The 47,305-nt window shown below is 70.4% G+C and carries 42 protein-coding genes (1 of these 42 cut by a window edge); 22 read left to right on the top strand and 20 right to left on the bottom strand.

Translation table 11 applies throughout. The features are described 5' to 3' along the window. Nucleotides 1–466 precede the first annotated feature (466 nt). On the bottom strand, nucleotides 467–1,474 hold the full coding sequence (locus tag ICC28_RS19855) for a stage II sporulation protein M (RefSeq protein WP_188289961.1): 1,008 nt from the start codon (nucleotides 1,472–1,474) through the stop codon (nucleotides 467–469). A gap of 128 nt (nucleotides 1,475–1,602) precedes the next feature. Between ICC28_RS19855 and ICC28_RS19850 the strand changes: the two genes are divergently transcribed. Next, the gene (locus ICC28_RS19850) at nucleotides 1,603–2,553 is read left to right on the top strand and encodes an RDD family protein (protein WP_188289960.1); all 951 of its coding nucleotides are present in this window, start codon (nucleotides 1,603–1,605) and stop codon (nucleotides 2,551–2,553) included. Nucleotides 2,554–2,596: 43 nt separating this feature from the next. Here ICC28_RS19850 and ICC28_RS19845 read toward each other — a convergent pair whose 3' ends face one another. The 8 genes from ICC28_RS19845 to ICC28_RS19810 all read right to left on the bottom strand — a co-directional run bounded on the left by ICC28_RS19845 (nucleotide 2,597) and on the right by ICC28_RS19810 (nucleotide 11,728). Further along, nucleotides 2,597–3,211: a hypothetical protein gene (locus tag ICC28_RS19845; RefSeq protein ID WP_188289959.1), complete on the bottom strand. Its 615-nt coding sequence runs from the start codon at nucleotides 3,209–3,211 to the stop codon at nucleotides 2,597–2,599. A 141-nt stretch (nucleotides 3,212–3,352) separates the two neighbouring features. Next, nucleotides 3,353–4,810 carry an adenosylhomocysteinase gene (ahcY, locus tag ICC28_RS19840; protein ID WP_188289958.1) on the bottom strand — a complete coding sequence of 486 codons (1,458 nt, stop codon included), beginning with the start codon at nucleotides 4,808–4,810 and terminating at the stop codon, nucleotides 3,353–3,355. Nucleotides 4,811–5,194: 384 nt separating this feature from the next. Then, on the bottom strand, nucleotides 5,195–6,175 hold the full coding sequence (locus ICC28_RS19835; RefSeq protein WP_188289957.1) for a cation diffusion facilitator family transporter: 981 nt from the start codon (nucleotides 6,173–6,175) through the stop codon (nucleotides 5,195–5,197). Nucleotides 6,176–6,327: 152 nt separating this feature from the next. Then, nucleotides 6,328–7,479 carry a mannose-6-phosphate isomerase, class I gene (gene manA / locus ICC28_RS19830; protein WP_188289956.1) on the bottom strand — a complete coding sequence of 384 codons (1,152 nt, stop codon included), beginning with the start codon at nucleotides 7,477–7,479 and terminating at the stop codon, nucleotides 6,328–6,330. 102 nt (nucleotides 7,480–7,581) lie between these two features. Continuing rightward, nucleotides 7,582–8,709 carry an SIS domain-containing protein gene (locus tag ICC28_RS19825; RefSeq protein ID WP_188289955.1) on the bottom strand — a complete coding sequence of 376 codons (1,128 nt, stop codon included), beginning with the start codon at nucleotides 8,707–8,709 and terminating at the stop codon, nucleotides 7,582–7,584. A 100-nt stretch (nucleotides 8,710–8,809) separates the two neighbouring features. Then, nucleotides 8,810–8,980 (bottom strand): Trm112 family protein, encoded by a 171-nt coding sequence (locus tag ICC28_RS19820; RefSeq protein WP_188289954.1) that lies wholly within the window; start codon nucleotides 8,978–8,980, stop codon nucleotides 8,810–8,812. Nucleotides 8,981–9,817: 837 nt separating this feature from the next. Beyond that, complete coding sequence (locus tag ICC28_RS19815) at nucleotides 9,818–11,182, bottom strand: phosphomannomutase/phosphoglucomutase (protein WP_188289953.1); 1,365 nt, start codon at nucleotides 11,180–11,182, stop codon at nucleotides 9,818–9,820. Between the two features lie 171 nt (nucleotides 11,183–11,353). After that, nucleotides 11,354–11,728, bottom strand: a complete 375-nt coding sequence (locus ICC28_RS19810; protein WP_188289952.1) for a DUF3499 domain-containing protein — start codon at nucleotides 11,726–11,728, stop codon at nucleotides 11,354–11,356. Nucleotides 11,729–12,071: 343 nt separating this feature from the next. Between ICC28_RS19810 and ICC28_RS19805 the strand changes: the two genes are divergently transcribed. Further along, the gene (locus ICC28_RS19805; RefSeq protein ID WP_188289951.1) at nucleotides 12,072–12,521 is read left to right on the top strand and encodes a metallopeptidase family protein; all 450 of its coding nucleotides are present in this window, start codon (nucleotides 12,072–12,074) and stop codon (nucleotides 12,519–12,521) included. A 29-nt stretch (nucleotides 12,522–12,550) separates the two neighbouring features. Here ICC28_RS19805 and ICC28_RS19800 read toward each other — a convergent pair whose 3' ends face one another. The 3 genes from ICC28_RS19800 to ICC28_RS19790 all read right to left on the bottom strand — a co-directional run bounded on the left by ICC28_RS19800 (nucleotide 12,551) and on the right by ICC28_RS19790 (nucleotide 18,149). Continuing rightward, nucleotides 12,551–14,026, bottom strand: a complete 1,476-nt coding sequence (locus ICC28_RS19800) for a DUF5719 family protein (RefSeq protein WP_188289950.1) — start codon at nucleotides 14,024–14,026, stop codon at nucleotides 12,551–12,553. After that, the gene (locus tag ICC28_RS19795) at nucleotides 14,023–17,667 is read right to left on the bottom strand and encodes a glycosyltransferase family 2 protein (protein WP_188289949.1); all 3,645 of its coding nucleotides are present in this window, start codon (nucleotides 17,665–17,667) and stop codon (nucleotides 14,023–14,025) included. Before ICC28_RS19795 ends, ICC28_RS19800 begins: the two co-directional genes overlap by 4 nt. A gap of 218 nt (nucleotides 17,668–17,885) precedes the next feature. Beyond that, nucleotides 17,886–18,149: a WhiB family transcriptional regulator gene (locus ICC28_RS19790; RefSeq protein WP_003975777.1), complete on the bottom strand. Its 264-nt coding sequence runs from the start codon at nucleotides 18,147–18,149 to the stop codon at nucleotides 17,886–17,888. 668 nt (nucleotides 18,150–18,817) lie between these two features. Between ICC28_RS19790 and ICC28_RS19785 the strand changes: the two genes are divergently transcribed. The 4 genes from ICC28_RS19785 (at nucleotide 18,818) to ICC28_RS19770 (ending at nucleotide 22,789) form a co-directional block, all read left to right on the top strand. Next, nucleotides 18,818–19,360: a cysteine dioxygenase gene (locus tag ICC28_RS19785; protein WP_188289948.1), complete on the top strand. Its 543-nt coding sequence runs from the start codon at nucleotides 18,818–18,820 to the stop codon at nucleotides 19,358–19,360. A 33-nt stretch (nucleotides 19,361–19,393) separates the two neighbouring features. Beyond that, nucleotides 19,394–20,353, top strand: coding sequence for a 2-phospho-L-lactate transferase (cofD, locus tag ICC28_RS19780; RefSeq protein WP_188289947.1), 960 nt, complete (start codon nucleotides 19,394–19,396; stop codon nucleotides 20,351–20,353). Beyond that, nucleotides 20,350–21,660, top strand: a complete 1,311-nt coding sequence (locus ICC28_RS19775) for a coenzyme F420-0:L-glutamate ligase (protein WP_188289946.1) — start codon at nucleotides 20,350–20,352, stop codon at nucleotides 21,658–21,660. The genes cofD and ICC28_RS19775 overlap by 4 nt, the downstream gene beginning before the upstream one ends. 97 nt (nucleotides 21,661–21,757) lie before the next feature. Continuing rightward, a complete protein-coding gene (locus ICC28_RS19770; RefSeq protein ID WP_188289945.1) occupies nucleotides 21,758–22,789 on the top strand; it encodes a DNA-3-methyladenine glycosylase family protein in 1,032 nt (343 codons plus the stop codon). Between the two features lie 195 nt (nucleotides 22,790–22,984). Here ICC28_RS19770 and ICC28_RS19765 read toward each other — a convergent pair whose 3' ends face one another. Together ICC28_RS19765 and ICC28_RS19760 are read right to left on the bottom strand one after the other, a co-directional pair. Further along, on the bottom strand, nucleotides 22,985–24,067 hold the full coding sequence (locus ICC28_RS19765; RefSeq protein ID WP_188289944.1) for a sugar phosphate nucleotidyltransferase: 1,083 nt from the start codon (nucleotides 24,065–24,067) through the stop codon (nucleotides 22,985–22,987). A gap of 198 nt (nucleotides 24,068–24,265) precedes the next feature. Next, nucleotides 24,266–25,801 carry a peptidoglycan recognition protein gene (locus tag ICC28_RS19760; protein WP_188289975.1) on the bottom strand — a complete coding sequence of 512 codons (1,536 nt, stop codon included), beginning with the start codon at nucleotides 25,799–25,801 and terminating at the stop codon, nucleotides 24,266–24,268. A 111-nt stretch (nucleotides 25,802–25,912) separates the two neighbouring features. Here ICC28_RS19760 and ICC28_RS19755 point away from each other — a divergent pair, with 111 nt between their 5' ends. The 5 genes from ICC28_RS19755 to ICC28_RS19735 all read left to right on the top strand — a co-directional run bounded on the left by ICC28_RS19755 (nucleotide 25,913) and on the right by ICC28_RS19735 (nucleotide 34,212). Next, the gene (locus ICC28_RS19755; RefSeq protein ID WP_188289943.1) at nucleotides 25,913–26,668 is read left to right on the top strand and encodes a TIGR03089 family protein; all 756 of its coding nucleotides are present in this window, start codon (nucleotides 25,913–25,915) and stop codon (nucleotides 26,666–26,668) included. A gap of 433 nt (nucleotides 26,669–27,101) precedes the next feature. Further along, complete coding sequence (locus ICC28_RS19750; protein WP_411158611.1) at nucleotides 27,102–28,289, top strand: LCP family protein; 1,188 nt, start codon at nucleotides 27,102–27,104, stop codon at nucleotides 28,287–28,289. A 253-nt stretch (nucleotides 28,290–28,542) separates the two neighbouring features. Continuing rightward, the gene (locus ICC28_RS19745) at nucleotides 28,543–30,312 is read left to right on the top strand and encodes an LCP family protein (RefSeq protein WP_188289941.1); all 1,770 of its coding nucleotides are present in this window, start codon (nucleotides 28,543–28,545) and stop codon (nucleotides 30,310–30,312) included. A gap of 286 nt (nucleotides 30,313–30,598) precedes the next feature. Next, the gene (locus tag ICC28_RS19740; protein WP_188289940.1) at nucleotides 30,599–32,323 is read left to right on the top strand and encodes an LCP family protein; all 1,725 of its coding nucleotides are present in this window, start codon (nucleotides 30,599–30,601) and stop codon (nucleotides 32,321–32,323) included. Between the two features lie 308 nt (nucleotides 32,324–32,631). After that, nucleotides 32,632–34,212: an LCP family protein gene (locus ICC28_RS19735; RefSeq protein ID WP_188289939.1), complete on the top strand. Its 1,581-nt coding sequence runs from the start codon at nucleotides 32,632–32,634 to the stop codon at nucleotides 34,210–34,212. A gap of 27 nt (nucleotides 34,213–34,239) precedes the next feature. Here ICC28_RS19735 and ICC28_RS19730 read toward each other — a convergent pair whose 3' ends face one another. Further along, nucleotides 34,240–35,286, bottom strand: a complete 1,047-nt coding sequence (locus ICC28_RS19730) for a glycosyltransferase family 2 protein (protein WP_188289938.1) — start codon at nucleotides 35,284–35,286, stop codon at nucleotides 34,240–34,242. 127 nt (nucleotides 35,287–35,413) lie between these two features. Here ICC28_RS19730 and ICC28_RS19725 point away from each other — a divergent pair, with 127 nt between their 5' ends. From ICC28_RS19725 to ICC28_RS19710, 4 genes are all read left to right on the top strand, one after another. Next, on the top strand, nucleotides 35,414–36,865 hold the full coding sequence (locus ICC28_RS19725; RefSeq protein ID WP_188289937.1) for an LCP family protein: 1,452 nt from the start codon (nucleotides 35,414–35,416) through the stop codon (nucleotides 36,863–36,865). A gap of 83 nt (nucleotides 36,866–36,948) precedes the next feature. After that, complete coding sequence (locus ICC28_RS19720) at nucleotides 36,949–37,149, top strand: hypothetical protein (protein WP_188289936.1); 201 nt, start codon at nucleotides 36,949–36,951, stop codon at nucleotides 37,147–37,149. Then, nucleotides 37,146–37,565, top strand: coding sequence for a PH domain-containing protein (locus ICC28_RS19715; RefSeq protein WP_188289935.1), 420 nt, complete (start codon nucleotides 37,146–37,148; stop codon nucleotides 37,563–37,565). The genes ICC28_RS19720 and ICC28_RS19715 overlap by 4 nt, the downstream gene beginning before the upstream one ends. Before the next feature lie 160 nt (nucleotides 37,566–37,725). Further along, nucleotides 37,726–38,091 carry a four-helix bundle copper-binding protein gene (locus ICC28_RS19710; RefSeq protein ID WP_188289934.1) on the top strand — a complete coding sequence of 122 codons (366 nt, stop codon included), beginning with the start codon at nucleotides 37,726–37,728 and terminating at the stop codon, nucleotides 38,089–38,091. Nucleotides 38,092–38,200: 109 nt separating this feature from the next. On the opposite strand, the gene ICC28_RS19705 is transcribed toward ICC28_RS19710, so the two are convergent. Continuing rightward, nucleotides 38,201–39,484, bottom strand: coding sequence for an LCP family protein (locus ICC28_RS19705; protein WP_188289933.1), 1,284 nt, complete (start codon nucleotides 39,482–39,484; stop codon nucleotides 38,201–38,203). A 120-nt stretch (nucleotides 39,485–39,604) separates the two neighbouring features. Here ICC28_RS19705 and ICC28_RS19700 point away from each other — a divergent pair, with 120 nt between their 5' ends. From ICC28_RS19700 to ICC28_RS19675, 6 genes are all read left to right on the top strand, one after another. Beyond that, nucleotides 39,605–40,162 (top strand): acyl-CoA thioesterase, encoded by a 558-nt coding sequence (locus tag ICC28_RS19700; protein ID WP_188289932.1) that lies wholly within the window; start codon nucleotides 39,605–39,607, stop codon nucleotides 40,160–40,162. A gap of 390 nt (nucleotides 40,163–40,552) precedes the next feature. Next, a complete protein-coding gene (locus tag ICC28_RS19695; RefSeq protein WP_093723946.1) occupies nucleotides 40,553–40,744 on the top strand; it encodes a hypothetical protein in 192 nt (63 codons plus the stop codon). Beyond that, nucleotides 40,728–41,252 carry a DUF6879 family protein gene (locus ICC28_RS19690; RefSeq protein WP_188289931.1) on the top strand — a complete coding sequence of 175 codons (525 nt, stop codon included), beginning with the start codon at nucleotides 40,728–40,730 and terminating at the stop codon, nucleotides 41,250–41,252. Before ICC28_RS19695 ends, ICC28_RS19690 begins: the two co-directional genes overlap by 17 nt. After that, a complete protein-coding gene (locus tag ICC28_RS19685; RefSeq protein ID WP_317454045.1) occupies nucleotides 41,249–42,079 on the top strand; it encodes a helix-turn-helix transcriptional regulator in 831 nt (276 codons plus the stop codon). Before ICC28_RS19690 ends, ICC28_RS19685 begins: the two co-directional genes overlap by 4 nt. A gap of 535 nt (nucleotides 42,080–42,614) precedes the next feature. Then, the gene (locus ICC28_RS19680) at nucleotides 42,615–42,839 is read left to right on the top strand and encodes a DUF397 domain-containing protein (protein ID WP_188289929.1); all 225 of its coding nucleotides are present in this window, start codon (nucleotides 42,615–42,617) and stop codon (nucleotides 42,837–42,839) included. A gap of 84 nt (nucleotides 42,840–42,923) precedes the next feature. Beyond that, complete coding sequence (locus tag ICC28_RS19675) at nucleotides 42,924–43,406, top strand: hypothetical protein (protein WP_188289928.1); 483 nt, start codon at nucleotides 42,924–42,926, stop codon at nucleotides 43,404–43,406. Nucleotides 43,407–43,459: 53 nt separating this feature from the next. On the opposite strand, the gene ICC28_RS19670 is transcribed toward ICC28_RS19675, so the two are convergent. From ICC28_RS19670 to ICC28_RS19655, 4 genes are all read right to left on the bottom strand, one after another. After that, entirely contained in the window at nucleotides 43,460–44,809 is a 1,350-nt protein-coding gene (locus ICC28_RS19670; RefSeq protein WP_188289927.1) for a DUF3987 domain-containing protein, read from the bottom strand. Further along, entirely contained in the window at nucleotides 44,806–45,519 is a 714-nt protein-coding gene (locus ICC28_RS40640; RefSeq protein ID WP_223189091.1) for a hypothetical protein, read from the bottom strand. Before ICC28_RS40640 ends, ICC28_RS19670 begins: the two co-directional genes overlap by 4 nt. A 94-nt stretch (nucleotides 45,520–45,613) precedes the next feature. Further along, on the bottom strand, nucleotides 45,614–45,787 hold the full coding sequence (locus tag ICC28_RS19660; RefSeq protein WP_223189090.1) for a helix-turn-helix domain-containing protein: 174 nt from the start codon (nucleotides 45,785–45,787) through the stop codon (nucleotides 45,614–45,616). 70 nt (nucleotides 45,788–45,857) lie between these two features. Then, nucleotides 45,858–46,409, bottom strand: a complete 552-nt coding sequence (locus ICC28_RS19655) for a hypothetical protein (RefSeq protein ID WP_188289926.1) — start codon at nucleotides 46,407–46,409, stop codon at nucleotides 45,858–45,860. Nucleotides 46,410–46,545: 136 nt separating this feature from the next. Between ICC28_RS19655 and ICC28_RS19650 the strand changes: the two genes are divergently transcribed. Continuing rightward, nucleotides 46,546–47,305 carry the 5' portion of a tyrosine-type recombinase/integrase gene (locus ICC28_RS19650; protein WP_188289925.1) on the top strand. It continues 416 nt past the right edge of the window, so the window shows 760 of its 1,176 coding nt (coding positions 1–760); its start codon is at nucleotides 46,546–46,548; its stop codon lies off the right edge, out of view.

Raw genomic sequence — 47,305 nt, 5'->3', positions numbered from 1 at the left:
AATGCTGGAGACGGGGTATCAACATATCTGGCGTTGACTTTTGGCACGCTGTTGAGTTCTCAAGGAACGGTCGCTTCCTTTGTACTCACCCTCTCGGGCTTTCCTCCGGGCTTCCCTTCGATCTTGCGTTTCCGACTCTATCAGATCGTTTTCCGATCCGATTTCCTCGGTGCTTTCCAGGTTCTCGCTTTCGCGTTTCCCTTTCCGGCGGCTCCGACTTTATCAGAACTTTCGGGCCGGTCTGACCGGCCGTTCATTTCCGATTCATCGGGAGGGCTTCTCAGATGTCGAATGCATCGACGTTTCAAGAAGCAGACAGACACTCACTGTCGCCGACCGGATCAGGTCCAGTCCAGGCAACTGTTCGAATCTACCTCCCCGGTCGAACCGTGTCAACGGTTTTCTTGGGGCGAAGAGGAGACTAGCAGCTCATCAGGTGTGTCCGCACATCGAGCGTGTCGCACGGTCAGGCGGCTGTCGGGAGAGTGGCGCTGCGCTCGCTCTCCTCGACGTCACCCGTGGCGCCGGCGCGGGCGGAACGCCCGCCGAGGACGTAGACGTAGGCCAGGAAGGCCAGCTCGGCGGCGACCCCGATGGTGATGCGGGCCCAGGTGGGAAGGCCTGACGGGGTGACGAAGCCTTCGATGGCTCCGGAGATGAAGAGGACCAGGGCCAGGCCGATGGCCATGCCCACGGCGGCTCGGCCCTCTTCGGCGAGGGCTGTGCGGCGGGTGCGCGGGCCCGGGTCGATGACGGTCCAGCCGAGGCGGAGGCCTGTGCCTGCGGCGACGAAGACGGCGGTCAGTTCGAGGAGGCCGTGAGGCAGGACGAGGCCCAGGAAGGTGTCGAGGCGGCCGGCGGAGGACATCAGGCCGAATCCGACGCCGAGGTTGAGCATGTTCTGGAAGAGGATCCAGATGACCGGAAGGCCCAGGAAGATGCCCAGGACCAGGCAGAGCGCGGCGGCCTGGGCATTGTTCGTCCAGACCTGTGCCGCGAACGAAGCCGCGGGGTGGGACGAGTAGTACGACTCGTACTGACCACCCGGGCGGGTGAGCTCGCGCAGTTCGTCCGGGGCGGCGATGGACGCCTGGACCTCGGGAGTCGTGCCGATCCACCAGCCCAGGAGGGCTGAGACGAGGATGGACAGCAGTGCCGTGGGGACCCACCAGTGCCGCGACTTGTAGACGGCGGCCGGGAAGTCGTGCGTGAGGAAACGGGTGACATCGCGCCAGGACGCGCGCCGGGTGCCTGTCACGGCACTACGCGCGCGTGCGACCAGTTGGCTGAGCCGTCCGGTCAGCTGGGGGTCCGGGGCACTGGACTGGATCAGGGAGAGGTGGGTCGCGGTGCGCTGGTAGAGGGCGACGAGTTCGTCGGCCTCCGCTCCGGTCAGACGGCGCTGGCGGCGGAGGAGAGCCTCCAGACGGTCCCACTCGGCGCGGTGGGCGGTGACGAAGACGTCGAGGTCCATCTGTGTGCCTGCTCCTCGGCTGTTCGTCGGTGGCTCGTCGTACAGGTCAGCTTGTCGCACTGCGGCGCAATGTGCCCTCAGCTTGGCAGACTGGCCGTTCCACAGGCAGGCCGGGAAGGACTACGTGCGTGAGTGAGCTGGTGACGGGCGAGGCGGTGGCGCTTGAGCTGCGCCCCGCGAGGCTGCCCAGCAGGGCCCTGGCCGTGCTGCTCGATCTGGTCGTGGCCGTGGCCGTCTACATCGCCGTGACCATCGGTCTGGTGGCGGCCACCGCGTCCTTGGACGAGGCGGCGCAGATCGCGCTGTCGATCGCCTCGTTCGTTCTGGTGCTGGTGGGTGGGCCGATTGCCGTCGAGACGCTCAGCCATGGGCGCTCGCTGGGGAAGCTTGCCTGCGGGCTGCGTGTGGTGCGGGACGACGGCGGGCCGATCCGGTTCCGGCATGCGCTGGTGCGGGGTGCGATCGGTGTGATCGAGATTCTGCTGACGTTCGGGGTCGTGGCCTGCATCGCCTCGCTGGTGTCGGCGCGCGGCAGGCGGCTCGGGGATGTGTTCGCGGGAACGCTTGTTGTGAGGGAGCGGGTGCCGTACGCGCGGAGCGGTTCCGTGCCGCCGCCTCCGCCCTGGCTGGCCGGGCGGTTCTCGGAGCTCGATCTGTCGGCGGTGCCCGACGGGTTGTGGCTTGCCGTGCGCCAGTACCTGACGCGGATGCGGCAGTTGGATCCGCAGGTCGGCATGGCGATGGCGGAGCGGCTCGCCGCCGATCTGGCTGCTCGTACGGGCTCGCCTGCGCCGCAGGGTGTGCCGCCAGGGGCGTATCTGGCCGCAGTGCTGCAGGAGCGGCAGGCTCGGGAGGCCCGACGGGCCTTCGTGAACGGCCCGGATGTCGGCGCAGCGCCGGGCACGACGCCCGGCGCATACGGGCCGGCCGCGGCCCCGCCCGGTCCATACGGTCCGCCCACTTCTCAGCCCGCCTCCCCGGTCACGTGGTCCTCGGCTCCGTCCTCGACCCCGTCCTCGGCTCCGCGGGAGGAGCCGCCCGGGGAGGGGCGCGCCAGTGGGTTCGTGCCGCCGGCCTGACACCGGCGGGGCACGGAGCTGTTGGCCGTGTTCCCGCGGTGGCTCAGGCGAACGAGGACGGGGGCGATTCGAGGTCCTCCAGCTCGATGCCGGGGGCCGCGAGGACGACGTCGCCCGCGATGTGCACGGCGTGCTGCTCACCCGTGTCCAGGGCTGTGACCTGGTATTCGTCCACGGTCAGGGGGCCGTTGTCAGTGGCGTGTGCTTCGCTCTTCATCAGGGCCCAGGACTGGTCGAGGGTGCGCGGGGCGAGCACTGGGTCCGTGAAGGCGACGAGGCGTACGCGAGTGGCGGAGCCGGAAGGGGTGAGGCGCAGGAGACGAGCGGTGGCGATGAAGAAGGCCGGGGAGGTGCCGGTGAAGGCGTGGGCGCGCACATTGCCTTCCGTGGCGTGAACCCCGGTGGGGTCCGTGCGGACCCAGGTGACGCCGTCGAGGGCGGCGCCGCGCACCTGCCAACCGGCGGCGTGCAGTTCGAGACGGATGGGGCGGCCGAGCTCGTCGAGGGCGAGGTCGACGGAGCCGCTGTGGTCGCCCGAGGGGGTGGTCCGCTGGGAGACGTAGCGCCAGCCGGAAGGGCCGGGGGCGCAGTGGAAGTGCTCTTCTGCGAGGGGGGTGTGATCGTGCGGATCGTGGAGCGAATATCGGCCGCGGGGCATGGGGGTCCTGGGTCTTGACGGGCTGCTCCGGCCGCGGAGGGCCAGACGGGCAGGCCCCCGACACGGGGGTGCGGGGGCCTGCCCTGGGGGCCTGGCTGAGGAGCGCGTCAGTGCACGGGTGCGCTCCTCACAGGGTCCGGCTCAGTAGCGGTAGTGGTCCGGCTTGAACGGGCCGTCGACCTCGACGCCGATGTACGCGGCCTGCTCGGGGCGGAGCTTGGTGAGCTTCACGCCGAGCGCGTCCAGGTGGAGGCGGGCGACCTTCTCGTCGAGGTGCTTGGGCAGCGTGTAGACGCCGATCGGGTACTCGGACTGCTTGGTGAACAGCTCGATCTGGGCCAGCGTCTGGTCCGCGAACGAGTTGGACATCACGAAGGACGGGTGGCCGGTGGCGTTGCCCAGGTTCAGCAGGCGGCCCTCGGACAGGATGATGATCACCTTGCCGTCGGGGAACGTCCAGGTGTGGACCTGCGGCTTGACCTCGTCCTTGACGATGCCCGGGACCTGGGCGAGGCCGGCCATGTCGATCTCGTTGTCGAAGTGGCCGATGTTGCCGACGATCGCCTGGTGCTTCATCTTGGCCATGTCCGAGGCCATGATGATGTCCTTGTTGCCGGTGGTGGTGATGAAGATGTCGGCCTTGTCGATGACCTCGTCGAGGGTCGTGACCTGGTAACCGTCCATCGCCGCCTGGAGCGCACAGATCGGGTCGATCTCGGTGACGATCACGCGGGCGCCCTGACCGCGCAGGGACTCCGCGCAGCCCTTGCCCACGTCGCCGTAGCCGCAGACGACCGCGGTCTTGCCGCCGATCAGGACGTCGGTGGCGCGGTTGATGCCGTCGACCAGGGAGTGGCGGCAGCCGTACTTGTTGTCGAACTTCGACTTGGTGACGGCGTCGTTGACGTTGATCGCCGGGAACAGGAGGGTGCCGTCGCGCTGCATCTCGTACAGGCGGTGGACGCCGGTCGTGGTCTCCTCGGTCACGCCGCGGATCTCAGAGGCCAGCTGGGTCCACTTCTGCGAGCCGTCCGTGATGGTGCGGTGCAGGAGTTCGAGGATGACGCGGTGCTCGTCGGACTCGGCGGTGTCGACCGGGGGGACCTTGCCGTCCTTCTCGTACTCGACGCCCTTGTGGACGAGGAGGGTGGCGTCGCCGCCGTCGTCCAGGATCATGTTGGGGCCGCCGGTGGGGCTGTCCGGCCAGGTCAGCGCCTGCTCGGTGCACCACCAGTACTCCTCCAGGGTCTCGCCCTTCCAGGCGAAGACCGGGACGCCCTGCGGGTTCTCGGGCGTGCCGTTGGGGCCGACGGCGATGGCGGCGGCCGCGTGGTCCTGGGTGGAGAAGATGTTGCAGGAGGCCCAGCGGACCTGGGCGCCGAGGGCGACCAGGGTCTCGATGAGGACGGCGGTCTGCACGGTCATGTGCAGGGAGCCGGTGACGCGGGCGCCGGCGAGGGGCTGGGCCTCGGCGTACTCCTTGCGGATCGCCATGAGGCCGGGCATCTCGTGCTCGGCGAGGGTGATCTCCTTGCGGCCGAACTCGGCCAGGGAGAGGTCGGCGACCTTGAAGTCCTGTCGGTTGTCGACAGTCGTCATTGCGAGCTGCTCCTCGGGGTTTGGGACGAGGTGGGTAGGGCTGTTCTGCGCGGCGGCGGACACAGGGGTGCCCGAAGAGGACACAGGCATGCCCGCGTGCGCGCAGCGCAGTCCGTCGGAGGCCCTCTCTCCCTCGGTGGTCCCGCGTCGGGACCGCCCGACCGCCATCAGCAGCGACGTCTGGCTCCCTCCCAAGCTACACCGGTCGCCCCCGCGGCCCCAGTCCGCCTCTGCAGCCGTCGTGGGCTCGTGGCCCGGGGCCCCGGGAGACGCTCTCCGTCGACGGGAGGGACGGGAGTGTTCGTATGAGGTCGGCCTCGTGAACGTGCGTGTGTGCGGCGGAGGGGCCCGCCGAGCCGGTGGGCCCCTCTTCCGTAACGGCTGTCAGTGGGCGGTGTTCTCCGGTGCCGTGCCGCCGGGGGTGGCGTCGGGGTCCGGGCCCTTGGCCGCCTCGGTCTCGCTGTAGATGTCCGGTTCCAGGTAGATGACGCGGGCGATCGGGACGGCGTTGCGGACGCGGACCTCGGCTGCGTCGATGGCGTGGGCGATGTCGGCGGCCGTGTCGTCGTGCTGGACGCCGATCTTGGCCGCGACCAGCAGTTCCTCGGGGCCGAGGTGCAGCGTGCGCATGTGGATGATGCGGGTGACGGTGTCACCGTCGACGATCGCGGCCTCGATCTTCCGGACCTCGTCGAGGCCCGCGGCCTCGCCGAGCAGCAGGGACTTGGTCTCGACGGCCAGGACGAGCGCGATCAGGATGAGCAGGACGCCGATGCAGAGCGTGCCGATGCCGTCCCAGACGCCGTCACCGGTGGCGAGGGCCACGCCGACGCCGCCGAGCGCCAGGATCAGACCGACGAGCGCGCCGAGGTCCTCCAGGAGGACGACGGGCAGCTCGGGCGCCTTGGCGTGGCGGACGAACTCCTTCCAGGACTTCTTGCCCCGCAGGGCGTTGGACTCCTTGATGGCCGTCCGGAAGGAGAAGGTCTCCGCGATGATCGCGAAGACGAGCACGCCCACGGGCCAGTACCAGTGCTCGATCTCGTGCGGGTCCTTGATCTTCTCGTAGCCCTCGTAGATGGCGAACATGCCACCGACGGAGAACAGGACGATCGAGACGAGGAAGGCGTAGATGTAGCGCTCCCGGCCGTAGCCGAAGGGGTGTTGCGGGGTCGCCTCGCGCTGGGCCTTCTTGCCGCCGAGCAGGAGCAGGCCCTGGTTGCCGGAGTCGGCCAGGGAGTGGACCGACTCGGCGAGCATCGAGGACGAGCCGCTGAAGAGGAACGCCACGAATTTCGCTAGCGCGATCGCGAGGTTGGCGACGAGTGCCGCCACGATCGCCTTGGTACCGCCTGACGCGCTCATGTGGTCGCGTTGTCCCTTCGTACGTACGCCGTCCAGGGCTTGGCCCCTGGCGGGGGTCTGCCCCGCCTTCGCGGTGGGTCATTGTTGCAGCCCGGAACGACGGTGAAGCGCCGGACCGCCGTGCGGCCCGGCAGGGCCCTCGCTTGGTGGCCTCAGACGACGACGGTCGCCCGGAACACAGTGCCGTTCCCGGACACTTCGGCCTTTTCACCCGCGGGTACGAAGACGGACTCGCCGGGGGCCAGCGTGTGCTCGCCCGCGCGCACGGAGCCGGCCGTGCACAGCAGGATCTGCGGGGTCGGACGGGTCAGGTCGTGGGCGGCGGTGCCCTCCGGGAGGACGTACCGGGAGAGCCGGAACTCGTCGATGGGGGTCTCGTAGACCTCCTCGCCGTCCGGGGAGGCCTCCGGGCGCAGTACGCCGGGGTCGGCGGCCTCGAAGCGGACGATGCGCAGGAGTTCGGGGACGTCGACGTGCTTGGGGGTCAGGCCGCAGCGCAGGACGTTGTCGGAGTTGGCCATGATCTCGACGCCGAGGCCGTTCAGGTACGCGTGCGGGATGCCGGCGCCGAGGAACAGGGCCTCGCCGGGCTGCAGTCGGACGTGGTTGAGCAGCATGGCGGCGATGACGCCGGGGTCGCCCGGGTAGTGGTGGGCGATGTCGGCGTAGGGAGCGTGGTCGCCGCCGAGGCGGGCGCAGGCGGCCGCGGCCTCGGTGACCGTGTGGGCCATGTCGTCCCGGTCGGCGGTGAGGATCGCCGTCAGCACCTCGCGCAGGGCGGCGTCCTCGGGGTGGGCGTGCAGCAGGTCGACGTACGGCTTGAGGGAGTCGACGCCGAGGCCGTCCAGCAGGTCGGCGGCGCGCGCCGGGTCGCGGAAACCGCACAGGCCGTCGAACTCGGTGAGCGCGCAGATGAGTTCGGGCTTGTGGTTGGCGTCCTTGTAGTTGCGGTGGCCGGCGTCCACGGGGATGCCGCGGCGCTCCTCGTCCGCGTACCCCTGCTTCGCCTGCTCCAGGTCGGGGTGGACCTGGAGGGAGAGCGGGGCGCCGGCGGCGAGGATCTTGAGCAGGAAGGGCAGCCGCGGGCCGAACTTGGCGACGGACGCCGAGCCGAGCTCCTTCTCCGGGTCCGCGTCGATGATGTCGACGAGCGTGCCCCGGCCGGTGCGCGAGGGTGCGCCCGGGTGGGCGCCCATCCACATCTCCGCCTGCGGTTCTCCGGTGGGCTCGACCCCGAGCAGCTGCGGGATCGCGGTGGTGGAACCCCAGGCGTAGGGGCGGACGGTGTTGTCGAGGCGGTCCATCGAGCTCTTTCTGTACGGCGGTCGGGGCGCCCCGCTTCGCTGCGGCTGTGCGGCGCTGCGGCGGCCGGGCGTCCTACGGCGGTCAGGGCGTCGTGGGCAAGGTCAGGCTCCCGAAGCGAGCGCCAGGTAAACGGCGGCGAAATCCGTCATGGCGATCAGTTCGGCGAGGGTCTCCAGCTCGCCGCCGGCTTCGGGTTCCAGTTCGCTGATCGGCGTGTCGTGGCTGAGGGCCAGGTCACGGGCGGCGGGCGCGGCGCTGAGCCCCCCGCTGGGGCGGTCGCGCAGGAGCACCACGCGCGCGTGCAGGGCGGGGGCCTCCTCCACGCGGTCGCGGAAGAAGTCGTCGGGGTCGGCGCTGGCGGCCAGCGGACCGGCGAGCAGGGCGCTGTGTGTGGCGAGCGCCTCGGGCAGTTCGGCGACGAGGGCGGGGCGGCCTGCGAGTTCGGCGAGGGCGGCGGCGAAGCGGCGGCCCGCCGGGCCGGCCGAGGTGCCCTCGGTCCAGATCACCGGGAGGGCGTCGGCGAGTTCGGCGGCCAGGGTCTTCGCCGGGTTGCTGTAGGTCGCGATGGCGGGGCCGCAGCGTTCGGCGACGTGGTCGAGGCGGTCGGCGACCTTGTCGAGTGCGTCGGGCGGGGCGGTGAGCAGGCCGACGCGGTCGAGGAGGGCCAGGAGGGGGGTCAGCAGGGCCCACAGGACGCCGGGGGCGGACGCGGCGAGGGGTTCGTCCTGTTCGTACGGGGCGGTCGCCATGGGGACGAACAGGCCGTGGGCGCCGTCGAGGGCTTCCGCGAGCGGGGTGCGGGGCGGGGCGACGGCCACGACCGTGCAGCCGCGGCGGTAGGCCTGTTCGGCGAGGAGGGACAGGCCTGGTTCGGTGCCGTCCGGGGTGGTGATCAGGAGTAGGTCGACCGAGCCGGCCCAGCCGGGGAGTTCCCAGCGCAGGGCGCCTGCGGCGGGGGCGACGCCGGAGGGGGCGAGGCGGGTGACGGGGCTGCCCGGGCCGGCGAGGGTACCGAGGAGGTCGGCCACGCAGATGGCGGCGGCGCCGGGGCCTGCAATGAGTACGGCGCGGGGGCGGCCGTCGGGTTTGAGGTCCGTGACGCCGGCCTCGGCGGCGTGGCGGGTGGCTGTGCGGACTCGGGCGCCGGCTTCGGCGGCGCCGCGGAGGAGGGCGCGGCGGTCGGCCTCCGAGAGTGCCTCGGGGGCGTCGAGCAGCGATTCGTCGAGCATGGGCGGCAGCCTCCGATTCGCCGGGGCGTCTGCGTCTGGGCGTCTGGGCGTCTGCGTTTGGGCGCTCTGCGGGGCGGGTCTGTGTGGGCTTCCGGCGTTGTTACGCCGGGCGGCGGGCCTCGTCGACGAGCAGGACGGGGATGCCGTCGCGGATCGGGTACGCCAGGCCGCAGTCCTGGCCGGTGCAGATCAGCTCGGTGTCCTGCTCCTTGAGGGGGGCGTGGCAGGCCGGGCAGGCGAGGATCTCCAGGAGGCCGGATTCGAGCGGCATGGGGGGTCCCTTCGGGCGGTGCGCGTGCACGTGCGTGTGCGTGTGCGTGTGCGGACGTCTGCGTGTGTGGATGTGCCTGGTCAGGTTACCGCCGGTGGGGGTGGGGTGCCGGGGTGGGCGGTGGGGTTGGTTTTTCGCCCCCGCCGCCCCTACCCGTCCCATCCCCAGGGGCTGCCGCCCCTTCGACCCCGCCCAGGGGGCTCCGCCCCCTGAACCCCGGGCGGGGACTACGTCCCCCGCACCCCTCCCCAGGGGATCCGCCCCTCAAAACCTCCGCGAGGCTCCGCCCCTGCGCCCCCACCGGAGGGCTCCGCCCCCGCAAAACCCCGTGGGGCTTCGTCTCCAAAACCCCGTGGGGCTTCGTCCCTGCACCCCACCCGAGGGATCCGCACCGCACAACCCCCGTGAGACTCCGCCCTGCACCCCGCCGCAGGGTCCCGTCCCCTGAAACTCACCCAGGGCTTCGTCCCTGCACCCCACCCGAGAGATCCGCCCCCAGACCCCCGCGAGGCTCCGCCCCTGCACCCCTGCACCCCTGCACCCCTGCACCCCTGCACCCCTGCACCCCTGCACCCCACCAGAGGGTCCCGTCCCCCTGAAACTCACCCAGGGCTCCGTTCTGCACCCCGCCGGAGGGTTCCGTCCCCTGGAACCGCCGCAGGGCTCCGCCCCCTGAGACTCGCCCAGGGCTTCGGGGCTGGGCCCCGCACGGGGGCTTCGCCCCCGGCCCCCCATCGGTCCTGAACGGGCCTCGTCCTCAAACGCCGGACGGGCTGAGTGGCACTGACCGGGGGTGGCGGGCTGGTGAGTCGCAGGGGGCGCCTCCACGGGTGGGGGTCAGGCTCTGATGATGGCCAGGACCTCGTCGCGGAGTTTGGTCATCGTGGGCTCGTCGCGGGCCTCGGCGTTGAGGCGGAGGAGGGGTTCTGTGTTGGAGGGGCGGACGTTGAACCACCAGTCGGTGGAGGAGACGGTGAGGCCGTCGAGGTCGTCGAAGGTGACGTCGGGGCGGGACTCGTACGCGGAGCGGATCGCGGCGAGGCGGTCCGACTGGTCGGCGACGGTGGAGTTGATCTCGCCGGAGCCGACGTAGCGGTCGTACTGGGCGACGAGGTCGGAGAGCGGGCCGTCCTGGCCGCCGAGGGCCGCAAGGACGTGGAGGGCGGCCAGCATGCCCGTGTCGGCGTTCCAGAAGTCGGCGAAGTAGTAGTGGGCGGAGTGCTCGCCGCCGAAGATCGCGCCGGTGCGGGCCATCTCGGCCTTGATGAAGGAGTGGCCGACGCGGGTGCGGACCGGGGTGCCGCCGTTCTCCCTGACGACCTCCGGGACCGACCAGGAGGTGATCAGGTTGTGGATGATCGTGCCCTTGCCGCCGTGCCGGGCGAGTTCGCGCGCGGCGACCAGGGCGGTGATGGCGGACGGGGAGACCGGGTCGCCGTTGCGGTCGACGACGAAGCAGCGGTCGGCGTCGCCGTCGAAGGCGATACCGAGGTCGGCAGACTCCTCGCGGACGCGCTTCTGGAGGTCGACGAGGTTCGCCGGGTCGAGCGGGTTGGCCTCGTGGTTGGGGAAGGTGCCGTCCAGCTCGAAGTACATCGGGACCAGGTCCAGGGGCAGGCCGGCGAAGACCGTGGGGACGGTGTGCCCGCCCATGCCGTTGCCCGCGTCGACGACGACCTTCAGAGGGCGGATGGAGGTCAGGTCCACGAGCGAGCGGAGGTGGGCCGCGTAGTCCTCCAACGTCTCGCGCTGCGTGATCGTGCCCGTCGTGGCCGCCGGCGCGGGGGCGCCCTCGTCCGTCCAGCGCTCGACCAGCTCGCGGATCTCGGACAGGCCCGTGTCCTGGCCCACCGGCGCCGCGCCCGCGCGGCACATCTTGATGCCGTTGTACTGGGCCGGGTTGTGGGAGGCCGTGAACATCGCGCCCGGCAGGTCCAGCGCACCGGAGGCGTAGTACAGCTGGTCGGTCGAGCACAGGCCGATCTCGGTCACGTCGACGCCCTGCGCGGCCGCTCCGCGCGCGAAGGCGCCGGCCAGGCCCGGGGACGAGGGGCGCATGTCGTGTCCGGTCACGATCGCCGTCGCGCCGGTCACGCGGGCGAAGGCCGCCCCGAACAGCTCGGCGAGCGTCTCGTCCCACTGGTCGGGGACGACGCCGCGTACGTCGTAAGCCTTCACGAGCTGTGACAGATCAGCAGCCACGGCCAACCTTCCTGAAAAGTCCTGTCGGTCTTCACAAACTACCCGCACGGACTGACACCGCGGTGCGCGGACCCCGACTGGAATCACAGACGTAACCTCACAGGTCAGGGCCGCATCGGGCCCGGGAGAGGCGCGGTCCGTCGGAGGACGGCAGGAAAAGGCGGCCCGGACTCAGTTGTCCGGCGAGCGCAGTACGCGCAGGTGGCCGCGGCGCGCGACCTCCATGGGGTCCGCCGCCCGGGCTCCGCCGCCGGCCTCCGCCGCGCGCTCCTGCGGGCGGGCCGCCTCGCGCACGGCGTTGGCCAGGGCCTCCAGGTCGTCGCCGCTGGGGCGGGCGGGAGCCGAGCCGTCGAGGAGGCGGACGACCTCCCAGCCGCGGGGGGCGGTGAGGCGCTCGGAGTGCTCGGCGCACAGGTCGTAGCAGTGGGGTTCGGCGTAGGTGGCGAGCGGGCCGAGGACCGCGGTCGAGTCGGCGTAGACGTACGTCAGCGTCGCGACGGCGGGACGGCCGCAAGCGGTGCGCGAACAGCGACGTACAGGGCTCACGACGTTGGACGGTACCGCACTCTTGAGCGGGCCGCGACGACTCTCCTCCAGGTCACTCCACCGTGTCGTATTGCGGAGCGTCCCGCACCCCTCTTCTGACACACCTTCCTGACCTGCACGAACGGCTGTTTTCGGACGGCCGGACGATACTGGATCCGGTCACCACTCGGTACAAACCTGGTCAAGTGCCTTGAGATCGACGGTCTTACGGGGATACGGAAACGAGCCCAATCTTGGCTGGAATGGTCATCCGGCGACATGACCCGCGGGGCGGTCGCGCGGTGGTCCCGTCGCCGTGTGGGGCCCGGCGTCAGGTTCCGGTGAGGACTACGCTTCCCCAGTGATGGACAACTCCGTACCGCCCCGTGCCGCAGGCCCCGGGCCCCGACGTCGTGATCGCCACGGGCGGGGCATGCGCGGGCCGATCGCGCCGCCGCAGGTGCCGCTCGCCGCGAGCCGTGCCGACGCGTTCGCGGACCTGGTCCAGGACTCCGTGGAGCGGCTGGAGCGGCGGTGGCCGCAGCTCGCCGACATCGACTTCCTGGTCCTGGAGGTCCCCCCGCTGAACGGACCCGGGCAGGCCTGGAACGACGAGGCCGTGCCCCTCGGCGGAACGATCTCCGCGCGCGAGGGACGCCCCGCGCGCGTGGTCATCTACCGGCGGCCCGTCGAGATCCGCACGAAGGGGCGGGACGAGCGGGCGGCGCTGGTGCACGAGGTGGTCGTCGAGCAGGTGGCCGAACTGCTGGGGCTCACCCCGGAGACGGTGGATCCGCGCTACGGGGAGGACTGAGCCGGGAGCCCCGGCCGAGCGGCGCCACGCTACTTCTGCAGCACCGACAGGTCCTCCTCCGCCGCCGGTACCTCCACCGTCCCGCGGTCGTCCGGCAGGGCCTGGACGGTGAAGGCGGGGACGTCGCCCTGGGCGGCGGTCAGGGTGCGGGAGCCGTGGACCGGGCCGCCCGAGACCGTCTCGACCGTGAGCGCGTAGGTGCCCTTCAGGCCGGCCGGGGCCGGCAGCTCGATCCGCTGGGTCGTGCCCTTCTTGATCGTGTACGTCTTCGAGGCCGCCGTGCCACCGCCGCTGCCCGCCGACGCGGTCACCTTGACCTGGGCCGTGGCGGTGGGGGCGGTGAGGGAGAGGGCCGAGCCCTTGGCGGTGTTCTCGGCGACGGACGCGCGCGTGCCGACCGGCCGGGTGGCGGGGATGAACGCCGTCTCCTGGTCGGCGCCCTTGCCGCGTACGACGCGGAGCGCGGCGACCACCGGGACCGACCGGTCCGTGGGGGTCAGGACTACCGAACCCGCCTCCCCGCGCGTGATGTCGCCGAGGTCGACGGCGGACGTCATGCCCGACTTCACGTGCAGTGTCTCGTTGCCCGCGGGGCTGATCAGGCCGGTCGGGGAGGCCAGTTGGAGCTTGAGGTCGGCGTCCGCGCCGCCGGGGGTGAAGGCGATCAGGCGTACGGCCGTGGCGTCCTCGGGGATGCCCGGCAGGACGAGGCCGCTCGCCGGGTCCGCGGCGGCCGCGATCCAGTCGCCGCCGAGCTTGTCGTCCAGGGCCTGCACCGCCGCGCCGACGCGTCCGCTGCGGACCGTGACGTGCACGGTGACGTCGGTCTGCTTCTCGTCGACGAGCGTGGACAGCAGGACCGGCTCGGTGGAGTGCGGCCGGACGGTGATGCCGTCCGGGATGTTCGTCTCCAGGGCGCCGTCCTCGCCGTAGAGCTCGATGTCCACCACGGCGGCGGAGTCGTCCGGGTTGGTCAGGTGCACGTAGTCCGTGCGGTCGGCCGCGGTGCTCGCGCCGGGGAACCAGAACTCCGTGTCGGGCGCGGTGCAGTTGACGCCCTGGAGGCCGCGGCCGGTGCCCGCGGTGACCTTCGTGGTCGCCTGGACGGTCCAGCCGGGCGCGAACCTGCCCTCGGCGGTGCCGACGAGCGCGGGCGAGTCGCCGCCGGAGGCGTCCCCGGTGACCGGGGTGCCCGGCTCCTTGGGCTCCAGGACGGGCTTGCCGGCCTTGTCCTGCTTGCCCGTCCCTCCGGTGGCGGCCCGTAGTTCGGCCTTGCCGTCGCTGCGCGTGCCCTTGGTGACGGGCGTGAAGGAGGTGTACGTCGTCTCGGCGAGGTCGGAGGTGCTGGGCGCCGGGCACAGCAGGCTGGTGCGCTCCACGGGCAGTTCGGCGGCCGCCTTGGCGGTGTCCGTACCCGGCGTCTGCGGGGCGTTCAGCACGGCGAACCCGGTGACGGCGGCGAGTGCGGCCACGCCGGCGATCAGGGAGAGGGTGGGGCGGTTCACTGCTGGCTCCCGTCGGGACGCTCACTGCCGTGCTGCTGCGCCGGGTCGTAGCCGGCGCCGTAGCCCTGCTGGTACGTCGGGTCGTAGGCGGTCTGGTCGTACGTCCCCTGCGGGGCCTGTCCGCCGTACGCGTACGGGTCGTACTGGTCGGCCTGATACGGGCCGGCCTGGTACGGGTCGGCCTGGTAGTTCTGGTCGTATCCGCCCGCCGGGGAGGCCTGGCCCTGCTGGTAGTGCTCGCCGTACTCGGGGGCGCCCGCGTAGCTCGGGGTGTCCCAGTCGCCGTAGGGCTGCTGCTGCGGGACGGCCGCGGGGGCCTCCTGCGGGGGTGCCGGGAACTCGTCGGGGCTGCCCGCCTCCTCGGCCTCGGCCTGGGCGCGCAGGCGGCGGGCGCGGCGGCCCTCGCCGGCCACGGCCTGGGCCGGGACGGGCTGCTCCTCGGGCAGGTCGTCGTCGATGTCGCGGCGGCGGCCGGGCAGCGCGAGGACGACGAGGACGAGGGCGAGGAACCCCTGGGCCCACAGCCAGGCGGTGTGGCCGATCGGTTCGTCGTAGGTGACGTCGAGTCTGCCGCCGGAGGCGGGGAGTTCGAAGCCCTGGGCCCAGCCGTCGACCGTGGTGCGGGTGAGCGGCCGGCCGTCCAGGGTGGCCGTCCAGCCCTCGTCGGCGGTGTCGGCCAGGCGCAGGACGCGGCCTTCGGCGCCCTCGGGGATCGTGGTGTGGATCTCCACGGGGCCGGCCGCGACGGGCTGCGGCTCGCCGGACCGGCCCACGACGGTGGCGCGGGCGACGTCCTGGTTGACGCGCCACAGCGCGCTGCCCTGCTGTTCGCTGAGCCGCTTCAGGCCGGGCGTGGCGTCCAGGACGCGGGTCACCTCGCGGGGCGCCCCCTGGTGGACGAGGACGTAGCCCACGGCGAACCTGCCGAGCTGGTCGGCCTGGTCGGCGCCGGAGCCGGCGACGAGGTTGGCGACGACCTTGTCGAGCCGGCTGTTCCCGCCGCCCGCCGCGGCGAGTTCGGCGTCGCCCAGGTGGGCGCCGGAGCCGCGGACCAGCACGTAGCCGACGCGGGCGGTGGAGTCGCTGTCGAGGACCAGCGTGCGGGTCTGGTCGCGGTTGCCGCTCTCCTCGGCGACGAAGGCGGGCACCTGCGCCGCGTCGTCGCGCAGCCGAAGCGGTCCGTCGGCGCCGCGGATCATCCAGCCGGCGGCGGCGAGCAGCGGGCCCGCCGCGGCGGCGAGGGCGATCAGGGCGGCCACCGGCTGGCGCCAGCCGAAGCTCTGCTCGGCCACGCGTGCGCGTGCCCCGTCGGCGCCGAGGACACCGGCGGCCAGCAGGGCGATGCCGTAGACGAGGGTGGCGGGACCCGCCCAGGTGGAGCCGTTGGACAGGACCGCGAAGACGAGGCCCAGGAGGGCGACCGTCCAGGCCGTCAGGATGGCGGCCCGGCGCTCCGAGCGCAGCAGGGCGGCGAGCGCGGCCAGGACGACGCCGATGAGCAGGAGCCCGCCGGCCGTGCCGGGGCCGCCGGGGCTGGCGCCGAGCAGGTCCAGGGCGGACGCGGCCGAGGAGCCGTACTCCAGGCCCGCTTCCTCGAAGAACCCGAACGGCAGCAGCGTCAGCGACCAGGGGGCGAGGACCAGCAGGGGCGTGCCGAGTTGGGCCAGGAAGCGCAGGCCGTAGGCGGTGATGTCGGTGCGGCGCACGGCCAGCAGGCCGATGCCGAGGAGCAGCGCGATCGGCCAGACGATCGGCGTGAACGCCGTGGTGATCGTCAGCAGCAGGGCGTAGGCCCAGGTGGCGCGCCAGGTGCCGCGGGTGCCCGCGGTGTTCGCCAGGCCGGCCGCGGCGACGCCCGCGCGCGCGAGGAGCGGCAGCAGGATCGCCAGGACGGCGGTGCCGATACGGCCGCCGGCGAGGGCGCCGGTGGCCGCAGGCAGGAAGGCGTAGGCGACGGCCGCCCACGCGCGCAGCAGCCGCGACTCGACGAGCGGGCGGGAGGCGAAGTAGGCGGCGAGGCCGGCCAGCGGCACCGAGCAGACGAGCAGGAGCGTGACGGCGAGTCCGGCCGAGCCGAACAGCACGGAGGCGAGCATCGCCACGATCGCGAGGTACGGGGGCGCGGAGGGGGTGCCGCCGGCCCCGACCGGGTGCCAGGCGTCCAGGTAGCGCGACCACAGCTCGGCGGAGTCGGCGGGGGCGGGCAGCAGGGCGCCGCCCGCGAGGGCGCCGCCGCCGAGGAGGGCACGGCAGGCGGCGAGCGAGACGAGCAGCAGGACCACGAAGAGCACCGGGCCGGGCTTGCGGGCGATGCGCTTGAGGCGGGCGAACTGCTCGACCTCCAGGAAGTCCGCGTCGTCGCCGCCGGGTCCGGACTCGATGCCGCCGCCGTGCCGTCCGGCGCCGGAGGTCGCCTCGGGGTCGGAGCTGCCGAACAGGTCGCCGGCGGCCTGCTCCACGGTGGCCCGTACGGTCGCGCCGGGTGGCGGGAACAGCGGTCGCAGCTCGCTCTTGTCGACGGCCGGGCGGCCTCGGTGGCGGCGTCCCGCGACGATCCGCTCGGGTCGCAGCAGGACGCTCAGCAGGCCGCGGATCTCGTCCACCGCCTGTCCGGGCACCTTGCCGACGAGATAGGCGAGGGTCCTCAGCACGGTGCCGAGCAGCAGGCGCACCAGCACCCAGGGCAGGGTGGCGGTGCGCGTGTTGACGAGCAGGGTGTAGACCGCGCCGGCCTTGTCGACCTTGTGCGGGGAGGCGGTGGTGCGGCCGGCGCAGTCGACGGTGCGGCGCTCGCGGGAGGCCGCCTCGGCGTGGCGTACGACCGCTTCGGGGGCGACGAGGACGCGGTGGCCGGCCGCCTGGGCGCGCCAGCACAGGTCGACGTCGTCGCGCATGAGGGGCAGCCGGCGGTCGAAGCCGCCGAGCTGTTCGAAGACGTCGCGGCGGATCAGCATGCCGGCGGTGGACACGGACAGCACGGACCGGACGTGGTCGTGCTGGCCCTGGTCCTGTTCGCGGCGGTCCAGGCCGGTCCAGCGGCGGCCGGAGTTCGCGATGGAGACGCCGACCTCCAGCAGCTGGCGGCGGTCGTACCAGCCGCGCAGCTTGGGTCCGACGACGGCCACGTCGTCGCGGCCGAGTTCGAGTTCGTTGTCCACGACGCGCAGCAGCTGCGCCAGGGCGTCGGGTTCGGGGGCGCAGTCGTCGTGGAGCAGCCACAGCCACTGCACCGGCTCGCCGTGGGGCAGTTCGGGCAGGTCGTAGGCGTCGTCGCGCCAGGAGCGCGTGACGGGGTCCCAGCCGCTGGGCCGCTTCAGGTAGGGCAGGTCGTCCGGGGTGAGGACCGGGGCCGTGCGGCACGCCTCCTCGACGGCCTGGCCGAAGCCGGTGCGCCGGGCGAGGTGCAGGACGCGGTCGGGGCCGAGGGCGTCGGTGACGAGCTGGGCGGAGTCGTCGGCGCTGCCGGTGTCGGCGGCCATGACGGACTGGACGGGCCGCTCCTGGCCGAGCAGCCCGGCGAGCGCGTCGGGCAGCCAGCGGGCTCCGTCGTGGGAGACGAGGACCGCGGTCACCACATGACGCGGGAACTCTGGTGTGGCGGAGGCATCTTGGTGCGCCGCCGTGTGGCTGTGCACGGACATCGAGGTACGGGCCCCGGTTCGGTGGACTGTGGTGGACGCCTGCGTCGCGTGAGGGCGGCGAGGTGTCTCGGACGAGCGACCACACTATCGGCTGGGCATGACGGCGGCCCGCCGCCTGTGGATAACCCACCTGCGACGGGCCGTTCTCTGCGTGTGTTCGATACGTGCGTGTTCGATACGTGGGGCCCGTGCCGTACGTGGGGGCCGTGGCGTTCGTCTCAGACGGCGGCCTTCTTCAGGCGGCGGCGTTCGCGCTCGGACAGGCCGCCCCAGATGCCGAAGCGTTCGTCGTTGGCGAGGGCGTACTCGAGGCACTCGGAGCGGACCTCGCAGGCGAGGCAGACCTTCTTGGCCTCGCGGGTGGAGCCGCCCTTCTCGGGGAAGAAGGACTCGGGATCGGTCTGGGCGCACAGCGCGCGCTCCTGCCAGCCGAGTTCCTCGTCCGCGTCGTCGACCAGCAGTTGCTGCACCAGCTCGGTCATGTGCGCCCCTCGTCTGTCTTCGCGTCCCCGTGATGTAGCCGTTACCGATTCCGGCTGAACGACACGAGTGAAATTACAAGTGTGCTGCTCCGGGCGAGTCAAGCCGAGATCTGCTATTGGGCCCCTTATTCACTCTGCGGAACCAAGGCCTAGCGGAAAGTGTTCAAATCGGCATAAACCTTGACATGCAGACGAGACCCGAGAGGGCCTCCGGCCCCGCACAGGGCCTGTACGGGGAAGGACGCCCAGGAGTTCGATCTCGTTCCGACACGCACGCCGGAGCGAACCGGATCACAGTCGGATCACGGGATCGCAACGGGGCTTGTGCGCCCGGTTGTGCGCCATGTGTCCCGGCAGGCGCATGAACAAACCTTTCGCCAGCCAGGTGAACCGGATGAGGTGAAACATGTCCCACATACCGGGAGGCGAGTTGACAGTGGAGGTGTGAACCGCTGTCCTTGTGGGCATGCTCGCGAACTTGGCACTCACCTCGACCCGCACCGCCGGGTCCCTCGGTGCTGCCCACGCTCGCCGTAGCTGTTGTTGCTGTCCCAGCTGTTGAGCCACCCCTGCTCCGGCTGTAGACCGAGTCCCGTCCCCTGCGGCTCGGTTTTTCTGTTCCCTCTGACCTTCGTCGACCGATTCTCACTGAGGAACCACCGCACCCCATGAACAGCGACAGCGACCTTCAGATCGCCGGCGACATCCTCGAAGTCCTCCACCTCCTCCAGCCCGCGCGCGAGCACCCGGCCACCGTCTCCGAGTTCGTCGGCCTGGCCCGCTCCCTCGCCGCCGACCGCTCCCAGTGGGAGCACCTCGTCCGGTACGACGCCACCACCCGCTGGTACCACCGGCTGCGCACCGGCCCCGGCTACGAGGTGTGGCTGCTGTCCTGGGTGCCCGGGCAGGGCAGCGGACTGCACGACCACGGCGCCTCCTCCGGGGTGCTGACCGTCCTGGACGGCACCCTCACCGAGCGCACCCGGCGCGGCACGCGCGCGCTGGCGGCGGGCGCGCAGCGGGTGTTCGCGCCGGGCTACGTCCACGAGGTCGTGAACGACAGCCTGGAGCCGGCGGTCAGCCTGCACGTCTACTACCCGGGCCTCACCGAGATGCCGATGCTCCCCCAGTCCCGCCTTCAGTCCCACCTTCGTGCGGCCGAGGACGCCCCCGCCGCGGCCCGGTGCGAGGCGCGGCCCGTGACCGCCTGACGCGTTGTCGTACCCGCCTGCAAGACTTGGCGCATGCGCATTGTGGTTCTGGCAGGCGGCATCGGCGGTGCCCGGTTCCTGCGCGGTCTGAAGCAGGCCGCGCCGGACGCGGACATCACGGTCATCGGCAACACCGGCGACGACATTCACCTCTTCGGGCTGAAGGTCTGCCCGGACCTCGACACGGTGATGTACACGCTCGGCGGCGGCATCAACGAGGAGCAGGGCTGGGGGCGGGCCGAGGAGACCTTCCACCTCAAGGAGGAGCTCGCGGCGTACGGCGTCGGGCCCGGGTGGTTCGGGCTGGGCGACCGGGACTTCGCCACGCACATCGTGCGGACGCAGATGATCAGCGCCGGATATCCGCTGAGCGCGGTCACGGAGGCGCTGTGCGACCGGTGGAAGCCGGGCGTACGGCTGATCCCGATGACCGACGACCGGGTCGAGACGCATGTCGCCGTCGAGGTCGACGGGGAGCGCAAGGCCATTCACTTCCAGGAGTACTGGGTGCGGCTGCGGGCCTCGGTAACGGCCGAGGCCGTCGTGCCGGTCGGGGCGGAGCAGGCCACGCCGGCTCCGGGCGTCCTGGAGGCGATCGCCGAGGCGGACGTCATCCTCTTCCCGCCCTCCAACCCCGTGGTCTCCGTCGGCACGATCCTCGCCGTGCCCGGCATCCGCGAGGCCATCGCCGAGGCCGGGGTGCCCGTGGTGGGCCTGTCCCCCATCGTCGGGGACGCGCCCGTGCGGGGGATGGCCGACAAGGTGCTCGCGGCGGTCGGCGTGGAGTCGACGGCCGCCGCCGTCGCCGAGCACTACGGCTCGGGCCTGCTGGACGGCTGGCTCGTCGACACCGTGGACGCCCCGTCCGTGGAGCGCATCGAGGCGGCCGGCATCCGGTGCCGGGCGGTGCCGCTGATGATGACCGACGTGGACGCCTCCGCGCGCATGGCGCGGGAGGCACTCGCACTGGCGGAGGAGGTGCGGGGGACTTGAGCGACACGTCTGCCGACGGCTACCGCGTCTGGGCCGTGCCCGGCATTCCCGAGGTGCGGCGGGGCGACGACCTCGCCAAGCTGATCGCCGCCGCCGAACCGGGGCTCGTCGACGGGGACGTCCTGCTGGTCACGTCCAAGATCGTCTCCAAGGCGGAGGGCCGGATCGTCGAGGCGGCCGACCGGGAGGCCGCGATCGACGCCGAGACCGTACGGGTGGTGGCGCGGCGCGGGACGCTGCGGATCGTGGAGAACCGGCAGGGGCTCGTCATGGCCGCCGCCGGCGTCGACGCCTCCAACACCCCCTCGGGGACGGTGCTGTTGCTGCCCGAGGATCCGGACGCCTCCGCGCGCGCGATCCGCGCCGGGCTGCGGGACGCCCTCGGCGTCACGGTGGGCGTCGTGGTGACCGACACGTTCGGGCGACCGTGGCGCTCGGGGCTTACGGACGTGGCGATCGGCGCCGCCGGGGTGCGCGTGCTCGACGATCTGCGCGGGGGCACGGACGCGTACGGCAATCCGCTCGCCGCGACCGTCGTCGCGACGGCGGACGAACTGGCCGCGGCCGGTGATCTGGTGAAGGGCAAGGCCGCCGGGCTGCCCGTCGCCGTCGTGCGCGGGCTGGCGCACGTGGTGGCCGAGGACGACGGCGACGGGGCGCGGGCCATGGTGCGCGGCGGGCGCGACGACATGTTCCGGCTGGGCACCTCGGAGGCGGTGCGGCTCGCGGTCACCCAGCGCCGTACCGTACGGGCCTTCACCGACGAGCCCGTCGATCCCGGGGCGGTACGGCGCGCGGTGGCCGCGGCCGTGACGGCACCGGCGCCGCACCACACGACGCCGTGGCGGTTCGTGCTGCTGGAGTCGGAGGAGGCGAGGATCCGGCTGCTCGACGCGATGCGGGAGGCCTGGATCGCGGATCTGCGGCGGGACGGGAAGTCCGAGGAGTCCATCGCCAAGCGCGTGCGGCGCGGTGATGTGCTGCGCAACGCGCCGTATCTGGTGGTGCCGTGCCTCGTCATGGACGGTTCGCACACCTACGGCGATCCGCGGCGGGACGGGGCCGAGCGGGAGATGTTCGTGGTGGCCGCCGGGGCCGGGGTGCAGAACCTGCTGGTGGCGCTGGCCGGGGAGCGGCTGGGGTCGGCATGGGTGTCGTCGACGATGTTCTGCCGGGATGTCGTGCGGGAGGTGCTGGAGCTGCCTGCGGACTGGGATCCGATGGGGGCCGTGGCGGTGGGGCATCCGGCGGAGGAGCCTCGGGCACGGGGGGAGCGGAAGGTTGAGGGCTTCGTTGAGGTGCGGTGAGGCTCGGTGGGTGACGTTCGGCAGGTTGCGCCTACTCTCGTAGGGCCCCTTTCCTGTCGTTGGTTCTGTCTTCGGCCGTCTCTCTAGGACTCCATTCGTGGCTGGACGCTTCGCTCCTCGGCCCACGCGTGCGACTGTGCGCGGGGGGCATGTCGGGGTGCCCGCCGGGGCGGTCGGCGGGGTGGCCCGTGGGGTGCCGCGGCCGGGTGCGGCTTCCGGGGCGGGGCGGGTGCGGACGTTCGTGCCGGACGGGCCGTTGGATCTCGGGCTGGTGCTCGGGCCGCTGCGGCGGGGGCCCGGGGATCCGACCTTCCGGGCGATGCCGGACGGGTCCGTGTGGCGGGTCAGCCGGACGCCCGTCGGGCCCGGGACGCTGCGGGTCGTCGCGCAGGGCGGGGCGGTGCGGGGTGAGGCGTGGGGGCCGGGGGCCGAGTGGTTGCTGGAGCAGTTGCCCGAGTTGCTGGGGGCCGCCGACGATCCGTCCGTCTTCACGCCGCGGCACCGGGTGGTGGCGGAGGCGCGGCATCGGCGGCCGGGGCTGCGGCTGACGCGGACCGGGCTGGTGCTGGAGTCGTTGATTCCGTCGATCCTGGAGCAGAAGGTCACGACCGATGAGGCGTATCGGGCGTGGCGGTTGCTGGTACGGAAGTTCGGGGAACCGGCGCCTGGGCCTGCGCCCGGGGGGATGTGTGTGATGCCGGATGCGCGGGCCTGGGCGCTGATTCCGTCGTGGGAGTGGCATCGGGCCGGGGTGGACAACAAGCGGGCGTCGACGATTCTGCGGGCTGTGCGGGTTGCTGCGCGGATGGAGCAGGCGGTGGGGATGCCGGCGGGGGAGGCTCGGGCTCGGTTGGAGGTGGTGCCGGGGGTGGGGCCGTGGACGTCGGCGGAGGTTGTGCAGCGGAGTCATGGGGCGGCGGATGCGGTGACCGTGGGGGATCTGCATCTGCCCGGGATCGTGGGGTGGGCGCTTGCGGGGGACCGGGACGCGGATGACTCCGTGATGTTGTCGTTGTTGGAGCCTTATGCCGGGCAGCGGCATCGGGCGGCTCGGTTGATTCTGTTGAGTGGGCGGGGGCCGGGGCGGCGGGCGCCTCGGATGCCGCGGGGGGATATCGGGCGGTTGTGACGGGTGGGGTTGGTGTGGGTGTGGGTGCCGGGTTGTTTTCGCCCCCGCCGCCCCTACCCGTCCCATCCCCCAGGGGCTCCGCCCCTTCGACCCCGCTGGGGGCTGCGCCCCCAGACCCCCCTTCGGCCTGAACGGCCTCGTCCTCAAACGCCGGACGGGCTGGGAGTGCCGGGCCTTGGACTTGGGGGCCGGGGGTTATTGATCTGGGGAGAAGCGAACTGCTCCGGCTGGGATGCGGGCGTCGCACCAGATTCGGGCGCCGTCCCGGAGTTCGTTGTCGGGGCCGACGACTGCGCCGTCGCCGATGACGGTGCCGGTGAGGACGGAGCGTTCGCCGACGCGGGCCCGGGTGCCGATGAGGGAGTCGGTGATGACGGCGCCGGGTTCGATGACGGCGCCGGGGAGGATGGTGGAGCCGAAGACCCGGGCGCCTTCGGCGATGAAGGCGCCTTCGCCCACGACTGTGCCGCCCGTGAGCTTCGCGTCGGGGGCGACCGTGGCCGTCGGGAGGATCAGGCGGTCGCCGCAGCGGCCGGGGACCGCGGGGGACGGGGCGCGGCCCAGGACCAGGTCGGCCGAGCCGCGGACGAAGGCCGCCGGGGTGCCCAGGTCCAGCCAGTACGTGGAGTCGACCATGCCCTGGAGGTGGGCGCCAGCCGAGAGGAGGCCGGGGAAGGTCTCGCGTTCGACGGAGACCGGGCGGCCCGCGGGGATCGTGTCGAGGACGGAGCGGCGGAAGACGTACGCGCCCGCGTTGATCTGGTCGGTGACGATCTCTTCCGGGGTCTGCGGCTTCTCCAGGAACGCGGTGACCCGGCCCGTCTCGTCGGTGGGGACCAGGCCGTACGCCCTCGGGTCCGTCACCTTCGTCAGATGCAGGGAGACGTCCGCCGCGGTGCGCTCGTGGGTGTCGACCAGGGCCCTGATGTCCAGGCCGGTCAGGATGTCGCCGTTGAAGACCAGGACCGGGTCGTCGGGTCCGGCGTGCAGGCGGGAGGCGACGTTGCGGAGCGCGCCGCCGGTGCCGAGCGGCTCCTCCTCCGTCACGTACTCCAGATGCAGTCCGAGCGCCGAGCCGTCGCCGAAGTACGGCTCGAATACCTCGGCCAGATAGGACGTGGCCAGGACGATGTGGTCGACGCCCGCCGCTCTCGCTCTCGCGAGCTGGTGGGTGAGGAAGGGGACCCCGGCCGCCCGGACCATGGGCTTGGGCGTGTGCACCGTGAGCGGTCGCAGCCGCGTGCCCTTGCCGCCGACCAGGAGGATCGCTTCTGTCACCTGTCGTCTCCGCTTCCTGCCGGGACCGGCCGAACTGTCTTTCGGCGGGCCAGTGTATGCAGACCGTTCTTGCAGACCGTCGTGCGGTGCCTTCGGCGGCAGTGCGGTGCTTCCGATTCCGTTTTTCTGGTGTTCCGCCCTTGCCCCCGGTGGCGGTGAATGTGCTCTCCGGGGGCGCGGCTCAGGGCGGCTCCCGGGTCAGCGGCCCTGGAAGTCGGCCGCCGTGGAGCGGGTGTCGTCGAGCTTGCCGTAGAGCTGTTTGCCCGGGCACTCCGTGGCGTAGCCGTCCCGGTGGCCGGAGATCACATTCAGTCGTACGTTCTTACCTTTTTGGTAGAGATTGCCACCTCCCGACTTCAGGTATGTCTTTCCGCGCGGATTGGCGCCGAAGAGACCGAGCTTCCAGGCCGTGAGCCGGGAGACGGCCTCCACGGCGGCGGCGGACGGCTTGGTCTTGCCGTAGCTGCCGAGGAGGGCGATCCCCATGCTGTTGGTGTTGAAACCGAGGGTGTGGGCGCCGAGGACCGGTTTCGCCACTCCCCCGGCCCTGCCCTCGTAGATGTTTCCGCACTTGTCGACGAGGAAGTTGTAGCCGACGTCGCGCCAGCCCATGCTCATGACGTGGTAGCGGTAGATACCGCGGATGACGGAGGGGGCCTGCGCACACTTGTACCCGTTGCCGGACGCCGTGTGGTGGACGAAGGCCGCCTTCACCTTGCTCGTGTAGACGAACTTCTTCTCGCGCCACTTCTCGTCGGCGCCCCAGCCGCGCCGCGTGACGATGCGCGGGCGCGGGCCGATGTACGGCTTCGTCTGCTGCTCGGCGGTGAGTTCGTCGGCGCGCAGGGCGAGCAGTTCCTTGCGGGTCTCCGCCGCGCCCAGTTCGGGGATCTCCAGGGCGCCGAGCGGGGCGAGTTCGGCGTTGGCGGCGGAGGCGGCCGTCACCTCGGCGGTCAGCGCGGTGCCGGCGGGGGCGTCGGCGCGGGTTCCGCGGGTCAGCGGGGCGGGGCGCACGGCGGGTTCCGGCCCGCCGGGGTCGACCAGTTCGAGGCGGAGGCCGGTCGGGAGTACGGGGGTCGCGGGCAGCGTACGAGTGCCTCGGCCGGTCTCGTCCACGCGGTGGTCGGCGTCGTGGTCGACCTGGTGGCCGGGGTGGTGGGTGGCGTCGTGGGGAGGCTGGTGGCCGGCGTGGTGGGTGGGCGGCTCCGCGCGGACGCGTACCTCCACTCCGTCCGAGTCGCCCACCCACAGGGGTGCCGTGGAGCCGCGTACGCGTCCGGATGCGCGTTCGGTGGTGTCCGGGTCGGCGGCGTGCTCGCCGTTGTGCGTCTCGATGTCCTGCCAGCCGGACCAAGCGCCCGTCTCGACCGAACGGGTGCGGACCTGGACGGTGCCGTGCAGTTCGGTGTCCGGGTCGTCCCAGACGACGCCGACGAGGGAGAAACGGTGCACGTCCCTGCGGGGCAGGCCCTGGTCGGGGGGTTCGGCCGGTTCGGCGGGGGCGGTGGAGCCGCGTGAGCGCGTGCCGGGGAGGGGGGCGAGGGGGAGGGACTGGGTGCTGCCCGCGAGGTCCGGTCCGGTGTGCGGTGCGGCGGTCGTGGCCGCCTCCGCCGTCGGCACCGCTCTCGTGGTCGCCGCGGCGGCGGGCGGGGTGAGGGGGAGGGCGAGGGCGGCCGCGCACGTGGCGCCGATCGAGGAAGCAAGGAATCCACGCATGCCGCTGATACTGGACATAGTCATACATATCTGTCTATCGGGGAACTGGTGCGGCGGCGGGCGGAGTTGCTCCGAACCGGTGGTGGGCGGGGGCGGCGGACGGGGATGGGCGCGCGTACGCTAGCGCGGGTGAACGCCACCGATCGCACCCCTGCCGACCTGCTGCGTTCCGCGCTTGCCGCGGATCCTGGACGTCCCCTGGTGACCTTCTACGACGATGCCACCGGGGAACGTGTCGAATTGTCCGTGGCCACCTTCGCCAATTGGGTGGCCAAGACCGCGAATCTGCTTCAGGACGATCTCGGGGCCGGGCCCGGGGACCGGGCGGCGCTGCTGCTGCCCGCGCACTGGCAGACGGCGGTGTGGCTGCTGGCGTGTTCGTCGGTGGGGGTCGTCGCGGACATGTCGGGGGACGTGGGGGCGGCCGATGTGGTGGTGAGCGGGCCGGACACGTTGGATGCGGCGCGGGGGTGCGGTGGGGAGCGGGTCGCTCTTGCACTGCGGCCGTTGGGCGGGCGGTTCGCACAGGTGCCGGACGGGTTCGTGGACTATGCCGTCGAGGTGCCGAGTCAGGGGGACCGGTTCGTGCCGTACGCGCCGGTGGATCCCGAGGGGGTCGCGCTGGTCGTGGCCGGGCGGGAGTTCAGTGCCGCGGAGGTGGTCGAGCGGGCACGGGCGGAGGCGCCGGGGCTGGGGCTGAACGGGCCGGGGGCGCGGATTCTGTCGGGGTTGGGGTTCGATACGTGGGAGGGGTTGAGCGCGGGGTTGTATGCGGCGCTCGCCACCGGGGGGTCCGTGGTGCTGTGCCGGCATCTGGAGATGCTGGGCGAGGAGGCGTTGGCCAAGCGGGTTGAGAGTGAGCGGGTTACGGCGACAGCGCGGTGACCCTTCGGGGGCCGGGTGGTTTTTCGCCCCCGCCGCCCCTACCCGTCCCATCCCCAGGGGCTGCCGCCCCTTCGACCCCGCCCAGGGGGCTCCGCCCCCTGAACCCCCGGTGGGGACTGCGTCCCCCGCACCCCTCTCGGGGCCCGGCCCCCATAGACCCTCGGCGGGGCTTGCGCGCCCCGCGCCCATCCTGATGTTCCCCCTTGGGCCCTCGGCGGGGACTGCGTCCCCACCCCCACGCGAGGCCTCGCCCCATGGGCCCAGCGAGGACTACGTCCCCGCCCCCGAGCGGAGCTCGTGCTGGGGGCCTCCTCCGTTCGGCCCATCAGCGTCCGCCTCTCGTCGGTCATCCGCGTCATCGTCGTAGTCGTAAGGGCGACGAGGGAGGTGTCGGGCCGTGTGCGATGCCGTGGGTGGGGCGGTGGCCAGTGGGGTGGGGTTGGGGCGGCGGCGTCGGCGGCGGTGGCGGTGGGGGGTCGGGATCGGGGTGGGCGTGCTGGTCGTGGGGGCGGCCGGGGTCGGGTGGGGCGTGTACGCCAAGCTGGACGGGAACATCACGCCGGATGACGCCGCCGCGGCCGAGCTCGCCCGGTACGAGGGGGAGCGGCCCACCTCGCTGGTCAAAGGGGCGCGGAACATTCTGCTGATCGGGTCCGATTCCCGGGCCGGGGACGGGAACGCGCGGTACGGGCGGGATTCCGGGACCGAGCGGTCCGACACCACGATCCTGTTGCATCTGGCCGCGGGGCGGCGCAGCGCCACCGCCGTGTCGTTGCCGCGGGATCTGATGGTGGACGTGCCGGGGTGTCTGCGGCCGGACGGCAGCCGGACCGAGCCGGTGTTCGCGATGTTCAACTACGCCTTCCAGACGGGCGGTTCGGCCTGCACCATCCGAACCGTCGAGAAACTGACCGACGTTCGCATCGACCACCACATGGTCGTCGACTTCCAGGGGTTCAAGGCGATGGTCGACGCCGTGGACGGCGTTGAGGTGTGCCTGAGCAAGCCGATCGACGACCGGGCCGCCAAGCTCAGGCTTCCCGCTGGCCGCGTGAAGCTCAACGGGGAGCAGGCACTCGGGTACGTGCGGGCCCGCAAGTCGATCGGCAACGGCAGTGACACCGACCGGATGGACCGCCAGCAGCGGTTCCTCGGCGCACTCGTCAACAAGGTGCGCAGCAATGACGTACTGCTGAATCCGGTGAAGCTGTACCCCGTGCTGGATGCCGCGACCTCGTCGCTCACCACCGATCCCGGCCTGGCCAGCTTGCGTGGTTTGTATGAACTCGTCCGAGGAGTGCGCGACATCCCCACCGAACGTGTGCAATTTCTTACCGTGCCCCGGGAGTCGTACGCCTACAACGCCAATCGCGACCAACTCGTGGAGCCCGAGGCGGAGAAACTGTTCGAACGGCTGCGGACCGACGCGCCGGTGGAAGTCGCCGAGGAGGTTCCGCGGGATTCCACCGCAAAGGGGAACCTGGATTCAGACGGGCGTTCGGAGAGGGAAAGCGACACGGAGTCGCGTGATTACTCCGCGTACGACGGCAAGCGCGACTCCGGCTCCTCCCCCGCGCCCACATTCCGCGGAAACACCGCCGCCGAGGACACCTGCGGGTAAAACCCGTACCAAGCCCCCACCAAGCGCGCACGCGCCGTTTCAAGGAAATGGGGCGTATTGACCTGTTGTAGGGGCGTGGAGTTTGTCACCGTCGTCGCTCGGCGCCGAACCGGCCGGATAGTGTGAGCGACCCGGTGCACCCGGACCATGAGGTTCCGTCTCGGGACGTCGTGGGTCGCGCACTGTTTGACCGAGACCCGAGCGCCTTGGAGGGGGAAGGCGCCGCGTGGCCCCGACGGAGGATCGGACAACCGTGGACTCGCAAAGCCGTGGGCGGGCGGAGCACATCGACCCCGCCGACCAGTGGGTACTCAATCCGAACACCGGCGAATACGAGCTGCGACTGACTCCGTCCGCAGCGCAGTCGGCCGTTCCGAGCCCTCGTAGAGCCGCCGGGGCCGGCGCCCGGGCCGCCTCCCCCCGCGCCACCTCTCGGACCGCCTCGCCCGCGTCGCGCACCCGCACGGCCCCCGGTCGCGATGTTCCCGGCCGCGACGTTCCGCCGCCGCGCAGGCGGCGCGGTGTGCCCGAGGAGCCGCTGCCGGGGCGGCGCGGGCGGCGGCCCGTGAAGAAGAAGTCGAAGGTCAAGAAGTTCGTGCTGTGGACCGGCGGGAGCATGGCGTTCCTGCTGATCGCCACCGCCGGGGCCGGGTACCTCTACCTGGAGCACCTCAACAACAACATCGACTCCGTGCCCGAGGACGGCGCCAGCACCGGCGGCTTCCGCAAGGACGAGGCGATCAACATCCTGCTGATCGGCACGGACAAGCGCACGGGCTCGGGCAACGAGGGCTACGGCGACGCCGGCAGCGTCGGGCACGCGGACACCACGATCCTGCTGCACGTCGCCAAGGACCGGTCGAACGCCACCGCGCTGAGCATCCCCCGCGACCTGGTCGTGAACATTCCGGACTGCCCCACGACGCAGGAGGACGGTTCGAAGGAGACGATCCCGGGGTCCAGCGGCGTACGGTTCAACACCAGCCTCGGCCAGGACGGGCGTACGCCCAGCTGCACCATGCGGACCGTGACCGAGCTGACCGGGATCACCCCGGACAACTTCATGGTCGCCGACTTCAACGCGGTCAAGACGCTGACCAGCGCGGTCGGCGGGGTCGAGGTGTGTCTGGCCAAGGACATCGACGATCCGGACTCGCATCTGAAGCTGCCCAAGGGCACGCACACCATCGAGGGCGAGCAGGCGCTGGCGTTCGTGCGGACCCGGCATTCGGTGGGCTTCGGCGGTGACCTGAGCCGGATCGAGTTGCAGCAGCAGTTCCTCAGCTCGCTGATGCGCAAGCTGAAGTCGAACGACACCCTGACCAGCCCGTCGAAGATGATAAAGCTGGCCGAGGCGGGCACCGAGGCGCTCACCGTCGACTCCCAGCTCGACAGCATCGGCAAGCTGAAGGACCTGGGCCTGGAGCTGGGCAAGCTCAACGTCAAGAACCTGACGTTCACCACGGTGCCGGTGATCGACAACCCGGCCGAGACGGTGAAGTCGACGGTCGTCCTCGACGAGGCCGCGGCACCCCAGGTCTTCGACATGATCAGGAACGATGTGTCGTTCACCGAGGTCAAGGCGCAGAAGAAGAAGGAGAAGGCCGCCGTCGCCGCCCGCCTGAAGGGCCCCAAGGCCGACGCCTCCGAGGTGCGCGTGCGCATCCTCAACGGCGGCGCCGAGTCGGGCAGCGCCCAGAACCAGCTGCTGTACCTGCAGAACGACGCGGGCGTCCTGAAGTCGGAGAACGCCGGCAACGCCGACGCCGCCCAGGCGAAGACGACCCTGGAGTACGCCCCGGAACAGGCGGACCAGGCGCGTCGGCTGGCCGCCATCATGGGGCTTTCCGGCGCCGCGCTGAAGCCCGGCAAGAGCGTGACCAACTCCCAGGGCCTGCCCACGATGACGCTGACGCTCGGCAAGGACTTCAAGGGGGCCGGGGTGTCACTGACCGGTTCCTCGGGCAAGACTCCGGAAGGGGTTCGGAAGTCCACCGCGGACAAGGTCGAGTGCGCCGAGTGAGGCACGGACAGCGCACCGGGTGAGGCACGCAGAGCTCACCGAGTGAGGCAAGTAGAGCGCGCCGACCGAGTCAGGGAGAGCGCGTCAAGTGACCCGGCTTGACCGGTCAGTTCATGGAATTGCCACGAATTGACCGGTTGTAAGCATGCCCGATTCGGTTGCCCCAACGTGGAATTTCTCACCGGCATCGCTCGACGGCGAACTGTACGGATAGTGTGAGCGATCCGGTGTATCGGGCCGCGCGGCTAATCCACGCGGCGCTTCCCCACGGAGGATTCGGACAACGGTGGACGCGCAAGAGCGTGGGCGGGCTGAGGACATCGACCCCGCAGACCAGTGGGTGCTCAATCCGAACACCGGCGAATACGAACTGCGACTGCCCGATTCCGTACCGCAGTCGCCCCCGGTGCCGAGTCCGCGTCGCATGGGCGCACCCGGACGTGAAGCCGCTCCCGGACGTGAAGCCGCACCCGGACGTGAGGTCCCGCCGCCGCGCAGACGCCGGGCCGTGCCCGAGGAGCCGCCGCCGGGGCGGCGCGGGCGACGGCCCGGCAAGCCCAAGGCGAAGAAGGCCAAGAAGGCGCTGATGTGGACCGGCGGCACGATGGCGTTCGTCCTCGTCGCCACGGCCGTCGGCGGCTACTTCTACCTCAAGCACCTGGAGGGCAACGTCACGACGACGGACGTCGGTGACGCGGCCGCCAGCAGCTTCCGCAAGGACGAGGCCTTCAACATCCTGATCATCGGCACGGACAAGCGAACCGGCGCGGGCAACGAGGGCTACGGCGACAAGAACAGCGTCGGGCACGCCGACACCACGATCCTGCTGCACGTCGCCAAGGACCGGTCGAACGCCACCGCGCTGAGCATCCCCCGCGACCTCATCGTCGACATCCCGGACTGCGAGACGAAGCAGGAGGACGGCACCACGGAGGTCGTCCCGGGGCTCCAGGGCGTGCGCTTCAACCGCAGCCTCGGCGAGAGCGGGCGTGACCCGGGCTGTGCCATGCGCACGGTGAAGGAGTTCAGCGGCATCGTCCCCGACCACTTCATGATGGTCGACTTCAACGCCGTGAAGACCCTGACGACGGCCGTGGACGGGGTCCCGGTGTGCCTGAACCGTGCCATCTACGACGACAAGTCCAAGCTCGACCTGCCCGCGGGCGAGTCGACGATCGAGGGCGAGCAGGCACTCGCCTTCGTCCGCACCCGCAAGGCCTTCGGCAACAGCAGCGACCTGGACCGGATCAAGGTGCAGCAGCAGTTCCTGGGCTCGCTGATGCGCAAGATGTCCTCCAGCGACACCCTGACCAGCCCCAAGAAGCTGATCAAGCTGGCCGAGGCCGCCACCGAGGCGCTGACCGTGGACAAGGCGATAGGGAAGGTCGGCACGCTCAAGGACATCGCCCTGGAGCTGAAGAAGGTGCCACCGAAGAACATCACCTTCACCACCGTCCCGGTCAAGGACAACCCGGCCGAGGTGATCAAGGCGACCGTCGTGGTCGAGGAGACGACGGCACCCCAGGTCTTCGACATGATCAGGAACGATGTGTCGTTCACCGAGGTCAAGGCGCAGAAGAAGAAGGAGAAGGCCGCCGTCGCCGCCCGCCTGAAGGGCCCCAAGGCCGACGCCTCCGAGGTGCGCGTGCGCATCCTCAACGGCGGCGCCGAGTCGGGCAGCGCCCAGAACCAGCTGCTGTACCTGCAGAACGACGCGGGCGTCCTGAAGTCGGAGAACGCCGGCAACGCCGACGCCGCCCAGGCGAAGACGACCCTGGAGTACGCCCCCGACCAGGCCGACCAGGCCCGCCGGCTGGCCGCCATCATGGGTCTGTCGGGCTCCGCGCTGAAGCCGGGCGAGAGCGTGGAGAACGCCCAGGGGCTGCCCACGATGACCCTCGTCCTGGGCAAGGACTTCCGGGGCGCGGGCGTGAAGCTCAACGCCACGTCGGCCAAGACGCCGGACAGCGTGCAGAAGTCCACGGCGGACAAGGTCCAGTGCGCCGGGTGAGTCGGGGAACCCGGCGGGTGAGTCCGGGAACGCGGCGGGTGAGTCGAGGAACGCGGCGGGTGAGTCGAGGAACGCGGCGGGTGAGTCCGGGAACGCGCCGGGTGCATTGAGGACGCGCCGGGCGGGTTGAGGAACGCAGCGGGTGAGTTGAGAAACGCACCGGGTGAACTGAGGAACACGCCGGGTGAGTTGAGAAAAACAGCGCCACTTTCCGGGCCCCTCGTGCGTCTGACAGGGCGTACGACGGGCCCGCCGTATGGCGCGCGGGTGGCCCTGTTCCTGGGGGCAAGGGTGGGAAGGGCAGGAAAGTGACGCAGAGCAGTGTGCGCGAGGCCGAGCCGGCCGCCGAGGGGGGCAGTACGGCGGCGGCCGACGGCAGGGAGGGCCGCGGTAGGCGCCGCAGAGGCCCGGCGCGGCGCGGGCGCCGGGCGCTGAGATGGACCGCCTCGGTCCTCGCGGTGCTGATATTGGGCACGGCCGGTGCCGGGTACCTCTACTACCGGCATCTCAACGGCAACATCAAGCACGACGCCCTGAACCTCGGCGACGCCAAGATCGCCAAGCCGACGCCGAACGCGGCCGGACAGACCCCGATGAACATCCTGCTCATCGGCTCGGACGCGCGGGACACCGAGGAGAACCAGAAGCTCGGCGGCGCGCGGGAGACGTTCGGCACGCCGGCCCGCGCCGACGTGCAGATGCTGCTGCACCTGTCGGCCGACCGCTCCAACATGTCGGTCATCAGCATGCCGCGCGACACCCTCGTCCAGATCCCCAAGTGCACGGACCCTGACGACAACGAGGTGTACCCGGCGTCCAACGGGCGGGTGGCGACCAACCAGAGCCTGCGCCGCGGCGGTCCGGGCTGCACGGTGGCCACCTGGCAGGAGCTCACCGGCATCCACATCGACCACTTCATCATGGTCGACTTCGCGGGCGTGGTGTCGATGGCGGACGCCGTCGGCGGCGTCCCGGTGTGCGTGGACGCCAACATCGAGTCCCGTGACAGCGAGGGCCACGGCTCGGGGCTGAAGATGAAGAAGGGCACGCACCCGGTCAAGGGCGAGCAGGCCCTGCAGTGGCTGCGCACCCGCTACGGCTTCGAGGACGGCAGTGACCTCGCCCGGGCCAAGGCCCAGCACATGTACATGAGCTCGATGGTGCGGCAGCTGCGTGAGAACGCCACCCTCAGCAACCCGCTGAAGCTGCGCAGGCTGGCCGAGGAGGCCACCGACGCCCTCACGGTCGACCCCGGTCTGGACAACGTCAAGAAGCTCTTCGCCCTCAGCAACGAGCTGCGCAAGGTGAGCCCGAAGCGGATCACCATGGCCACGATGCCGAACCGGTACGTGGGCGTGCAGGTGGAGCCCACCGAGGAGGCCGAGCAGCTCTTCCGGCTGGTGCGCGAGGACATCGCCCTGGACGGCAAGGACAGGAAGAAGCCGGCCGGGGAGAAGCTCTCGGACGACCCGGCCCCGCCGGACGCCGAGATCGCCGTACAGGTGCAGAACGGCACCCGTACCGACACGCTGGGCGCGGCCCAGGGGCGGGCGACCACGGTGACCGGGCTGCTCCAGCAGGAGGGCTTCGCGAAGGCGGTCGCCGACCGGGCCGCGCTCCTCAGCGAGGACCGCACCGTCGTCCGCTACCCGAGCGTCGACCTGGAGGGCGACGCCCAGCGGGTCGCCAAGTCCCTCGGCATTCCACTGAGTTCGGTGAAGCGGTCCACGGAGGTCAGCGGGGTGACGCTCGTCGTCGGCGCGGACTGGCGCGAGGGTACGGCGTACAAGGCGCCCAAGAAGGACGACAAGATGCCCGAGGCCGACAAGGCGCTCAACGGCGCCGACGAGACCGCGTGCATGCACGTGGACCCGGACTTCACCTGGTAGCAGTGAAGGCCGGGCCCCGCCGGGTGCTCAGTTGCTGGTGCTGAGCACCGCGGGCCGCCGGGAGGCGATCACCTTGCGGGCCAGCGAGCGGGGGCTGGTCAGGAAGCCCCAGCCCCAGGACATGTGCATGGTGGCGAGGGCGACGGGGATCTGCAGCCGCGCCTTCAGCGGCAGGCCCTTGCCCGCGGGCAGGGAGCCGAGGACGATCGCCGCGAGGTAGCCGCCGGGGACGACGAAGCCCAGCGGATGCACGGCCGCGCCCACCACCAGGCCCGCCGCGATGGCGCACACCGCGGTCGGCGGGGCGAGGTAGCGCAGGTTGATGGAGCCGGCGTGGTAGCGGGCGACGACGTGCCGCCAGCGGCCGTAGTCCTTGTACTGCTTGGCCAGGGCCCGCACGCTCGGCCGCGGGCGGTACGAGACCTTCAGCTCGGGCGAGAACCAGATGAGGCCGCCCGCTTCCCGGATCCGGAAGTTCAGCTCCCAGTCCTGGGCGCGGATGAACTCCTCGTTGTAGCCGCCCTGCTGCTCCAGCGCCTCACGGCGGAAGACACCGAGGTAGACCGTCTCGGCCTCCCCCGCCTGACCGCCCGTGTGGAAGGCCGCGTTGCCCACGCCGATCTTCGACGTCATCGCGGCGGCGACGGCGTGCTCCCAGTCGTTCTCGCCCTCGGCATGCATGATCCCGCCGACGTTCTGCGCGCCGGTCTCCTCAAGGAGCCGTACGGCGGTCGAGATGTAGTTCGGCGAGAGCATGCCGTGGCCGTCGACGCGGACGACGACCGGATGGCGGGAGGCCTTGATCGCGGCGTTCAGCGCGGCGGGCGTGCGGCCCGAGGGGTTCGGGACGGTGTGGACGCGCTTGGTTTCATTGGGCGCAGTTTCCCGTACGAGCTCGGCGGCGATCTCGTCCGTGCGGTCCGTGGACGGACCGAGGGCGATCACGACCTCCATCTCGCCGGCGTACTCCTGCGCGAGGATCGCTTGGACGGCTCCGCGCAGATGCCGCTCCTCGTTGAGGACGGGCATGATCACAGAAACGGCGGGGAGCTGCACGTCGGGCTTGGCGTTCATAGGGGGCTCACGTTACCGCGAACGGGGGACACCGGTGCGCCCCGCCCGGGGCGGTGCACCGGACCGCAGATCGTATGGGCCTACGGTGCTCAGGATCCCACGTACGGCCCTCGCGGAGGTGTCCCCCATGACCACGCCGCCCCGCTCCCCCTCCCGGCCGCCACAGCGCCGACCGCGGCGTCCCCCCGTACGGCGGAAGAAGCCGCGCTGGGCCATGCGGGCGGTGACCACGCTGTCGGTCGTGGTGCTGGCCTCCGCCGGGATCGGGCACTCGGTCCTGACCGGCCTGGACGCGGACATCGCCCGGGTGGATCCGTTCAAGGACATGAAGAACCGGCCGCGGGCGGGCCACGGCATGAACGTGCTGCTGGTCGGCACCGACGGGCGGGACCGGATCAGCGAGGAGGAGCGGCGGCGGTACCGGCTGGGCGGGGCGCCCTGTCACTGCACGGACACGATCATGATCGTGCACATCTCGGAGGACCGGGAGCGGGCGAGCGTGGTGAGCCTGCCGCGCGACTCGTACGCGATGACCCCGGCGCATCTCGACGAGACCAGCGGCGAGCGGCACCGCGGGCACCCCGTCAAGCTGAACGCGGCGTACGCGGAGGGCGGGCCCCAGCTGACCGTGCGGACGGTGGAGGCCATGACCAAGGTGAAGATCGACCACTACCTGGAGGTCGACTTCACCAGCTTCATGAAGACGGTCGACGTCCTCGGCGGGGTGAAGATCTGCACCACCGAGCCGCTGAAGGACTCCTACACCGGCCTCGACCTGCCGCCCGGGACGCACGAGCTCAAGGGCGGGGAAGCCCTCCAGTACGTCCGCGCACGGCACGTGGACGGCGCCTCCGACCTGGGCCGCATGCAGCGCCAGCAGCGCTTCCTGGCGGCGCTGGTGGACCGGGCCACGTCCTCCGGGATCCTGCTGAACCCGATGAAGTTCCGGGACATCACGCGGGCCGTGCTGGGGTCGGTGCGGGCGGACAAGGGCTTCGGCACCGACGAGCTGCTGGACCTGGGCCGGGCGATGCGGAACTTCTCCCCCTCCTCGTCGGAGTTCACCACCGTGCCGATCGGGCGGATGGGGTACGCCGTCAAGGGCGTCGGCTCCACCCTGAAATGGGACGCGGCGAAGGCGGAACGGCTCTTCGCGGCCCTGCGCGAGGACAAGCCGCTGTCGGTGCGGCGGCCGCGCGGCGGCGAGGCTGTGACGGTGGACGTGGCCCCGCAGCAGATCCGGGTCCAGGTGGAGAACGGCACGGCCACGGCCGGGCTGGGCAAGCGGGTGGACGCGGCACTGGCGTCGACGGGGTTCCGGACCACGCGGATGCCGGTGAACTCGGAGTCCCGCACCGTGCGGCGCACGGTGGTCGCGTACGACCCGCGCTGGGACCGGTCGGCGAAGTCGCTCGCCACGGCCCTGCCGGGCAGTGAGCTGCGGGCGGTGAAGGGGCAGGGGGCGACGCTGAAGGTGATCGCCGGGCAGGACTTCACGCAGGTACGGAAGGTGCGTGCCGTCGATCCGGCGCAGGGGGAGTTCGGGGTGGTGCGGGGGGACGAGGTGGGCTGCCGGTAGGGCAGCGCGTCAACCTGCGGGATCTACACTGCCCCTCGGCGTGCTGCTGGGGGGCAGCCGTCGTACCTGGGGGGAAGCACACGATGGGCACGAAGCAGCAGGACCGCAGAGAGGCGCGCCGGACGGCCCGGCTGGCACGGGAACAGCGCCTCGCGGAGCTACGGCCCTCCCTGCCGCCCGCGCCGGAACCGCTCACCGCGGGCGCGGGCTGGTCCGCCCGGGGCCTCGCCGTGGCGCTCGTCGCCGTCTATCTGCTGGGGGCGAGCCGCCGGACGGGGACGTGACGGCCGGGGACCGGTTCTTCCTGGCGTTCGGCGCGTTCGTCTGGGCCCTCACGGTCGGCCGACTGGCCGCGTGGCACATCGTCGCCGACGCGGACGGCGTACTGCTGCGGCGCGTCCTGCGGGTCCGCCGGCTGCCCTGGGACGACATCCGGGACGTCTGGCTGCGCCGCGACGGAACGCTGGAGTTCTCCGCCGGCACCGACGAACCGGTGATCGCCGGCGGGTTCCTGCCCCCGGTGCTCCACCGCCGTCTGCGCATCCCGACGGCGGGGCAACGGACGGCCGACCACCTGACCCTGATGGCCCGCCACCCCGAACTGCGTCCCGCCCGGGTCGGCGCGGCCGGACCGCCGACGGTGGTGTGGTCGCTCGGGGCGGCGGGGCTGCTGCTGGTGGACTGGTTCTTGGTGGGCTGACTCTTGGTGGGCTGATTCCTGGTGGGCTGACTCTTGGTGGGCTGAGTGGGGGCGTGCGGCGGGAACCGTAGGTTCTGCCGGTGGCGCCGGGGCTCGGACGGGCGTAGGACGGAAGGACGCGGGGTCTCCCCCGGGCCCCGCACGGCCTCCGGGAGGAGCCATGCAGGAGCAGACCGGAACCATGACCGCGATGAGCAAGGAGATGCAGGACTGCGTCGAGGCGTGCATGAACTGCCACAGTGTGTGCGAGGAGACCATGAGCTCCTGCATGCAGATGGGCGGCCAGGCCCAGATGCAGATCATGCGCGCGCTGCTGGACTGCGCCGAGACGACCCGCTGTTGCGCGGACATGATGATGCGCCGCTCGCCCATGTCGGCCGAGATGTGCGCGCTGTGCGCCAAGGCCTGTGAGATGTGTGCCGAGGCGTGTATGTCCATGCCGGACGACGCCCAGATGATGCGCTGCGCCGAGGCGTGCCGCCGCTGCGCGCAGACCTGTCGCACGATGGCCGGCGCCACCATGTGACCGGTGGGCCTTGACCGACGGACCTTGACCGACGGACCTTGGCCCGCGGACCGTGACCGACGGCCGGTCCGCTGGGCTCGCCTCGCGCCCCGCGGACCGGCCCCCGCGCTCAGTTGCCCGAGACGGTGACCTTCTCGTCGTTCTTCAGCTGGCCGACCAGGGTCTTGACCTTCGTCATGTCCCACTGGAGGTTGCCGTTCGCTGTGCTGCCCGCGAGCGGAATGTTCATCGACTTGCCGTCGCCGCCGCTGACGCCCTTCATCGCCCAGAACATGTCGGCCAGGTCGAACAGGCTCATGTCCTTGTCGACGACGAGCGAGTCCAGGCCCGCGCCCATGGTCGGGTACAGCTTGAAGGGGTTGAGCACCGTGCCCGGGGTGGCGACCTGGTTGGCCAGCGCGGAGAGGAACTTCTGCTGGTTCTTCGTGCGGTCCAGGTCGGAGCCGGCCAGCGCGTACCGGGTACGGACGAAGGCGAGGGCCTCCTCGCCGTTCAGGGTCTGCTTGCCCTCCTTCAGGTCGGCACCGGACTTGGAGTCCTTGATGCCGCCCTTCGGGATCTCCATCTCGACGCCGCCGACCGCGTCCACGATGTTCGCGAAACCGGCGAAGCCGATCTCGACGTAGTGGTCGATGTGCAGTCCGGTGTTGTACTCGACCGTGCGCACCAGCAGAGTCGGGCCGTCGATCGAGTAGGCGGCGTTCAGCTTGTTCGCGCCCAGGCCCTCGCGGAGCTTGCCGGACTCCGAGCCCTGGAAGTTCGGGATCGTGACGTTGGAGTCGCGCGGCAGCGAGATCAGCGTCGAGCCGTTGTCGCCGGTGTGCAGGATCATCATCGAGTCCGTGCGCTTGCCCTCGGCGGACCCGGTGTGGAGGTTCTTCTTCTCCTCGTCGGTCATGCCCTCGCGGCTGTCGGAACCGACGATCAGGTAGTTCGTGCCCTTGCCCGCCTCCGGCCGGTCGATCACCTTCGACAGGTCGACGTCACGGTTGAGCTTGGAGTCGGCCCAGAAGTACGTGCCGACGGTGGTCACCACGAGCACGGTCACGACCGTGATCGCGGTCCACTTGATACGGCGCCGCCAGTCCGGCGCGGGACGCGGCTCCCGCATGCCCGTCCCTCCCGAGCCACCGCCGCCCGGGGGCGAGCCGTAGACCTGGCCTGTGTTGTATCCGCTGTCGTAGCCGCCGTGCCCGTCCCGGCCCGCGCCGTCGTACGACGGCTGCGAGGGGACTCCGTACGGGGGTGCCGCCTGACCCGCGCCGGGCGGTGCCGCCGGACCGCGGCGGACCTGCCGCATGACACGGGCGCTCTCGGGCTGTGCGCTCGCGCTGCCGTGTCCGTAGCCGCTGCCGCGGTTGTCGTCGGACCATCCTTCGGGCCAGTTGTTCATGGGCCCCAGTGTGCAGGGCACGGCGGTGTGTCATACAAGGTTCGGCGGGAAATAGGGGCAGGGCTGTTGCCAAGCCGACACAAAAATCCGCCTCTGTGACCTCGGCATAAAGTGGAGGCCATGACAGAACAGGCCTCGGCCGCGGAATCGGACATCCCGGAGATCCCGGGCAAGCCCACCTCCGCCTCGCGCACCACCCTCAGCCACATCATGACGCACAGCGACACCAACCTGCTGGGCACCGTGCACGGCGGCGTGATCATGAAGCTCGTCGACGACGCGGCGGGCGCGGTGGCGGGACGGCACAGCGGCGGACCGGCGGTCACCGCCTCCATGGACGAGATGGTGTTCCTGGAGCCCGTCCGCGTCGGTGACCTCGTCCACGTCAAGGCCCAGGTCAACTGGACCGGCCGCACCTCGATGGAGGTCGGCGTCCGCGTCCTCGCCGAGCGCTGGAACGAGTCCACGCCGCCCACCCAGGTCGGCTCCGCCTACCTGGTCTTCGCCGCGGTCGACGCCGACGGCAAGCCCCGCCGCGTCCCCCCGGTCCTCCCGGAGACGGAACGCGACAAGCGCCGCTACCAGGAGGCCCAGATCCGCCGCACCCACCGCCTGGCGCGACGCCGGGCGATCATGGAACTGCGGGAGAGGCGGGCGGCGGAGGGGATCGAGGACTAGGACCCCACACAGAACAGCCCCCGACATGACGTCGGGGGCCGCTCTCCGTACGATCCCTGCTACGGCAGGTTCCGCGCCATCACGATGCGCTGGACCTGGGTCGTGCCCTCGTAGATCTGCGTGCTTTACAGGTCATACGGCTCTGACCTGCACGGACACCCCTCTCGGCATAGCCCTCCCCAGCATTTCCCCATGATCCTCAGGAGTCTGCCCAGGTCGGCGGGATGCTGGCGGCAGCCTCCCCGACCGGCCGGAGGAGCGGCGGGCTCCGGGGAGGTTACGCGGTTTCCCGTTCCGTCAACCGTGATCGCTTGACCCGCGCGCCCTGGCCTCGGGAGCATCAACCCAGATGCGGGGTACTGGCAGCAGCACGGGAGGGGAACCCGGACCATGAAGGTCACCAAGCTGGTCAGCACATGCGACATCACGGACTGCCCGACGATCTACGCGACGGATCGCGGCACGCTCTTGGTCCAGGGGGAGACTCCGACCGACCACGGGCTTCAGATTCCCGCTCATGAAACCCTGGTCGAGATCCCGATGGAACTGATCCAGAAGGCCATCCGTGACAACCTCATCTAGGACCCTCGGCGACCTCTTCGACATGTTCCAGCGTGAGGCGTTCCGGCTCGAAACCCTCGACGACTACAGCAAGTCGGGGAACGTCGATGCCTATCACGCGTTCCTGGCCGGGGAGCCGCAGCCGGACGACTACAACGCGGGCTGGGTCGAACAACTCCGCTCACACACCGGAAAAGGGAAACGGGTCTACCGGGTTCACATTCTGCGCCGCCCGCTCACGGACTATCTCAGGTTCGAACTCGGGTGGGGGTACCAGAAGAACATGTCTGGGGGTGAGGAGTTCTTCATTCTGGACGTCACCAACAGGCCGAACCCCCTACAGAACGTACCTGACTTCTGGCTCTTCGACTCCGAGTCCGTGGCCGTGATGAACTATGACGGCGCCGGAAAGTACCTGGGCTCGGAAGTGCTGTCATCGGAACGAACGGCGGAGTTCGCCGCGCACCGTGACGCGGCACTCACCCACGCGGAACCGTTCACGGAATGGTGGGCCAAGTACGGAGCGTGAACAGGGCACAGTTGGGGGCCGCGCTGCGGGCACTGCGTCAGGCATCCGGGAAGGAAGCCAAAGCGGTCGCCCGCGGCGCTCTCATGTCTCCGTCCAAGCTCTCCAAGATCGAGAATGCGAAGCTGGCGCCCAGCGCGACGGACGTCGAGCGCATCCTGATTGCCATCGGCGTGTCCGAGGAGATCAAGGCCGAGTACACCGATGCGGCTCGGACGGCCGGCACCGAGACGACCGAGTGGCGGCTGTTGAAACGGGTGGGAGTCCATAAGGGCCAGCAGGAGGTCAAGGCTCTTGAAGCCCAGATGTCAGTGCTGCGGATGTTCCAACCGGCTCTGGTTCCGGGTCTGCTCCAGACTCCCGAGTACATTCGGGCCGTTCTGCAACGTCACAGCCTGAGTGAAGACACTCTCAACCGCACCGTCAGCGGCCGCTTGGAACGCCAAGCAATCCTCTACGACAGCACGAAGTCATTGCGGTTCATCATCACGGAACCCGTTCTGCGGTGGCGGCTCGTCCCGCCGTCGATGATGGCTGCGCAGCTGGACCGGATTGTTTCGATGTCGCGTCTGTCTCACATCGACATCCGAGTAATCCCGTTGAGCGTTCAGCAGCATGACGTCGCGAACCACTCGTTCGCGATCCGGGACAACCGTATGGTCACTGTCGAGACGGTCCATGCCGAGGTGCTCGTCACCGATCCCAGGGACGTAGAAATCTACGTAGAGAAATTCCACGGGTTCGAACGGGTGGCGCTGTCCGGTGACGGCATGCGGGGCCTGGTCGAAGGTATCCGCGACGACTTTTTGCGGGAACAGGAAACAGGCTAGAGCCGCATCTGTAGCCCGCCGAAGATGGCGTCATGGAGAGCGAAGAGAGAACTTCCGATCCTGGACCCCACACGACAGCACGGACGTGCCTGTCGGAGTCACCTCGCGAGCCGTCACCCAAACCCGGTTGCGCTGACTGCCTGTCCATATCGGTAGCCCGCGAGAACGCCCGCTCCACGTTCGACTACAGCGCCGTATCCGACGCCAACGTACGGATGCGCCAGCACCACGCAGAAGCGCACGCGTCATGAGCAAGGGAACGGGCTCAAGGCTCTTCGCCGACCGCCCCCTGATGACCATGCGGGTCTCTCGCGACTCAGGGCAGACCTGGGGGCCGGAGCAAGCCGTGGCCACGACGGACGATCTTCCGCCCCTGCTCACGAGTGCTTGGCCGCCATGCGAGTGCTGGCGCTGCACGGAACGCGGCCAAGGTTCCGGACGCTGAAGTCTCTCCCTCTCCTCCCTTGAACTCCCGCCCGGAATGGGCGGCGGCGGTCAGCCATGGCCGCGATTAGTTGAGCAGGAAGGTGCAGTAATGCTGAACGGAACCGACCTGTACGGGCTCGACATCGACGGGGCCTCGTTCGTGAAGGCGTGCGGCGGCCCCTGTACCGAGGGGTGCGTGACCCTGGCCCGGATCGGCGACGACGCCTGGGCCCTCGGCGACAGCAAGCGGCCGGACGCGCAGCCGCTGCGGTTCACCACGGAGGAACTGAACGCGGCCGGGATCGACCCGGCGCGGTTCGGCCTCAACGTCTGATCTTCCCTCTCCGTCAGCCGGGCCGGGTCCATCCCCCGTCCCTGGGCCCTGCCCGGCTGGCACTTCTCGAAACGGGAACGACTCGTGCACCACCACGGCTATCTGTGGAGCGGCTTGAAGGAGCGTTTCGACAATGAGGCGCTGAGGCGGCCTCCCTACCCCGTCCCTCCGCTGCTGCCTGAGCCCGGGGACCACAAGGCGGTGAAGGTATACCAGCGCTATCGGGAGGTAGCGGCCGAGTTCCCCACGTCGGATCTGCCGCCGCTGGAATCGGCGTACTGGCTCATGAAGCCGGGTTCCTTGGTTCAGGGCACATGGGGTGACGCGAAGGAGGCGGCGGCCTGGCTCGGCGAGCGTCTGACCGAGTTCGCGCCCCGGTTCGCGGCGGAGCGGGATCGTGACACCACGCGTCTCGCCCAGGTGGTGAGCACAGCGGCCGAACGGCTGCACACGGGCGCTGATGTGTCGTACGGCTTCTATCTCGAACGCCCCTCGTATCTGTCCATGGCGGTCGTGACGTGCTCGCCGAATCGTTCGAGCCCTGAACTGCCCTGCCCCATCCGGTAGCCGAAGCAACAAAGAAGCCCCGACCTGCGTGGCCGGGGCTTTGGTTGGGTTTGTTAGAGCAGTGCGCGGAAGGGGTTGGAGTCGGCGAGCGGTTCCGGCCGCTTCGGTTGAGGCGCGGGCTCGGGGGCCTGCTTCGGTTCCGGGCGGTAGGCGTCCATCGAAACGACCTTGGCTCCATTCCCATGCGTTTCTGCCCGCTGGCCGGCCGCAACCACCTCCGGTTTCATGCGCTCTGTGTCACGGGCACTGTCGACCGCGAGCGAGAACACAACGGCCGGACGGCCGACGCTCTGCCGTTCTTCGGTCACGACGATTCCGGGCAGTGCCCTGACCTCAGCGGCGGACGCTCCGACGTAGGGCAGAACTTGGGATGACCAGGCGGAGCCGCCGAACCGTTCCAGTCGGGCCCGTACCTTCTCCGCGAGGCTGAGCGGCTGACGCTTGCCGGGCTTGCTCCCGCTTCCGGTTGCGATGACCTCCACGGTGTTCATGGCGTGGGTGACCAGAGAGGCCGCCGCGTGCAGATCATCGGGGGTGATCTGGGAGCGCAGATCGAAGAGCGCGAACAGGGCGGCGATACGGCGTACTTGTTCGTTGCAGCGGGCAGCGAACGGCTTCAGTTCCTCGGACTCACGGGCTTTGCTCAACAGGTCGTGTCGGATGGTGTCGGCCACGTCGTAAGCGTCCTCAGACAGAGTGACCATGCTGGCCCGTTGTCCGAACCGGACGGCCCGCGCGAAGAGTTCGCCTGCCTCCGGGATCAGATGCGCGGGCATCCGCTCCCGCTCGCTGAGCCATCCAACCTGAGACACGGGCAGGATCAGCAGCCTGTTGTACGAGCCGCCATCTCTGTCGGTTCCGGTGAGGTTGGCCCGGAACTCCTCCGGGGTGATGTGGCCCATGATCGAGACTCGGGGAGCGTCGACCTGGACGGGGTCTTTCGCCCTGGACGTGGCCACGGGGGCGCCATCCCAGAGGTCTCGGAGTACCTGAGAGAGGTTGGCCTGTCGGCGTCCGGCCCGCAGCACACGGGCGTACTCCGTATCGATGATCAGCGCGTGTTCATCACAGTCGGCCACGGCTTGGATGAGTCCGGCGCCGCCCACCACTCCATGGATGACGTTTCCCGACATGAAGGTGCGGTTGGCGTCCCTGGCAATGGCCTCTGCGATGCCCCACGACTGGCCCTTGCCCTCACCGGTGCCCCCGCACAGAAGCACGTGGAGCATGAGCGGCATGGAGCCGGAACCGCGCTGCACACGAGTCTCAGGGAGCATGGCGGAGAAGGCACACAGCAGACCCCCGAGCAAGCCGACCGGGGACCACTCGACATGCGGAGCCAGGGAGGCGACCACGGCCCGGAGCCGTCCCGTGGCCATGGTGGATACGTCGGGCGTGCTCACGCTGCTGCCTCCAAGAGGGAAGGGTGATGATGGGCCGGGGTGGCGTGCCGGTAACGGCCGTCGTCCTTCACCCGGGCATCTGGATCATTTGAAGTCGGCAGACACAGCGGGAGTGCCTCACCGCCATCGGAAGGGATCACCACGACCCGCGCACGGGCCGTCACGCTGCTGCCCACGTCCGCCGCACGGATTGCGGCCCGAAGAGTGAACAGGTCTTCGGAGACGATCCCGGTGCGCTGCTTGCCGTTGGGAGACGTCCAGGACACCCAGGAACCGGGGCCGTAGTCGACCCTGCTGACCTTGCTTCCGGACTTCGGTCCGGGGGTGTGCTTCTCTTGTGAGTCAGAGAACCACAGTGCCACTGTTCGCCGGTCATCTTCCGTCGAATAGACGATGTCCCGGTGAACGTCTTTCTCCGTTTCCTGCTTGGTGTCGTACTGCTTGGGAAGTTCTGCGAACTTCCGCACCTCCTCCACGAATGCCCCTCCCCGCCACGCGATATCAAGCGCATCGGCCCTTTCCGGCTGCTTCCTCGATGGCAACCCTTGCCGCTTCCTGGCGCGCGAAATTGAGCGATTCTGGTTGTCACGCTTCAGCCTGCACTGCGAGTGATCCGGGTTCGTTGCCGGGTTGCGCCCACTCCTGCCAAGCGGACGGTGATAGGTCCACGGCTCACGGCATGTCGAGCAAATCAACTCAACCAGCTTCACGGCTGCGTTCGTCAATCACTTCTCCGGAAACAAAAAGGCCCCCGAGTCGCCTCGGAGGCTTCGCAGACGGTGGATGGGGTGAGTGTCCGGGGGCTCAGGCCGCCGTCCCTTCGTCCAACCACTTGTCGAGGTCGCTCGGTCGGCAAGGCAATGCCTGGCCCACCTTGCGGAACGGAATCCCTTCCCGCTGCCAATTTCCGTAGACCCACGAACGGGGCTTGTTCAGGTATTCGGCAACCTCATCCACGGTCATCAGCTTCGTGCGCATAGGTCCCCCTAAAAGCAAAGCCCCCAGTTGCCTGGGGGCTCATTAAGCACTGCTTCAGTAGTAGCGGACGTCAGTTCTGCTCGTCATCAGAATTAACGAAGGCCGCGAGGACCTCCGTGGTCTTCTCAGTAAGTTCACCGCCAGCCTTGCCCGCAACTGTGGTCAGGTAGCCCTCTCTTCGCGCGCGCTTGAGATGGTCCTTAACAGTCTCGGGACGGCGGCCGATAAGTCGGGCCAGCCACGGAACAGGAGCTGGAGCGCCCAAGTCGGCCATGGTCTTGTAGGTCGAAGCCAGCATGGCCAAGTACGGCTCTGACACACCTTCGTTGGTCAGCAACAGGCCCGCTGCAGCCCCCGCTTCCTCGACCTTCGCCGTCACCTCCTCCATGCCTTGCCGAAGCTCAGGCGCCTTCTCTGCCAGCTTCATGGCCGCCGCAAGGTCGAGCCTCCGCAGAACAGTCGTGGAGATCCCACGCGCCACGTCACGCGTGGCGGAGCCCTCCGCCGCCTCGACAGTGATCCGCTGCGGCCCTCCGGTGATCGGTCCCGTCGGCCACCACATGCGGATCACCCAAGCCCCTTGCTCCTGGGTGATCTCGAACCCGCCCTCATTCGCTTCCACGCTTTCGAACGTACCACACAGGGTGAACCACCCTGTGTTGACAACCCAGGGTGGACCATGCGCAGACTGGATCACGCCGGGCAACCGGCACGACGCCGGGCCGTCCGTGCGTCATCGACAGAGGGGGGCCGCCTCAGTGGCAAGGGCATGGGTCGCGCGATCCAAGGACGACCCGAAGAAGTGGACGACGTTCTGGTACGACCCTGACGGGAAGCAACGGCAGAAGACGTTCGCCACCAAGACGCGGGCAGACGACCAGCGCAAGCTCAAGGAACAGGAACTCGACGCCGGAACGTACCTCGACGATCGGTTGGGCAAGCAGCCGGTGACGGCCGTCTGGGAACAGTGGACCAATCAAAGGAAGCTGGAGAACAGCACCAAGAAGCAGTACCGATCCATCCTCAACACGACCATTGAGCCATTCTTCAAAGCCCGTTCGATCGTGTCCCTGAAGGTTGCCGACGTTGAGCAGTGGCTCTTGTGGATGGAGCGGGACCGGAAGCTTTCGGCCCGCACACGACGCCAGCGGTTCTCGTTCTTCTCCGGGATGATGGACTGGGCTGTCGTCAACGAGATCATCGGTCGGAACCCGTGCAAGAAGGTCAAGGGCGCGGGCAGCCGCGCCAAGGAGATCCGGGAGCACAAGAGCACCGCCCGGCGACTCACGACGCGGGAAGTCCTGGCGATGCTCGATGCCGCTCCTCCGCGATACCGCGCGATGCTGTGGCTCATGGCCGGGTGCGGCCTGCGGCTGGGTGAGGCCATGGCGGTATCCCGCGATCAGATCGACTTCAAGGCCGAGACGCTTCGCGTCGACTTCCAGATTGCGGAGGACGGAGACACCGAGTCCGGGAAGAACAGCGCGATCCAGCGTCGGCACATCAAGGCTCGTGACG

The organism is Streptomyces sp. TRM68416 (assembly GCF_014596915.1).
GTDB lineage: Bacteria > Actinomycetota > Actinomycetes > Streptomycetales > Streptomycetaceae > Streptomyces.
Note: the sequence above shows the minus strand (reverse complement) of the source record. Positions and strands in the feature narration are given on the sequence as shown.

Excerpts from the sequence above, each read along its gene's own strand:
- ICC28_RS19710 (WP_188289934.1), top strand. The coding sequence starts at position 37,726 with ATGCAGGAGCAGACCGGAACCATGACCGCGATGAGCAAGGAGATGCAG.
- ICC28_RS19730 (WP_188289938.1), bottom strand. The coding sequence starts at position 35,286 with ATGAACGCCAAGCCCGACGTGCAGCTCCCCGCCGTTTCTGTGATCATG.
- ICC28_RS19845 (WP_188289959.1), bottom strand. The coding sequence starts at position 3,211 with ATGCCCCGCGGCCGATATTCGCTCCACGATCCGCACGATCACACCCCC.
- ICC28_RS19700 (WP_188289932.1), top strand. The coding sequence starts at position 39,605 with ATGACAGAACAGGCCTCGGCCGCGGAATCGGACATCCCGGAGATCCCG.
- ICC28_RS19785 (WP_188289948.1), top strand. The coding sequence starts at position 18,818 with ATGAACAGCGACAGCGACCTTCAGATCGCCGGCGACATCCTCGAAGTC.
- manA (WP_188289956.1), bottom strand. The coding sequence starts at position 7,479 with ATGGACCGCCTCGACAACACCGTCCGCCCCTACGCCTGGGGTTCCACC.
- ICC28_RS19720 (WP_188289936.1), top strand. The coding sequence starts at position 36,949 with ATGGGCACGAAGCAGCAGGACCGCAGAGAGGCGCGCCGGACGGCCCGG.
- ICC28_RS19705 (WP_188289933.1), bottom strand. The coding sequence starts at position 39,484 with ATGAACAACTGGCCCGAAGGATGGTCCGACGACAACCGCGGCAGCGGC.
- ICC28_RS19835 (WP_188289957.1), bottom strand. The coding sequence starts at position 6,175 with ATGAGCGCGTCAGGCGGTACCAAGGCGATCGTGGCGGCACTCGTCGCC.
- ICC28_RS19760 (WP_188289975.1), bottom strand. The coding sequence starts at position 25,801 with ATGTCCAGTATCAGCGGCATGCGTGGATTCCTTGCTTCCTCGATCGGC.
- ICC28_RS19795 (WP_188289949.1), bottom strand. The coding sequence starts at position 17,667 with ATGTCCGTGCACAGCCACACGGCGGCGCACCAAGATGCCTCCGCCACA.
- ICC28_RS19820 (WP_188289954.1), bottom strand. The coding sequence starts at position 8,980 with ATGCCGCTCGAATCCGGCCTCCTGGAGATCCTCGCCTGCCCGGCCTGC.
- ICC28_RS19725 (WP_188289937.1), top strand. The coding sequence starts at position 35,414 with ATGACCACGCCGCCCCGCTCCCCCTCCCGGCCGCCACAGCGCCGACCG.
- ICC28_RS19660 (WP_223189090.1), bottom strand. The coding sequence starts at position 45,787 with ATGCGCACGAAGCTGATGACCGTGGATGAGGTTGCCGAATACCTGAAC.
- cofD (WP_188289947.1), top strand. The coding sequence starts at position 19,394 with ATGCGCATTGTGGTTCTGGCAGGCGGCATCGGCGGTGCCCGGTTCCTG.
- ICC28_RS19790 (WP_003975777.1), bottom strand. The coding sequence starts at position 18,149 with ATGACCGAGCTGGTGCAGCAACTGCTGGTCGACGACGCGGACGAGGAA.
- ICC28_RS19680 (WP_188289929.1), top strand. The coding sequence starts at position 42,615 with ATGCTGAACGGAACCGACCTGTACGGGCTCGACATCGACGGGGCCTCG.
- ICC28_RS19695 (WP_093723946.1), top strand. The coding sequence starts at position 40,553 with ATGAAGGTCACCAAGCTGGTCAGCACATGCGACATCACGGACTGCCCG.
- ICC28_RS19825 (WP_188289955.1), bottom strand. The coding sequence starts at position 8,709 with ATGCTCGACGAATCGCTGCTCGACGCCCCCGAGGCACTCTCGGAGGCC.
- ICC28_RS19805 (WP_188289951.1), top strand. The coding sequence starts at position 12,072 with ATGGACAACTCCGTACCGCCCCGTGCCGCAGGCCCCGGGCCCCGACGT.
- ahcY (WP_188289958.1), bottom strand. The coding sequence starts at position 4,810 with ATGACGACTGTCGACAACCGACAGGACTTCAAGGTCGCCGACCTCTCC.
- ICC28_RS19855 (WP_188289961.1), bottom strand. The coding sequence starts at position 1,474 with ATGGACCTCGACGTCTTCGTCACCGCCCACCGCGCCGAGTGGGACCGT.